This window comes from Pseudomonas sp. NFACC02 (assembly GCF_900110765.1).
GTDB lineage: Bacteria > Pseudomonadota > Gammaproteobacteria > Pseudomonadales > Pseudomonadaceae > Aquipseudomonas.
In genome coordinates this window covers 1-57671 of record NZ_FOEO01000031.1, presented here as the reverse complement: position 1 = coordinate 57671, position 57671 = coordinate 1, and the positions used below count along the sequence as shown (strand labels likewise).

Here is a 57671-nt window from a genome sequence, read left to right as displayed (position 1 = left end):
GTTCTTCATGGCGATGCAGCCGTTGGTCCAGTCGAGCGTCTGGAAATACCACTCCGGGTACTCTTCGCTGACCGGCGTGCCGTGGATCATGATCATGCTGCCGGGGTTCACACCCTCGCGGCGCGCGCGGGCGGAATCGGAGATGTTCGGGTAGGAAATGTGCAGCGACAGGTTATAGGCGTCGCTGGTCTTGCGGTAATCCAGCCAGTAGAAACCTTCAGGCGTGCGCTGGTCGCCTTCCTGCAGTTTCGGTCCCTTGGGTGACTTGCCCAGCGAGATGCGATAAGTCTTCAGCGCTTCGCCTTTGCTCATCAGCTGCAACTGGTGAGCGGACTTGAGCACCAGAATCTTGTCGATGGTGCGGTCGGAGATGTCCTGCGTGTCCACGACCTTTCCGCCGATGAACTTCTGCTCGCTCCCTTTCGGGACGATGGTCTGGGTGAACGCAGCTTGCGACAGCGGAACGAACGACAGACATAGAACGGCAAGCAAAAAACGCATGTACACAGCATCCCTGAAGCTCGCGCGCAATCGCGCGTCGTCATCTGATCAAGTGGTTTTGAGAGGGGGTGACACAGTGAGGCAATCGGTATGCACCGGGAATTCTTGATGCCTCCTGTCGATAAAGAAGCATTCTAGGGTACGGCGAACCGTGTGGAAAGCCAGCTCCGACCATGGGATGTCGGCTTCGTCGAACAGCTTCACCTCAAGGCTTTCAACGCCGGCGGAAAAATCCGCGCTGGCCATGTTCGCCCGGTAAAAGATATGCACCTGACTGATGTGGGGCACATCGATCATGGCGTACAGATGCAGGTCTTCCAGAATCGCGCAGGCTTCCTCGACGGTTTCCCGTCGCGCGGCCTGCTCGACGCTTTCGCCGTTCTCCATGAAACCCGCCGGCAGCGTCCAGTAACCCAGGCGCGGTTCGATGGCTCGGCGGCACAGCAACACCTTGTTGTCCCAGACCGGCAATACGCCCGCGACAATGTTCGGGTTCTGGTAATGAATGGTCTGGCAGTGTTCGCACACGTAACGCGGGCGGCTGTCGCCCTCGGGAATGCGCTGGATAACCTGTTCGCCGCACTGGCTGCAGAATTTCATGATCGAATCGGGTTCCTGTCGTCAGCGGCTATCTTGGCGTGCGGCGCGGGTGGTCGGCAAGTGGCGTCTTGTGAACGATTGCCCGGTTGTCTCGCAAGGGGTTGGGCACTTTCACGCTTTGGTGCATGATGCCCGGTAGGCAACAGGACGAGAATTCCCATGCTGGACGAGCTACTTGGTCGTATAAGCAGCCACACGCCGGGCACTCTGGAGACCGACAGACGCTTTCCCGAGGCGGCGGTGTTGCTGCCCATCACCCGCAGTGACGAACCTGAACTGGTCTTGACCCTGCGCGCCAGCGGTCTGTCGACGCATGGTGGCGAAGTGGCGTTTCCCGGTGGCCGGCGCGATCCGGAAGACCCGGACCTGATCTTCACTGCGCTGCGCGAAGCCGAGGAAGAAATCGGCCTGCCGCCCGGCCTGGTCGAGATCGTAGGCCCCCTCAGTCCGCTCATCTCCAAGCATGGAATCAAGGTCACGCCGTACGTTGGCGTGATTCCGGACTTCGTCGAATACCGTCCCAACGATGGTGAAATTGCCGCTGTGTTCAGCGTTCCGCTGGCGTTCTTTCGGCAGGACGCTCGCGAGCACACCCACCGCATCGACTATCAGGGTCGCAGTTGGTACGTGCCGAGTTACCGCTTTGGCGAATACAAGATCTGGGGGCTGACTGCCATCATGATCGTCGAGCTGATGAACGTGCTGTTCGACAGCAATATCAGCCTCAACCATCCGCCCAAGCGCTCGATCATTCACACCTTGAAGTCCTGACCGTACCTTTTCATTCAACCGTGAGCCATGCGCTCGAGCCACGGACGTAGCGCCTTGAGGACAACACTATGAAATACCGCCTGGGGGATTCGCGCGTCGAAGCGCACCCGCAAAGCTGGATCGCACCGACCGCCACCCTGATCGGGAAGGTCAGGCTTCAAGCCAATGCCAGCGTCTGGTTCGGCGCGGTGCTGCGTGGTGACAACGAGTTGATCGACATCGGCGAGAACAGCAACGTTCAGGATGGCACGGTCATGCACACCGACATGGGGTCGCCGTTGACCATCGGCAAGAACGTGACCATCGGCCACAACGTCATGCTGCATGGCTGCACCGTCGACGACAACACGCTCATCGGCATTAACTCGGTGATCCTTAACGGCGCGAAAATCGGCAAATACTGCATCATCGGCGCCAATTCGCTGATCGGCGAAGGCAAGGTCATTCCAGATGGCTCGCTGGTCATGGGGTCGCCGGGCAAGATCGTTCGAGAGTTGACCGACGCCCAGAAGAAAATGCTCGAAGCCAGCGCAGCCCATTACGTTCACAATGCACAGCGTTACGCTCGCGATCTGGCGCCACAGGAAGATTGATGTCCATTGACCCGATACCCCATGAAAAACCGGTCCGTTCGCCCTGCGTGAGCATTTGTGCGCTGGACGAGGCCGATGTCTGCGTCGGTTGCCAACGCACCGTCACGGAAATCACGGGCTGGAGTCGCATGAGCAACGACGAGCGGCGCGCGGTGTTGCTGTTATGCGGCGAACGGGCGCGGGCCAGCGGAATGATCTTTTCGGTGCCCGGTTCGAATTGATCCCCTTGACCTGCGCTTAACCTGTTGGAGTGAGCCGCAGCTTGCGGATGCCCGGTGGCAAGGCCTCTTGTGCAAGCGTCAACGCCGGAACCGGAGCGATCATCGGATCACCCGTCCGCCGCCACACCCCAACCCTCAGCCTTCGTGGTAAATTGCGCGCCTTTCTCCCCTGCGGTTGCTCGTCCTTGGCGGGCTGCCCTCGATATCTGCTCCACGAGGACCTGAGATGACTCAAATCGGAACTCCACTGTCGCCGACCGCGACCCGCGTATTGCTCTGCGGTTGTGGTGAGCTTGGCAAGGAAGTGGTGATCGAACTGCAACGCCTGGGCGTTGAAGTGATTGCCGTCGACCGTTACGCCAACGCGCCGGCCATGCAGGTCGCGCACCGCAGCCATGTGATCAACATGCTCGACGGCGCCGCGTTGCGTGCTGTGATCGAGGCCGAGAAGCCGCATTACATCGTCCCGGAAATCGAAGCCATCGCCACCGCGACGCTGGTGGAGCTTGAGTCTGAAGGCTTCACCGTGATCCCGACCGCGCGTGCCGCGCAGTTGACGATGAACCGCGAAGGCATCCGCCGTCTGGCGGCTGAAGAGCTGGACTTGCCGACCTCGCCGTATCACTTTGCCGACACCTTCGAAGACTACAAGCAAGCCGTCGAAGACCTCGGCTTCCCGTGCGTCGTCAAGCCGGTCATGAGCTCGTCGGGCAAGGGCCAGAGCCTGCTGAAAACCGAAGCTGATATCCAGAAAGCGTGGGATTACGCGCAGGAAGGCGGTCGCGCAGGCAAGGGCCGCGTGATCATCGAAGGCTTCATCGACTTCGACTACGAAATCACCCTGCTGACCGTGCGTCACGTCGGCGGCACCACCTTCTGCGCGCCGGTTGGCCATCGTCAGGAGAAGGGCGACTATCAGGAGTCCTGGCAGCCACAGGCCATGAGCCCGGTGGCGCTGGCCGAGTCCGAGCGCGTGGCCAAGGCCGTGACCGAAGCGCTGGGCGGCCGCGGGCTGTTCGGTGTCGAGTTGTTCATCAAGGGCGATCAGGTCTGGTTCAGCGAAGTGTCGCCGCGTCCTCACGATACCGGTCTGGTCACCCTGATTTCTCAGGACTTGTCGCAGTTCGCGCTGCACGCCCGCGCGATCCTGGGCTTGCCGATTCCGTTGATCCGTCAGTTCGGCCCATCGGCCTCGGCGGTGATCCTGGTAGAGGGCAAGTCGACCCAGACGGCGTTTGCCAACCTTGAACAGGCCCTGAGCGAGCCCGACACCGCGCTGCGTTTGTTCGGCAAGCCAGAAGTCAACGGCCAGCGCCGCATGGGCGTTGCCCTGGCGCGTGACGAGTCGATCGAAGCGGCACGTGCCAAAGCGACTCGCTCCTCGATGGCGGTCAAGGTTCAGCTGTAAGCCTTGAGCGCAATAAAAAACGGCGCCTCAGTGGCGCCGTTTTTTGTGTGTAACAAAATCCTGTAGGAGCGTGGCTTGTCCCGCGATCTGCCGGGCACCGGCAGTAAAGCCTACAAATGCGGTTTGCCTGACACGATCAAGTCGCCTGATCTTGCTGCCGGTGCCCCGGCAGATCGCGGGACAAGCCACGCTCCTACACATCAAGCATTACTTGATGGTATCCAGATCCGCATGGCGGGTTTCTTTCAGGCACAGCACGGCGATCACGCTGATCAGTGCCGCCGCCGATACGTAGCCGCCGACCCAGCTCAATCCACCCATTTCCACCAGTTGCTGCGCAAAGAACGGTGCGACGGAAGCACCGACGATGCCGCCGATGTTGTAAGCCGCCGACGCGCCGGTATATCGCACGCGCGTAGGAAACAGTTCTGGCAGCATCGCGCCCATGGGGGCGAACGTCACGCCCATCAGAAACAGCTCGATCGACAGGAACAGCGTCACGGCCCACGTGGTGCCGTGGGTCAGCAGCGGTTCCATCAGAAAGCCCGACAGGATCGCCAGCACACCACCGATGATCAGCACCGGCTTGCGCCCGAAACGGTCGCTTGCCCATGCCGAAAGCGGGGTGGCCAGTGCCATGAACAACACGGCGAAACACAGCATGGCCAGGAACGACTCACGGCTGTAACCCAGCGTCTTGACCCCGTAGCTCAGCGAGAACACGGTCGAGATATAGAACAGCGCATAACACACCACCATCGATGCCGCGCCCAGCAGCATCGGCGCCCAGTATTGCGAGAACAGCTCGGCAATCGGCATTTTCAGGCGCTCGTGGCGCGCGATGGCCTTGGCGAAGACCGGCGTTTCTTCCAGCTTCAGGCGCACGTACAACCCGATCACGACCAGCACCGCGCTGAGCAGGAACGGAATGCGCCAGCCCCAGGAGCGGAACTGTTCGTCGTTCAGGGTCATGGCCAGTGTCAGGAACAGGCCGTTGGCCGCAAGGAAGCCAATCGACGGGCCAAGTTGCGGGAACATGCCGAACCACGCGCGTTTGCCCTTCGGGGCGTTCTCGGTGGCCAGCAGTGCCGCGCCGCCCCATTCGCCGCCCAGCCCGAGGCCTTGGCCAAAGCGCAGGACGCACAGCAGGATCGGCGCCCACGAGCCTATCGCGTCATGGCCCGGCAGCACGCCGATCAACGTGGTGCAGATGCCCATCAGCAACAAGGAGGCGACCAGTGTCGATTTACGGCCAATGCGGTCGCCGAAATGACCGAACAGCGCGGAACCCAGGGGGCGCGCCAGAAACGCGATGCCGAAGGTCAGAAAGGCCGACAGCATTTGTGCGGTGCTGGAGGTCTGTGGGAAGAACACCGGTCCGATCACCAGTGCGGCGGCGGTGGCATAGACGTAGAAGTCATAGAACTCGATGGCGGTGCCGATGAAGCTGGCGGTGGCCACGCGGGCGGCGGAGTTGGCAGGACGTGCCTCGCGCTCGTCGCTTGGCTGATACGTGGAGGTGCTGGTCATGCGGGTATCCCTGGCAGTCATCTTGCCTGTCAGCGAAGAACGAAAGATCGTCCGCGCGCTGGGGCAATCGTTAATTATTTTGGGTACAGCGCTGAACAGACTAGCCCGGATGCGGGCAAAGGCGACTGGCAACGCTCGGGGTGTGAGCGGGCGCCAAGGAGTGGCGTGAAGACGTCAGGCTGAGTGACTGGCCGGATCGCGCCTGGTGCGGGTAGCACGCGGATCGGCGGGGCTGGGTAAGCGGCTCGATTATAGGAAGGGCCTAAGCCTGGAAACAAGTGTTTCCAGGCGCGCTTTAGATCACGTCCTTGGTTCGGGTGTTTTGCCACATGAGCACGCGAGTGACGCGATTGTCCTCGGTCTCGAGGGTTTCCAGCCGGTACGGGCCTATTTTCAGGCACACGGCGCTGTCGGGAATGGTTTCCAGCGCTTCGGTGATCAGGCCGTTGAGGGTCTTCGGGCCGTCGGCGGGAAGGTGCCAGCTGAGGGTCTTGTTCAGGTCGCGAATCGACGCGGCGCCATCCACCACCAGACGCCCGTCGGGCTGTGGGTGAATGTGCGGGTTGTCGAGCGATTGTTCGCTTTCGAATTCGCCGACGATTTCTTCGAGAATGTCTTCCAGGCTGACGATGCCCAACACCTCCCCGTATTCGTCAACCACCACGCCCATGCGCCGCTGCTGCTTGTGGAAATTCAGCAATTGCAGCTGCAGTGGTGTGCTTTCCGGCACGAAGTAGGGTTCATAACAGGCGGCTTTCAGCGCTTCTTTGGTCAGTTCTCCACGCGGCAGCAGATGACTGATCATGCGGGTATTGAGCACGCCCTCAACCTGGTTGATGTCGTTGTGGTAAACCGGCAGGCGGGTGTGGCGAGAAATGATCAGCTTGTCAGCGATTTCTTCGATGGTGTCATCCAGGTTGATGCCGTCCACTTCGCTGCGCGGTACCAGAATGTCGTTGACGCTCATGCTGTCGAGCGCATGAATCCCTGAAATGATATGCGCGCGGCCGAACTGGCTTTCGTTGTCTTGATAGATCGTCGGCCCCATGTCGTCGTCATCGTCGGCGGTGTCCGGCCGGCGTTTTGACAGGAACGGGCGCAGCAGCAGCTTGGCGATGTTCTTGTAGACCCAGGTCAGCGGCCGCAGCAGGCGGACGGGAATGCGCAGGACATTGTTGCCCAGTAGCAGGATGGCCTCGGGGCGGCGTGCGGCCAGTTTGCGTGGAATGAATTCGGTGACGATGACCAGCACGCTCGCAACCGCGAGCCAGGCAATCAGTGGGCCATGGAAATACCACTGACTGATCGCCAGCAGCGTGGCCAGCACGGTAACCAACACCTTGAGTAGCGTGTTGCCGAGGATCAGGCTGTTAAGGTTGAACGCCAGCGTCGGCTTGGGCGGTTCGGTCGAGCGCGGATGGACGCGGGCAGCGCGCAAATTGTGGTGAGCGGCTTCGACCGCGGTGAACAGCGCCGACCACAAGGTGAGCAGGGCGAGCAGCGCAAGCATCGTGCCGGTGGGCAGGTTATCCATGATCAGCGCCCGTCAGATGTGCAGGATGTATTCGCGGACGAGCTTGCTGCCGAAGTAGGCCAGCATCAACAGCAGAAAACCGCCCAGGGTCCAGCGAATGGCTTTATGGCCTCGCCAGCCTAGACGGTTGCGTCCCCACAACAGGACGCTGAATACGATCCAGGCCAGGATCGACAACAGGGTCTTGTGGACCAGATGCTGGGCGAACAGGTTTTCGACAAACAGCCACCCTGAAATCAGCGACATCGACAGCAGCGTCCAGCCGGCCCAGAGGAAGCCAAACAGCAGGCTTTCCATAGTTTGCAACGGCGGGAAGCTTTTGATCAGGCCAGACGGGTGCTTGTTCTTCAGTTGATGGTCCTGCAGCAGAACCAGCAGGGCTTGAAACACCGCGATGGTGAACATGCCGTAAGCGAGGATCGACAGCAGGATATGCCCGATCAGACCAGGTTCTGCCTCAATGGGCTGCAACGTGCCTGCCGGCGCGAATTGCGCCATCAGCGTGGTCAGAATCCCGAGCGGAAACAGCAGGATCAACAGAATTTCAACGGGAAGGCGGATGCATGCCAGCATCGTCACGATGATCACCGCGACCGCAATCAGGCTGGCGGCGCTGAAAAAATCCAGGCCGAGGCCGATGGGACGCACCAGTTGCCCGAAAAGCGCACTGGTCTGACAGGCGACGGCCAGGGTGCCGATCAGGCACAGCAGCCATTTATCGGCCCTTTTGCCCTGACGCAGGCGAGTACCTTGATAGAGGGTCGCAGCGGCGTAGAGAACGGCGGCGGCGAGGCTGAATAGCAAACTGGGTGACAAGGGGAACATAGATCCTGATGGGCGTGCCCGAAAGCCGCTGAGTTTGGCATAGAACCGACAGTCCACGAAAGACCACAGAAGCAGACGTCGTGGTGTCCGTGCGCCAGACTCTTCGCTATAATCCGCGACCTGCTCAAGCCACAGGCTCGTCGAGCGCTGTTCCCTCTATATAAATGCGTCGTTTTCTGGCGCTGCATCGGGGAGCGGGGCCGCATCAACTGGGGTTCATGACGAACTCAAAGGATCACGCATGTTTGAAAATCTGACAGATCGTCTCTCACAGACGCTGCGCCAGGTCACCGGCAAAGCCAAGCTGACCGAGGACAACATCAAGGACACTCTGCGTGAAGTGCGTATGGCGCTGCTCGAAGCCGACGTCGCCTTGCCGGTGGTCAAAGACTTCGTCAACCGGATCAAGGAGCGCGCCGTTGGCACCGAGGTGTCGCGCAGCCTGACACCGGGTCAGGCGTTCGTGAAGATCGTCCAGGCCGAACTGGAAGAGATGATGGGGGCTGCCAACGAAGAGCTGACCCTCAACGTCGCGCCGCCGGCGGTCATCCTGATGGCGGGTCTGCAGGGTGCGGGTAAGACCACCACCGCGGGCAAGCTGGCGAAATTCCTCAAAGAGCGCAAAAAGAAAACCGTGATGGTGGTATCGGCGGACGTTTACCGTCCTGCGGCCATCAAGCAGCTGGAAACCCTGGCCAACGACATCGGCGTGACGTTCTTCCCGTCCGACATCAGCCAGAAGCCTGTTGCGATTGCCGAAGCGGCCATTAAAGAAGCCCGGCTCAAATTCATTGACGTCGTGATTCTCGACACCGCCGGCCGTCTGCACATCGACGCCGAGATGATGGGCGAGATCCAGGCGCTGCACGCGGTGGTCAAGCCGGCTGAAACGCTGTTCGTGGTGGACGCCATGACCGGCCAGGACGCCGCCAACACGGCCAAGGCCTTCGGCGACGCGCTGCCGCTGACCGGCGTGATCCTGACCAAGGTCGATGGTGACGCACGAGGCGGTGCCGCGCTGTCGGTTCGCGCCATCACCGGCAAGCCGATCAAGTTCATCGGTATGGGCGAGAAGAGCGACGCTCTGGAGCCTTTCCACCCTGACCGTATCGCCTCGCGCATCCTGGGCATGGGTGACGTGCTCAGCCTGATCGAGCAGGCCGAACAGACCCTCGACAGGGAAAAGGCCGACAAACTGGCCAAGAAGCTGAAGAAGGGCAAAGGCTTCGATCTCGAAGACTTCCGCGATCAGCTGCAACAGATGAAAAACATGGGCGGCCTCGGTGGCCTCATGGACAAGCTGCCGACCATGGGCGGCGTCAATCTGGCGCAGATGGGCAATGCCCAGAGCGCGGCAGAGAAACAGTTCAAGCAGATGGAAGCCATCATCAACTCCATGACCCCGGCCGAGCGCCGCGACCCTGAACTGATCAGCGGTTCGCGCAAACGCCGCATCGCCATGGGTTCCGGCACGCAGGTGCAGGACATCGGGCGTCTGATCAAGCAGCACAAGCAGATGCAGAAGATGATGAAAAAGTTTTCCAGCAAAGGCGGCATGGCCAAAATGATGCGTGGCATGGGCGGAATGCTGCCCGGCGGCGGCATGCCCAGGATGTGATTTGCACCGCGCGGGAGTTTCTTTCGCGCGTCCTTCTTTGGGGCAACCGTCCCACTGGCCTGCTCGCGCAGGCGCTTAATGGCCGTTGATGAAGACGGCTCCATGGCAAATCTTGATGGCCCTACGGCGCGCGCCGGAAAAAGTCATTTGCAAAAGTCCGGATATTCCTTAGAATATGCGGCCTTTCGGGCACCCATGCCCGCTGTGCATCTTAGATTTGCAGCACCGACTACAGGAACTTTGTTCAATGCTAACAATCCGTCTTGCCCTTGGCGGCTCCAAAAAGCGCCCGTTTTACCACCTGACTGTGACCGACAGCCGTAACCCACGCGACGGTTCGCACAAGGAACAAGTAGGTTTCTTCAACCCGGTTGCCCGTGGTCAGGAAATCCGTCTGTCCGTGAACCAAGAGCGCGTTGCCTACTGGCTGAGCGTTGGTGCACAACCTTCTGAGCGCGTTGCTCAGTTGTTGAAGGAATCTGCCAAGGCTGCGGCCTGAGCAATATGAACGCGACGCCAGTTGTTGCTGATGACCTGATCGTCGTTGGCAAAATTTATTCTGTTCATGGCGTTCGCGGCGAAGTGAAGGTGTATTCCTTTACTGATCCGACTGAAAACCTGTTGCAGTACAAAACCTGGACGCTCAAGCGCGAAGGCAATGTGAAGCAGGTTGAGCTGGTCAGTGGACGCGGGAGCGACAAGTTCCTGGTCGCGAAGCTCAAAGGTCTCGATGATCGCGAAGAAGCTCGTCTTCTGGCGGGTTATGAGATCTGCGTGCCACGCAACCTGTTCCCTGAACTAACCGACGGCGAGTACTACTGGTACCAGCTGGTAGGTTTGAAGGTCATCGACCACCTTGGGCAATTGCTCGGGAAGATCGATCATCTTCTGGAAACCGGCTCGAACGATGTAATGGTGGTCAAGCCCTGCGCGGGCAGCCTGGATGATCGCGAACGCTTGTTGCCTTACACAGAGCAATGCGTGTTGGCCGTCGATCTGGTTGCTGGCGAGATGAAGGTGGATTGGGACGCGGATTTCTAAGCAATGGCTAGCCTGCGCATAGAAGTCATCAGTCTGTTTCCCGAGATGTTTTCCGCCATCAGCGAATACGGCATTACCAGCCGTGCGGTGAAACAAGGGCTGTTGCAGCTGACTTGTTGGAATCCGCGGGACTACACCACGGATCGGCATCACACTGTGGACGATCGCCCGTTTGGCGGTGGCCCTGGCATGGTGATGAAGATCAAGCCTCTGGAAGATGCGCTGGTTCAGGCCAGACAGGCTGCCGGGGATGCGGCGAAGGTTATTTACCTGTCGCCACAAGGCCGCAAGCTGGATCAGTCTGCGGTACGCGAGTTGGCTCAGGAGGAAGCACTTATCCTGATTGCCGGTCGTTATGAAGGCATTGACGAGCGTTTTATTGATGCTCATGTCGATGAAGAGTGGTCGATTGGAGACTATGTGTTGTCTGGCGGTGAGCTGCCGGCCATGGTCCTGATAGATGCGGTTACGCGACTGCTGCCTGGAGCTTTAGGGCATGTGGATTCCGCGGAGGAAGATTCCTTCACGGATGGTCTGCTGGATTGCCCGCACTACACCCGACCGGAGGTGTATGCGGATCAGCGTGTTCCCGACGTATTGCTAAGTGGCAATCACGCACACATCCGGCGTTGGCGTTTACAGCAGTCCCTTGGGCGGACCTATGAACGACGCGCCGATCTTCTGGAAAGCCGCTCGCTTTCTGGAGAAGAGAAGAAGCTGCTGGCGGAATACCTCCGCGAGCGGGACGATAGTTAACGTATCGATGGTAAATCCGACTGATTTACCTTAGGAGCACAGCATGACTAACAAAATCATTCTTGCACTCGAAGCAGAGCAGATGACCAAAGAAATCCCTCCCTTTGCCCCGGGCGACACCATTGTCGTTCAGGTGAAAGTGAAGGAAGGCGACCGTTCGCGTCTGCAAGCGTTCGAAGGCGTTGTCATCGCCAAGCGTAACCGTGGTGTGAACAGTGCTTTCACTGTTCGTAAAATCTCCAACGGTGTTGGCGTTGAGCGTACTTTCCAGACCTACAGCCCGCAAATCGACAGCATGGCTGTGAAACGTCGCGGTGACGTTCGCAAAGCCAAACTGTACTACCTGCGTGACCTGTCCGGTAAAGCAGCTCGCATCAAGGAAAAACTGGTTTAATCCCAGTCTCCGATGCAGAAAAAAGCAGCCTACGGGCTGCTTTTTTGTTTTCTGAAGAAAAGCCACTCCGGGCCCCCACAGGTGCTGTGCACGCCTGATGGTTTTGTACCGCTCTTGCTTATATGAAAGACTGCCCCTCGTTTTCCTCTGCTCAAGCCGAATCCATGCCCGCCCTAGACCACCCCATGATCGACCGCTTCCTCGACGCCCTGTGGCTGGAAAAGGGGCTCTCGGACAACACCCGCAATGCCTACCGCAGCGATCTCGCGCTGTTCAATGGCTGGTTGCAGGAGCGCGGAATCGACCTGATGGCCGTTGGGCGTGGGGCGATCTTCGATCACCTGGCCTGGCGTGTCGATAACGGCTACAAAGCGCGTTCGAGTGCACGATTTCTGTCCGGCGTACGAGGGTTCTATCGATACCTGCTGCGCGAGAAACTGATCCCTGTCGATCCCACCTTGCAGGTAGACATGCCGCAACTGGGCAAGCCTTTGCCCAAATCTCTGTCCGAGGCCGATGTCGAGGCGCTGCTAGCTGCGCCTGATTTGAGCGAGGCCATTGGTCAGCGAGACCGGGCGATGCTGGAAGTGCTCTACGCTTGCGGTCTGCGGGTGACCGAGCTGGTCAGCCTGACGCTGGAGCAGGTCAACCTGCGCCAGGGTGTGTTGCGAATCATGGGCAAGGGCAGCAAGGAGCGATTGGTGCCAATGGGGGAGGAGGCCATCGTCTGGGTCGAGCGTTACATGCGGGATGCACGTCAGGAAATCCTCGGCGGACGCCCCAGCGACGTGTTGTTTCCCAGTTTGCGGGGCGAACAGATGACCCGACAGACGTTCTGGCACCGGATCAAGCTCCAGGCGAAGGTGGCGGGCATTGGCAAATCGTTGTCGCCGCACACGTTGCGTCATGCGTTCGCCACCCATCTGCTTAACCACGGCGCCGATCTTCGTGTGGTCCAGATGCTCCTCGGGCACAGCGATCTGTCCACTACGCAGATCTACACCCATGTGGCGCGCGCGAGGCTGCAGGACCTGCACGCCAAACACCACCCGAGAGGGTGAGGGCGACCGTAATTTACGACGTGTCTTACATCAGTCGGCGTCGGTGTTGCGGGCCTTATGTGATAGGCTTTGCCGGTTTCGCCGATTGGCGGTCCGAAAACCTGCAGGTACGCCCGCGTCCGCCGTTTTCATGGCCGCCCGTCAGCCCACCGCCCGAGGAGTTTTCATGCGCGTGACTCGTATTATCGGTGCTGCCGTTGTAGCGCTGGCCAGCACCTTCAGCCTGTTTGCCCACGCCGATGAGGCGTCTGACAAGGCCATCCGCAAAACCCTGGAATCCCTGAACCTGGAAATTCCGGTCGAAAGCATTTCCAGCAGCCCGCTCAATGGCCTGTACGAAGTCAACCTGAAGGGCGGCCGCGTGCTGTACGCCAGTGCCGACGGTCAATTCGTGATGCAGGGCAACCTGTACCAGATTCAGGGCGGCAAACCGGTCAACCTGACCGAAAAAGTCGAACGTCAGGCGATTTCCAAGACGATCAATGGCATTCCGACCGCCGACATGGTGGTCTACCCGGCGGTTGGCGAGACCAAATCGCACATCACCGTGTTCACCGACACGACCTGCCCGTACTGCCACAAACTGCACGGCGAAGTACCCGAATTGAACAAACGCGGCATTGAAGTGCGTTACGTCGCTTTCCCGCGCCAGGGTCTGGGCTCGCCGGGTGACGAACAACTGCAGGCCGTATGGTGTTCCAAGGATCGTCGCAGTGCCATGGACCGCATGGTCGATGGCAAAAACATCGAGGCACCGAAGTGCGCCAACCCGGTGACCAGGCAATTCGAAATCGGTCAGTCGATTGGCGTGAACGGCACGCCGGCCATCGTTCTGGCTGACGGTCAGGTGATTCCGGGCTACCAGCCTGCGCCGCAAGTCGCCAAACTGGCACTCAGCGCCAAGTAATCCTGTTCGGCGCGCTCTGCCCGCGACGAACAGTGAAGCGCCGGATCTGCCGGTGTTTCATCAATAGCGAGCCGCAAAACATTGCGGCTGTTTTCACGGCCGGCCTCGCGTCGGCCGTTTTATGGGGAGTTCATAGTGAAACCGGTCAAAGTAGGCATCTGTGGGCTGGGTACTGTCGGTGGCGGTACCTTCAATGTGCTGACGCGTAACGCCGAGGAGATTGCCCGCCGTGCCGGGCGTGGAATCGAAGTGGCGCAGATCGCCGTGCGTACACCCAACCCCCATTGCCAGATTACCGGTACCCCGACCACGACCGACGTTTTCGACGTGGCCATCAACCCTGAAATCGACATCGTCGTCGAACTGATCGGTGGCTACACCGTCGCCCGCGAACTGGTGCTCAAAGCCATCGAGAACGGCAAGCACGTGGTCACCGCCAACAAGGCGCTGATCGCCGTTCACGGTAACGAAATCTTTGCCAAGGCCCGCGAGAAGGGCGTCATTGTCGCATTCGAAGCGGCAGTCGCTGGCGGCATCCCGGTGATCAAGGCGATTCGTGAAGGCCTGTCCGCCAACCGCATCAACTGGGTCGCGGGCATCATTAATGGCACCGGCAACTTTATCCTGACCGAGATGCGTGAGAAGGGTCGCACCTTCCCGGACGTTTTGGCCGAAGCCCAGGCGCTGGGGTACGCCGAAGCCGATCCGACGTTCGACGTTGAAGGCATCGATGCGGCGCACAAGCTGACCATCCTGGCGTCGATCGCCTTCGGTATCCCGTTGCAGTTCGACAAGGCCTACACCGAAGGCATCACCAAGCTGACCACCGCTGACGTCCATTATGCCGAAGCGCTGGGCTATCGCATCAAGCACCTGGGCGTGGCCCGCAGCACCAGTGCCGGCATCGAACTGCGCGTTCACCCGACCCTGATCCCGGCTGACCGCCTGATCGCCAATGTCAACGGCGTGATGAACGCGGTGATGGTCAATGGCGACGCCGCCGGTTCGACGCTGTTCTACGGTGCCGGCGCTGGCATGGAGCCGACCGCATCGTCGGTGGTCGCCGACCTGGTCGACGTTGTGCGTGCCCTGACGACTGATCCGGAAAACCGCGTTCCGCACCTGGCGTTCCAGCCTGATTCGCTCTCGGCGCATCCGATCCTGCCGATCGAAGCCTGCGAGAGTGCGTATTACCTGCGCATTCAGGCCAAGGACCACCCGGGGGTTCTGGCCCAGGTGGCAAGCATCCTGTCCGAGCGCGGCATTAACATCGAATCGATCATGCAGAAGGAAGTCGAAGAGCATGACGGTCTGGTGCCAATGATCCTGCTGACCCATCGCGTGGTCGAGCAGCGCATGAACGATGCGATTCAGGCACTGGAAGCCTTGCAGGACGTGGCTGGCCCGGTTGTCCGTATCCGTGTCGAGCATCTTGATTAAGCAGCGACAGGCTTCAAGTTTCAAGCTGCAAGAAACAGCAAAACAACTTCGCGGTGAGCTTCAGCCCGCAAGTCACAAGTCGACGCTGAATGGCTCTGACTTGCAGCTTGCAGCGTGAAGCTTGCGGCCCAAACCGAAGGTTTGACTATGCGCTACATCAGTACCCGTGGCCAGGCACCGGCCCTGAATTTCGAAGACGTGCTGCTCGCCGGCCTCGCCAGCGATGGTGGTCTGTACGTTCCGGAAAACCTGCCGCGCTTTACACAGGAAGAAATCGCCTCCTGGGCGGGCCTGCCGTACCACGAGCTCGCGTTCCGCGTGATGCGCCCGTTCGTCACCGGCAGCATCCCGGACGCTGATTTCAAGAAAATCCTCGAAGAGACCTACGGTGTGTTTGCGCACAGCGCGGTCGCGCCGCTGCGTCAGTTGAACGGCAATGAGTGGGTGATGGAGCTGTTCCACGGCCCGACGCTGGCGTTCAAGGACTTCGCCCTGCAACTGCTGGGTCGTCTGCTGGACTACGTGCTGGAAAAGCGCGGCGAGCGCGTTGTGATCATCGGCGCCACGTCTGGTGATACCGGTTCTGCCGCCATCGAAGGTTGCCGTCGCTGCGACAACGTCGACATCTTCATCCTGCACCCGAACAATCGCGTGTCGGACGTTCAGCGCCGCCAGATGACGACCATCTTCGGCGACAACATTCACAACATCGCCATCGAAGGCAACTTCGACGACTGCCAGGAAATGGTCAAGAACAGCTTCGCTGACCAGAGCTTCCTCAAAGGCACGCGTCTGGTGGCGGTGAACTCGATCAACTGGGCGCGGATCATGGCCCAGATCGTCTACTACTTCCACGCATCCCTGCAGTTGGGTGGCCCGGCGCGTTCGGTGGCATTCTCGGTTCCGACCGGCAACTTCGGCGACATCTTCGCGGGTTATCTGGCCCGCAACATGGGCCTGCCGATCAGCCAGTTGATCGTCGCCACCAACCGCAATGACATCCTGCACCGTTTTATGAGCGGCAATCAGTACGTGAAGGAAACCCTGCACGCCACACTGTCGCCGTCGATGGACATCATGGTGTCGTCCAACTTCGAGCGTCTGCTGTTCGACATGCACGGCCGTAACGGTTCGGCGATTGCCGCGCTGATGGACAGCTTCAAGCAGGGTGGCGGTTTCAGCGTCGAAGAAGACCGCTGGACCGAAACCCGCAAGCTGTTCGATTCGCTGGCCGTCAGCGACGAGCAAACCTGCGAAACCATCGCCGAAGTGTTCGCCAGCACCGGCGAATTGCTGGATCCGCACACGGCGATCGGGGTGAAGGCCGCGCGCGATTGCCGTCGTAGTCTCGACACGCCGATGGTGATTCTGGGCACGGCCCACCCGGTCAAATTCCCGGAAGCGGTGCAGAAAGCGGGCGTAGGAAAAGCGCTAGAGCTGCCTGCACATCTGTCTGATTTGTTCGAGCGAGACGAGCGTTGCACGGTGCTGCCGAATGACCTCAAAGCCATGCAGGCCTTTGTCAGTCAGCACGGTAACCGAGGCAAGCCGCTCTAACGGTTTCTCCGTGTAACAACTTTAGGCCCGCTCCCCAGCGGGCCTTCTCATTTCTGCGTGCCACACTTGCGAGGTCTTTCTGAAAATCGCGGACAAACCAGTGGCGGTAGAACACATGAACATGAGCGCTTCGTCAGTGCTCATCACGACCAGACTCCTTCGACATGCGCTTTGCAGCTTGTTGCTGCTGGCGTTTGTCTGGAGCGCGAGTGGGCAGGCGGCTCAAAACCTGCCGTTTGCGCTCGGCTCCCCATTTTTGAGTCAGCCGGCGCTGGTGCTCGATGATGCTGATCGGCAATGGCTGGATGAGCACAAGGTATTAAGGGTCGGCATTGCGATCGCCGATTACGAACCCATCGACATCACGACCGATCGCAATCGTTATCAAGGGGTGAGCGCCGATTATCTGAGCTTGATCAGCGCCAAGCTCGGGATCCCCGTCCGGGTTTCGGGCTTCGCCAAACGGGAGCAGGGGGTCGAGGCGTTGCTGGCCGGTGACATCGACTTGCTGACCAGCGGCAACGGGTATGAGCGCGGGGTCAAGGGACTGGCATTCACCCAGGACTACCTGCCGGACCGGGCAGTGGTGGTCGGGCGGGGCAACGACGCCAGTCTGACAGTTTCTCTGAAGGGAAAACGGCTGGCCTTGCTGGATGGTTATGCTGACGCGCAGGTGCTGCACCGTGTGTATCCCGACAGCGACATCATGCTGGCGCCCACGCTGTACAGCGCGATGGAGGCGTTGTCACATGGCGATGTCGATGCGTTCATTGGCAACGAAGTGATCGTTCGCGCCTACAACGCGCAACGACCGTATCTGGGCCTGCAGATCAAGTTCGATAGCCTGCTGCCGCCTACCGGTTTTGCATTCGCCATGCGACAGGATGAGCCCAGGCTGCTTGCCCTGTTCAATCGTGCGCTCGCCGACCTGGGAGAATCGACCAGCAGAGAGATTCAAGGTCGCTGGACCGCCGGGCTGGGTGCCGATATCGCCCAGCAACGGATTCATCTCAGTGCCGCCGAGCAATTGTGGGTGCGTAATCACCCGCAGGTCACGGTAGCCTCTACTCAACACCCGCCCTACATCTACACCGACAGCCGCGGCAACTGGGTCGGCTTGAACATCGATGTGCTCAACCGTATCGCCCGCATGACCGGGCTCAAGTTCGTCCATCAGGCCATGCCGTCGACACAGGCTGCGCTGGATGCATTGAATGCAGGCGTGGCGGACATGAACACCTCGCTCGCCGAAAGCCCCAGCCGCAGGGCGTTTCTCGATTTCACGTACGCTTTCGGCGGCAATAACTGGGTGTATGTGGTGCGCTCGGATCGCGCTTCCGAGATCAATCTCTCGCAGATGGGGGGCAAAGTCCTGGCGATGCCTGCCCGTCACGCATTGCTGGAATTCATTCAATCCCACTACCCCGATATCCAGTTGCGTCTGGTGCCGACCTATGACGAGGCGCGCAGGCTGGTGGAAACCGGGCAGGCCGAAGCCACCATTCAGAATGAAGCGGGGGCCTGGTTGTATCCACCGGGCCGTTTGAAAGTCGGACGCAGTGTCGAAGGCAAATGGTCCCCGGATCGCTTTTCGGTCATCAAGACCCAGCCTGAATTGCTGAGCATCCTGAACAAGGCGCTCGACGAGTTTCCGGTCGCGGAAATGCGCGCGATCCGGTTGAAATGGCTGGGCGCAGTGATTTCTCAACCCTCGCTGTGGCAACGTATTCCGGGATGGGTGTACTGGGTACTTGCGATAGCGCTGCTACTGGGGCTGGTGTCGCTGGCCTGGAGCAGCCGTCTCAAGTTTCAGATCCGCCAGCGGCTGCGCGCAGAAGAGCAGCTCAGCGACCAGTTGGCATTCAAGCGCGCGTTGCTCGATGGCATACCCAACCCCATTTACGTCCGTGACCTCACCGGTCGGCTGATTTCCTGCAACCGCAGCTATGAGGAGAGCTTCGGTATCAGCTACGAGCAGATGAATGGCCGTCGGCTGATCGATGTGGACTTGATTCCCCACGACAGCGCCCAACGCATGCATGCCGACTACATGATGCTGCTGCAAACCCAGCAGCCCGTGTTTGCGGATCGCAGCATGCTGCTGTCCGGCAAACACATCGAGGCATGGCAATGGACGGTGCCGTTCTACAGCGCCGATGGTCAGTTGCAGGGGCTGCTGGGGGGCTGGATCGACATCACCGAACGCAAGCGACTGGAGCGCGAGTTGACCCTGGCACAGCAAGAGGCTGAGCAGGCAAACCAAGCGAAAAGTACATTTCTGGCGACTATGAGTCATGACATTCGAACGCCAATGGCCGCCATCATCGGCCTGCTGGAGCTCGAATGTGAGCAGCGCAAGCTGCGCGGTGAAACACCTTCCGAAGGGTTGAGCGTCGCGCACCGTGCAGCCTGTGAACTGGTTGAGTTGATTGGTGAAAGTCTTGATCTGGCCAAGATCGAATCGGGGCGGCTGCAACTGTCGACGGCGGCGACGTCACTGCGGCCATTCCTGGAGGACGTCCACCGGTTGTTCAGAGTTCACGCCCAGGAAAATGCCTTGTCGCTCACCCTCACGGTGGCGCCTGATGTAGAACCCGCTTACTTCATCGATCCGCTGCGCGTGCGGCAGATCCTGCACAATCTGATTGGCAATGCGCTGAAGTTCACGGCGGCAGGGTCGGTCTCGATCACCGTGACACGCGGTCCCGGGCCAGAGCGGACCGGCCTGCACATCGAAATTGCCGACACCGGTCCCGGCATGAGCCCGGAGCAGCAAGCACGTTTGTTTCAGCCATTCAGTCAGGGCGATGAGCAGGCCGCCGGCCCTTTGGGCGGGAGCGGTCTGGGACTGAGCATTTGCAAACGCCTGGTCGATTTGATGGGCGGGCGGATCACCGTTATCAGCGCGCCAGGGGAGGGAACCCGGGTTGATGTTGACCTTCCGGTGAAACCGGCGCAGGTCCCGGTCCTGCCGCAGACAGAGCCCACTCTCGCGAGGCCTTCCGGGACGCGTCTGAATATCCTGGTTGCCGATGACCTTTCTGCCAACCGCCTGGTCCTGACAGGGCAACTGCAATTGCTCGGGCATCGGGTGACAGCCGTCGACAGCGGTGAAGCTGCCCTCAAGGCGTGGCGCGACGGAAACTTCGATGCGCTGATCACCGATTGCAACATGCCTGGCATGGACGGCTACGAACTGACCCGGATCATCAGGGGGCTTGAACAGCGGGCTCGTCGATGCGAGAGCCCGATCATCGGTTGCACCGCCAACGCGATGCATGAGGAGCGTGACCGGTGTGAGGCGGCGGGCATGGATGCACTGTTGGTGAAGCCGGTCTCTCTGGCGCAATTGGCACAACAGCTCGAAGACGTCGTGATGCCCGCGGGGAGAGAACAGCGTGCGTTCGACATTCAGGTGTTGCATCACATGACCCAGGCCAACGAGGTGCAGATCCAGCGCATGCTGGCCGAGCTCTGGAACAACCTTCGACAGGAGCGCGATTTGCTGGTGCCGGCAGTGGCCGGGCAGGACTGGACAGCCTTGAGCGCCAGCCTGCACCGTCTCAAGGGGGTGGCCTGTCTGATCGATGCGGTGCCGCTGGCCAAAGCGTGTGCCCGGATGGACGGCGAGGTGCGTGAACAGCGCACCGCCAGTCTCGAGGCCTCGTGGCAGGCCCTGGACGCTTGCATGCACGCATTGCTTGACGCACTTGAGGACCATCTGGTCGACGTGCCAGCACTTTAGGACGTGTCTTATGGAGGCCAGATGGCGGGCTCTTTAGAGTGCAGATCCCGGGGCCGAAAGACCCTTGACTGCAAGAGGGTCCAGCGTGTGCGTTCGCTCAAGGTTCTGATACTCGAAGACAATCCTTTCCAGATGATGGCGTTGCACCAGATGCTCAACGCCAACCAGGTGTTTGACGTACTGACGGCGGACTGTGTCGAAGCCGCGCGCCGTTCGCTCGAGCTGCGCGGGCCGGTCGACGTCGCCATCTGCGACTTGCAGATGGATGGCCAGGACGGGCTTTCGATGATCGCTCACCTCGCAGCGACGGGCATGGCCCAGGCGATCATCCTTTTGAGTAGCGCTGAAGAGACAGTGCTGGACAGCGCGGCACAGCTCGCGCGACAGCAAGGCATCAATGTGCTGGGAATCATGCGCAAACCGGCATCGGTTGCCGCCATCGGAGTGTTGCTCAGCAAATCGCCAGCTATTGGGTCGGGGGCGGCTTCAGTCTTGAGCCCACTGGCTGCGCCAGAGCTGCCCACCTTGAGTCCGCTTGATCCTGCCCTGGATTACGCTTCGCAATGGATCGCCCATTTTCAGCCGAAGGTGGGCCTCGATGGAGCGCTCGCCGGTGTCGAGCTTCTGGCCCGTTGGGAGCATCCGGACTATGGATTACTGATGCCGGGCCGTTTTCTCCCGTTGCTTGAAGAAGCCGGACTGCTGGAAGCGCTAACGTGGCACATGCTTGAGTTGGCGCTGAGTCTGTCGCATCAGTTGCTGCTTTCTCGAGGCCGGGCGTTGCCGGTTGCGGTGAACATTCCGCCAGCGCTGCTGGATCAGCCGGACTTCGTTCCGCGACTGCTGGTGTTGCTGGAGCGATTTCCGGTCAGGCCACAGATGTTGACGCTGGAGGTGGTCGAGCAATCGGCGCGGCAACTGGCGGTGGTTCAGTTCGAAAACCTGCTCAGGTTGCGCATGGCCGGCTGCCGTCTTGCCATCGATGATTTTGGAACGGGGGCGTCGAACATCCAGCGGTTGCTTGAATTGCCCTTCAGCGAGTTGAAGATTCCAGCGGAATTCGTGCGCGGCCTTGCCGAAGACCGACGCAAATCGGCGATCGTCGGCGGTGCTCTGTTCATGGCGCAGAAGATGGCGCTGGACGTGGTGGTCGAAGGGGTTGAAACCGCCGACGACTATGAAGCGTTGTTGATGCTCAGTCATCCCGTGATACAGGGCTATTTCATTGCCAGGCCGATGCCGGAGGCCGACTTTCTGAACTGGCTTCAAGTGTTTGAGCGCCACCCTGAACGCGTCCTGCCATTCGATGCGCTCAGACCAGGCCGTGCTCCTGAAGGTAAATGAACAACGCTGCGTCGTTGGCCAGACCCAGCTTGCGCATGGCGCTGACTTTCTGTGCGCTGACCGTCTGTTTGCTTCGGTGAAGCTGCATCGCAATGGCCCCGACCGAATTGCCCGCAGCGAGTAAACGGATGACCTCCAGCTCTCGGGGCGAGAGGTCCTGTAACGCGACCAGCGTATCGGAACCGTAATCCGCAGCTTCCAGCAGGCTGCGCCGGACGGATTCGGCCACGAACGGTTTGCCCTGGCTGACACTGCTGATGGCCGCAGGCAGTTCGTTGGCCATGCTGGCCTTGCTCAGCAACCCCTGGACCTTCAAGGCAAGCATCGAACGAAACAGCCCCGCATTGTTGAGCATGGTCACCACGATGATCGGCAGGGCGGGGTAATCACGTCGAATCCGCTCCAGCAACCGCAATCCGTCGTTCTGATCCTGGACGGGCATCATGAAGTCAGTCACCAGCAGGTCGCAGGGGTGTCCGCGGAGTTTTTCCAGCAACTCGTCCGGGGCGCTGGCTTGTGCGATCACCGTGGCGCGCTTGTTCTGCTCGATCACCACCTTCAGACCAATCAGGAATATCGGGTGATCGTCTGCCAGGATAATGCGCAACGGTCGCTTGTCGGTGGCCATCTTGGCGGCTCCTTTGAGTCCGGCCCTCGTTGATTTTCGGACGCGTCTTAAAGGCCTTTAGACGGTTCTGGCCCAGACTCAAGGTCAGTCGTCTTGTCTCAGGAGTTTTCGATGCGTATGTGCAAGGAACACCCGATATATCGGGAGGAGCGAACCTCTTCTACAGCACTGATGACCGATTGTGTGGCGCGTATCACGCCTTGTCCGTATTCGGTTCGTCAAGCGCTCGGTCGTTATCGCCACATTCAGAACGACGAGGTCAATCAGCCGTCGTCGGTCTTCGTCACGATCCAGGGATGAGCTGAAGGCGCTGCCTCGGGCACTCAGGTACAGAATTCTTTCTGTCACATCCGGCAGGCATGCTCCGGTACTCAGGTTGCCGCAATCATCCCGCTCACGGCAAAAAGAACTTTCCGGTTCGGTCGATGGTCAGTGATAAGCACCTTTGCATTCAAACTGTTGAGTGGTGATCCGGATGGAAAATATCAGCTTACTGCTAAGCGAGGCACTGGCACCGTATCAGGCAAGCCTGGGCGCTGCGGGTGTGAATGGCGAGCGTCTGGTGACGCTGAGAAATGCAGCCGGTGCGATTGTGATCGAACGCATGTATTCCGCTGCCCAGTTGTGCGACAAGCGCCAGTTGACCGATGTGGTGGACGGGCTTCACCGTGATTTGATGGTCGCCGAAGGGCGAATCGAACCGTGTGTGATCGCGGCCATGCGCAATGCGACGCAGGCCAGCCCTTTTACCGCGGGTCGGGCTTTTGTCTGAGCGGCGGGGAACCTTATCGATTGATTAGGCTCCTATCCGTTACGGCAGGCGCAGGCATTGTGCTCCGGTGTTTATGTTGCCTGCCGTACGGGTCCAAGAAGGACCACGGTTGACCCCGAGTAGTCTCCCCGCTGCTCGGGGTTTCTTTTTGCCTGTACGTCCGACGTCCACTTGGCGGCGGTCTGGCGTTTACTTTTCCGGCTCATCGAAAAACGTCTGCGCATCGCGCAGGTACTCTTCTCTCTTGACCATCCACTGCGCATAGAAGCCGATCAGTTTCGTCGTGCGCAGCACGCGCATTTCCCGGTTGATGATGTCCATGGCAGCGCGGCCCTTGTCAGTCTTTGAGCAGCCGATGTGCGCGAACTGGTATTTGGGGGCGCCCTTGACCGGAAAAAACTCAAGTTCTGTCAGGGGAATGCCTTGCTGCTGGGCGTGATAACGCGCCTCGGGCCAGTAACTGATGATGGCCTGAAAACGGTCCATGCGTTCCATTTGCAGCATGCTGCCCACGGCGGAGTTGCCGTAGTGGAGGATCAAATTGTCCGGCTGCGTGGTTGCGCCCAGAATCTTGTCCACCACCGACCCATAGCTGCGTTCGGCGACAATGCCGATTTTGACCGTGTTGCTGGCCAGCAGGGCAGCCAGATCAAGGTGTCCGTCTTCGGTCAGAAATGGCTTGAACAGGGCGTCTTTGCGGCGTTCGATGGTGACGCCATTGCTGGGCGTGGCATAAGTGGGAATGGAAAACAGGATGGTTTTCTCACGTTCCGGCGTCCAGAGCAGGGTCGGATCGCAGGCAAAACCATCGGGGTCCTGAAGCATCTGCGTACCGCGGGCCCGGTTGACGTGCATGATCTGGTGGTTGTACTCGGGCATCCGTGCAATCAGCTCCGGCATCAGCTTGTCGATGGCGCCTTGCCCCGCTTGCGGGCCGGCGAAAATCGTGAGCGGCGGGAAGTCACGTAGCAACCAGGTCAGGGTCTCCTTGGCGTATACAGTGCCCGGTGTCGCCCCCAGCACTGAGAGAACAAGGAGCACCAGCCCGGCTTTGGGGCAACGCGGGTAACGATTGACCATCCGTCGATGTAATTCCCGAAAAATCTGACTGAGGCCGAGGACAATACGCCTCCGATCCCGCTTGGCGGATCGACAGCAGGCGTTGGCAACGGGCCGCTCTGAGTACTTCATGCTCGAGGGTCTCGCAGTAAGGTATCGGCGCAGTGGATCATTTGTTTAACACTCGCCACCTTGAGATCAGTAAAGCATCGCGCGCCGAGTCGGACCGTTTGAATTTGCGAGTGAGGAGGGCTCGACCGTCGAGTTGTTCGTTCAATGCTCCCGCATCGGTTAGACTTGGCGCCCTTCCTGTCTTTAGAAGCCCGTTCATGGCCCAGCCGTCCACGACCTACAAATTCGAACTGAACCTTACCGACCTTGATCGTGGGGTTTACGAAAACGTCAAACAGACCATCGCTCGCCACCCTTCGGAAACGGAAGAGCGCATGACCGTGCGCCTGCTGGCCTACGCGTTCTGGTACAACGAGCAGTTGTCGTTTGGCCGGGGGCTGTCAGAAGTCGACGAACCTGCGCTATGGGAAAAAAGCCTGGACGATCGTGTCGTGCACTGGATCGAAGTCGGCCAGCCGGACGCGGAGCGTCTGACCTGGTGCTCGCGTCGTACCGAGCGCACCAGCTTGCTGGCATACGGCAGCCTGCGGGTCTGGGAAGGCAAGGTCGTGCCGGCGGTGAAGAACCTGAAGAACGTCAACATCGCCGCCGTTCCACAGGACGTGCTGGAAACGCTGGCCAAGGACATGCCACGGGTCATCAAGTGGGATGTGATGATCAGCGAAGGCACGATCTTCGTGACCGATGATCGCGGTCAGCACGAAGTACAACTGCAGTGGCTGGTGGGCGAGCGCGGCTGATCGCCGACGCTGCTTGACGCAACACCCCATTAGCTCCAACAGAAGAACATCAGCGGAACCCGCATGCGCATCGAACCACGCCAGTTGCCCGACACCCTGCCTTTTCTGGGCGACCTGCCGCCCCTGTTGACTCGTCTTTATGCGGCTCGGGGTGTGCAGTCGCCGGATGAGCTGGATAAGGGCCTGGCGCGTCTGATTCCTTATCAGCAGCTCAAGGGCATCGACGCCGCCGTGGATCTGCTGGTGGCGGCCCTGCAACAGCGCCAGCGTATTCTGATCGTCGGCGACTTCGATGCGGACGGCGCCACGGCCAGCACGGTCGGTGTGCTGGGTTTGCGCCTGTTGGGTGCAGCTCATGTAGATTATCTGGTGCCGAACCGCTTCGAGTACGGCTACGGTTTGACGCCTGAGATCGTGCAGGTAGCGCTGGAGCGTCAACCTGAGCTGTTGATGACCGTGGACAATGGCATCTCCAGCGTCGAAGGCGTGGCTGCCGCCAAGGCTGCGGGGTTGCGGGTACTCGTCACGGATCACCACCTGCCCGGCCACGAATTGCCGGCCGCTGACGCCATCGTCAATCCCAATCAGCCCGGCTGTACCTTCCCGAGCAAGGCGCTGGCTGGTGTGGGGGTGATGTTCTACGTACTGATGGCCTTGCGCGCGCGTTTGCGTGACATAGGTTGGTTCGAGGCCAATGGCCGTGCTCAGCCCAACCTCGGGGAGCTGCTGGACCTGGTTGCGCTGGGCAGTGTGGCCGACGTGGTTCCGCTGGACGCCAATAACCGCATCCTCGTGCATCAGGGCCTGATGCGTATCCGGGCCGGTCGCGCGCGTCCCGGTTTGCGGGCGATTCTCGAAGTTGCCCGCCGGGAACCGTCGCGTATCACCTCGACCGATCTGGGGTTCATCCTCGGGCCTCGGCTCAACGCGGCGGGACGTCTGGACGACATGAGCCTGGGCATCGAATGCCTGCTCTGCGATGACGAGACGCAGGCGCGGGAGATGGCGGTGCAACTGGATGAGCTCAATCAGGACCGAAAATCCATCGAGCAGGGCATGCAGCGCGAGGCGTTGGCGCAGCTCAAGGACTTGCCGGTGGAATCGATGCCGTTCGGTCTTTGCCTGTTCGACGCCGAATGGCACCAAGGGGTGATCGGCATTCTCGCTTCGCGGCTGAAAGAGCGTTATCACCGCCCGACCATCGCGTTTGCCAGTGCGGGTGAGGGTGTCTTGAAAGGCTCGGCGCGCTCGGTGCCGGGTTTTCACATTCGCGACGCGCTGGATGCGGTGGCCGCGAGGCATCCCGAATTGATCAGCAAGTTTGGTGGCCACGCGATGGCGGCCGGCCTCTCGTTGCCGGAGGCGAACTTTGCGGCCTTTGCCGAGGCATTCGATGATGAAGTGCGTCGCCAGTTGAACGAAGAAGACCTGACCGGGCGCCTGCTGTCGGACGGCACGCTGGCGGTTGAAGAGTTTCATCTGGAGCTGGCGCGTGCGTTGCGCAATGCCGGGCCTTGGGGCCAGCACTTTCCTGAGCCGTTGTTCCACGGCGTGTTCCAGTTGGTGGAACAGCGCGTGGTGGGCGAACGGCATTTGAAGATGGTGCTCAAGACCGAATGTGGCACGGTGAAGCTCGACGGCATCGCGTTCGGCGTCGATCGCGATGTGTGGCCCAACCCGACGGTTCGCTGGGTCGAGCTGGCCTACAAGCTGGACCTGAACGAATTCCGCGGCAACGAAACCGTGCAGCTGCTGGTGGCGCACATCTCGCCGCGCTGACACTCCCGATGCAAGGCAGCAGGAACCTGAACTTCTCTCGGGTTGTCGACTAGGCTCTAGGTTCAGAACACAAGGAACCTTTACGTCGACTTGAGAGGTGCCCATGAGCCTGCTGCTTGAACCCTACACCCTTCGCCAATTGACCTTTCTGAATCGCATTGCGGTATCGCCGATGTGCCAGTACTGCTGCGTCGACGGTCTGGCCAATGACTGGCATCTGGTCCACCTCGGCAGCCGCGCCGTAGGCGGTGCCGGCCTTATCTTCACCGAGGCAGCGGCGGTGACCCGCGACGGACGGATTACCCCCGAAGACCTCGGCATCTGGAACGACGAACAGATCGAACCGCTGCAACGCATCACCCGATTCATCACCGCGCAAGGCGCCGTGGCCGGTATTCAGCTCGCGCATGCCGGGCGCAAGGCAAGCACCTGGCGCCCGTGGCTGGGCAAGCACGGCAGCATCAAGCCGGAAGAGGGTGGGTGGATTCCGTGGGGACCGTCGAAGATTGCCTTCGACCCGCAACACACATCGCCGACACCGCTGGAGGAGGATCAGATCCAGACGGTGATTCAAGCCTTCGTCGATGCCGCCAAGCGCGCCCTGACCGCCGGGTTCAAGGTGGTGGAGATCCACGCGGCGCATGGTTATCTGTTGCATCAGTTTCTTTCGCCGTTGAGCAATCAGCGCCGTGATCAATACGGCGGATCGTTTGACAATCGCATCCGGCTGACGCTGGAGGTGACCAAGGCTGTACGCGAGGTGTGGCCGCAAGAGCTGCCGCTGTTCGTGCGCGTGTCAGCGACGGACTGGGTGGAAGATGGCTGGAACCCGGACGAAACGGTCGAACTGGCCAAGCGTTTGAAGGCGCTGGGCGTCGACCTGATCGACGTGTCGTCTGGCGGCACGGCAGCCAATGCCGAGATTCCGGTCGGGCCGGGGTATCAGACTGAATTCGCTGGTCGTGTGCGTCGTGAGTCCGGAATTGCCACCGGGACGGTCGGGATGATTACAGAACCGTTCCAGGCGGACACCATTTTGCGCACGGGGCAGGCGGACCTGATCCTGCTGGCGCGCGAACTGCTGCGCGATCCGTATTGGCCGCTGCACGCCGATGACGATCTTGGGGGACGCAAGGCGGTGTGGCCGGCGCAATACCAGCGTGCAACGCACCGTGACCAGCCCATCCACGAGTCGGATCTGCGCGACTGATCACCGTCGAACCACCTCCTGCTGCCGAAGGCGTGGAGGGGCCAGTGAGCGGCCATTTGCGTCATGACCTGCGGTAGTCGGTTCGCACAACCTGTGTCCAGACCGCAGACCTGGTGGAGCCGGCCTGCCGGCGAATGCGGTGAGTCAGCGACATCAACAGTGACTGACACATGGCATTCGCGGCCCTCGTAACCTCGGACGGCTCCTACAGGGATCCGGGTTGTCTCACAAACCTGTGTCCAGACGGCAGACCTGCGGGAGCCGGCCTGCTGGCGAATGCGGTGGGTCAGCGCCATCAACAGTGACTGAACCGCCGCCTTCGTCCGAATTGCGGCCCAGACCCTCGTAACCTCGGACGGCTCCTACAGGGATCCGGGTTGTCTCACAAACCTGTGTCCAGACGGCAGACCTGTGGGAGCCGGCTTGCTGGCGAATGCGTCCGGTCAGCACCATCTACAGTGACTGACCTACCGCGTTCGCGGCCCTCGTAACCTCGGACGGCTCCTACAGGGATCCGGGTTGTCTCACCAACCTGTGTCCAGACGGCAGACCTTTGGGAGCCGGCTTGCTGGCGAATGCGGTGGATCAGCAAACACCGAGCCGAATGACACACCGCCTCTCATTGCTCCAGCAGTTCCTTCACCCGTTCGCTCAGGGCGGGCATTGAAAAGGGTTTGGTCAGCACATGCATGCCGGGCTCCAGTTGGCCGTTGCCCACTGCGGCATTCTCCGCGTAGCCGGTGACAAACAGGACTTTCAGGCCAGGTCGCAGTGAGCGCGCGGCGTCGGCCAATTGGCGACCGTTCATGCCGCCGGGCAATCCGACGTCCGAAACCAGCAAATCAATGGTCTCCCGGGTTCGCAGAATATCCAGCGCCATGGCTCCGCTTCCCGACTCCAGTACGCGATAACCCTGATCCGTCAGGACTTCGGCCACGAGCGCCCGTACGGCAGGTTCGTCATCGACCACCAACACGGTTTCACCTCCGGCAGTGTGATCGGGAAATTCCCGGTGGGCAGGAGGATCGAGGGCGATCGGGGCGGACTCATGACAGGCCGGGACATAAATGCATACCCGCGTGCCTCGCCCGGGCGTTGACTGGATGCATACGGCACCACCGGATTGCCGCGCAAAACCGTAAATCATCGACAGGCCAAGACCGGTCCCCATGCCGATGGGTTTAGTGGTGAAAAAAGGATCAAACGCCCGCTTAAGGACTTCCTCGCCCATGCCGGTGCCGTTGTCACTGACGCACAACACCACATAGTGACCGGGCGACAGTTCAAGTCCCCGAGCGTCTGGTTCTTCAAGATGTTGATTGCTCGTTTCGATCAACATCTGACCACCATCCGGCATCGCGTCGCGGGCATTGAGGCACAGGTTGAGCAGGGCGTTTTCCAGTTGGTGAGGGTCCACCAGGGCCGGCCACGCGTCCCGTGTGGCGATCACGTCCATGGCAATGGACGGGCCAACCGTCCGACGAATCAACTCGGCCATGCCGTCAACCAGTTGGTCGACATCGGTGAGTTTCGGATCAAGGGTTTGCCGACGCGAAAATGCCAGTAAACGGTGGGTCAACGCCGCCGCCCGCCGGGATCCTTCAAGCGCCGCGTTGATGTACCGCTCCAGGCCCTCGGTGCGGCCTTTGGCGACGCGGTTCTTCAGCAGCTCGATGTTGCCGCTGACCCCCATCAGCAGGTTGTTGAAGTCGTGTGCCAGTCCTCCGGTGAGCTGTCCCACCGCGTCCATTTTCTGCGACTGGCGCAGGGCTTCTTCGGCTGTGCGCAGCGCCTCGGCTTGTTGTTTTTCGTTCGTGATGTCCCGGGCGCTGCAATACAGCTTGCCGCTCTCCGGCACCGCGACCCAGGACAGCCAGCGATAGCTGCCATCTTTATGCCGGTAGCGGGTTTCCAGATTGAGCACGGGGTGATTGCTCGAGAGTGCGTCCAGCGCCGCCTGACTTCGCGCGACGTCGTCAGGATGGACAAGGTCAGTGAATGTGAAACCGCGCAGTTCGTCGTCAGACCAGCCAAGGGTCAGTTGCCAGGCAGGGTTGGTGGTTTCGAAATGCCAATCCGACGCCATCACCGACAGCAGGTCGGGGCTGACTTGCCAGGTGAGCCCGCGCTCGTGCGTGCGCTCGATGACCTTGCGCTCCAGGTCGGCAATCAGGTCCAGACGGCTTTGCTCGCTGGCCTGCAACGCACGTTGGTCGAGCACGCGACGGGTGGTTTCGTTGGTGACACAGAACAGCCCGACCACCTCGTTGTTTTCGTCGATCATGGGCGAGAAGGTAAATGACCACCAGGTGTGTTCGATTTCCCCGTAGCGGGCCATGGTCAGCGGCAAGTCTTCGCATTCATAGGGAATGCCGCGCAGGGCGTTCTCTGCGTAAGGCTGAACCTGACTCCAGACATCCGACCACAGCGCCTCGACGCGCGCGCCCATGGCCTGGCCGCGACGTGGCCCGAGAATGGGGGCATAGGCGTCATTGTGAAAAAACAACAGATCGGCACCCCACAGCAGGTACATCGACTCTGGGGAATTAAGGATCAGGTTCAAATGAATCTTCAACGCAGCGGGCCAGTGTTCCATTGGCCCCAGTGCCGTTGTGCTCCAGTCGATTTCCATCAGAGCACGACCCGCCTCACTGTCGCCTGCGGGGAAGCGCGGGTATCTGGTCAACGAGGCAAGCTCCAGTCAAGGGGAATCAGTGTACGGAGCCGGACTGGAAAAATCCTCACCCTTCAAATCCGATTGAAGGGTGAATGGAGCGCTCAAGGGGTTGTCTGGTACTCATACGAATAGCAAAAAACCTTGATTGCTCCAAGGCTGCGTCTGATCTATTGACCATGTCTACAGATCGGGGTTGCGCAGTGATATCAAATTCTAATCATTTTTTTTGAGGCGAGACGGAACCTGCCTGAGCGCCGGTGAGCAACCTGTTTCAACTTTCAGCAGCAGTGTGCGGTCAAGAACAAGCTCGCCGTGGAAACGCTCAGACCTGCACGATCAGCACAGTGGTGCTGCGTCAGTGTTTGAACATCACATGCCGCACGGTGGTGTAATCCTCCAGCCCGTACATGGACATGTCTTTGCCGTAGCCGGACAACTTCTGCCCGCCGTGCGGCATTTCGCTGACCAGCATGAAGTGCGTGTTGACCCAGGTGCAGCCATATTGCAAGCGGGCCGACAGGCGATGGGCACGACCGACGTCTTGTGTCCAGACGGACGACGCCAGGCCGTAATCCGAATCGTTGGCCCAACCCAGCACCTGCGTTTCATCGTCGAAGGGCGTCACCGACACCACGGGTCCGAACACTTCTCGGCGCACGATTTCATCGTCCTGCTGCGCGTCGGCAATGACCGTCGGCTGGAAGAAGAACCCGTTGCCTTCGATGGCCTTGCCTCCTGTGATCAGGCGGATGTGCGACTGCGCCACGGCACGCTCCACGAAACCGGTCACCCGGTCGCGATGCTGCGCGGTGATCAGCGGCCCCAGTTCGGTTCGCGGATCGTCCTGCAGGCCGACCTTGATGCTGCTGACCGCTTCGCCGAGCTTTTGCACGAACTGCTCGTAGATGCCTTTTTGCGCGTAGATGCGGCATGCGGCGGTGCAGTCTTGTCCGGCGTTGTAGAAGCCGAACGTGCGAATGCCTTCCACCGCCGCGTCGATGTCGGCATCGTCAAAAATGATGACTGGCGCCTTGCCGCCCAATTCCATGTGCATGCGTTTGACGCTGTCGGCGGTGCTGGAAATGATGTGTGAACCGGTGGCGATCGAGCCGGTCAGCGAGACCATGCGCACCTTCGGATGAGTCACCAGCGGATTGCCGACGGTCTGGCCGCGACCGAATACCAGGTTCAGTACGCCTGCCGGGAAAATATCGTTGGCCAGCTCCACCAGGCGCAGCGCTGTCAGCGGCGTTTGCTCCGAAGGTTTGAGCACAACCGTGTTGCCAGCGGCCAGCGCTGGCGCGATTTTCCAGGCCACCATCATCAGCGGGTAGTTCCACGGGGCAATGGACGCGATCACGCCCACCGGATCGCGACGGATCATCGACGTGTGACCGGGCAGGTATTCGCCGGCGGCCGAGCCACTCATGCAGCGGCTGGCGCCTGCAAAGAAGCGGAACACATCGGCGATCGCTGGAAGCTCGTCGTTCAAGGCAGCGTGGTAGGGCTTGCCGCAGTTGTCCGATTCCAGCTTCGCCAGTTCCTCGGCGTGTTCATCGATCGCGTCGGCGAGTTTCAACAGCAGCAGCGAGCGGTCTTTCGGCGCGGTCTGCGACCAGCTTTCAAACGCCGCATCGGCAGCGCGCACCGCCGTGTCGACCTGCGCTTCGCTGGCTTCGTTGATCTCCACCAGCACCCGGCCCAAGGCAGGGTTGAATACCGGTTGAGCGGGACCGTCACCGGCGACCAGATGGCCATTGATCAGCAGTTTGGTTTGCATGTGTTGTTGTCCTCTTCTTGGCGCTACTGAATGTTTCGTCGCGGCACATTGGCCTGCGATGCTTATCCGGTGGAACACCACCCTGTGGGAGTGAGCTTGCTCACGAAGACTGACTTCCAGCCCCCACATCTGCTGTGGATGTACGGTCCTCTTCGCGAGCAAGCTCGCTCCCACAGGGGATCAGTGGCGTGTGTTGATTCTGTATTCATTACTTCCCGCCACTCCCGGCGACGCTCTCACCGCCACGGGTCAGGTAATACGCGCCGAGAATCGGCAGCATGGTTACGATCATCACCAGCATGGCGACGACGTTGGTCACCGGCACGTCCCGAGGGCGGCTGAGCTGGTTGAGCAGCCAGATCGGCAGCGTGCGTTCGTGGCCTGCGGTGAAAGTGGTGACGATGATTTCGTCGAACGACAGCGCGAACGCGAGCATGCCGCCGGCCAGCAACGCCGAGCCCAGGTTGGGCATGATGATGTAGCGAAAGGTCTGCCAACCGTCGGCCCCCAGGTCCATCGAGGCTTCGATGAGGCTGTGAGACGTGCGGCGCAGACGGGCGATGACGTTGTTGTAGACGATCACCACACAGAAGGTTGCGTGACCGACGATGATCGTGAACATCCCCGGCTCGATGCCCAGCGTCTTGAACGCCGACAGCAGTGCCAGGCCGGTGATGATACCGGGCAGGGCGATTGGCAGGATCAGCATCAGGGAGATGCCGTCTTTGCCGAAGAAGTCCCGCCGGTAAAGCGCCGCCGAAGCCAGTGTCCCGAGCACCAGTGCAATGAGTGTGGCGACGCAGGCGATCTGCAGCGACAGCTTGATCGATTCCAGCACATCAGGCCGAGAGAAGGCCACGCTGAACCACTTCAGGGTGAAGCCTTGCGGCGGGAAGCTGAACGCCGCGTCTTCGGTGTTGAACGCGTACAGGAAGATGATCAGGATCGGGAAGTGCAGGAATACCAGCCCGGCCCATGCCGCAATCTTCAGACCCCAGGACGCCTGGTCGCCCTGCTTCACGAAAGGTTTAGAGCGCATCGAAAGCCCCCAGTCGTTTGACGATGGACAGGTAGACGGCGATCAGCACGATTGGCACCAGCGTGAAGGCCGCTGCCATGGGCATGTTGCCGATGGCGCCTTGCTGCGCGTAGACCATGCTGCCGATGAAGTAGCCGGGCGGACCGATCAGTTGCGGCACGATGAAATCGCCCAGCGTCAGCGAGAAGGTGAAGATCGAACCGGCTGCGATGCCCGGCACCGACAGCGGCAGGATGACGTGCATGAACGTCTGCCGAGGCTTGGCGCCCAGGTCGGCCGAGGCTTGCAGCAGCGACGGTGGCAGACGCTCCAGCGAGGCCTGGATCGGCAGGATCATGAACGGCAGCCAGATGTAGACGAACACCAGGAAGCGCCCCAGGTGCGAGGTCGACAAGGTGCTGCCGCCGACCCCGGGAATCCCCAGGATTGCCTGCAACACGGGTTCTAGCCCCAGGTGCTGAACGAACCACTGCGCGACGCCGCCTTTGGCCAGCAGCAGCGTCCAGGCATAGGCCTTGACGATGTAACTGGCCCACATCGGCATCATCACCGCGATGTAGAAAAACGCCTTGGTTTTGCCCGTGGTGTAGCGCGCCATGTAATAGGCGATGGGAAAGGCGACGAGGGCGCTGGCGATGGACACGACGATTGCCATGCTCAGTGTGCGCTGGATGACGTCGAAGTTGGCCGGACTGAACAGCGCGCCGAAGTTGGCCAGGGTCAGGTCCGGCGTGACCGTCATGCTGTAGTCGTCGAAGGTGTAGAACCCTTGCCATAACAACGTCAGCAGCGAGCCAAGGTAGATCGCGCCGAACCACAACAGCGGCGGGATCAACAGCAGCGACAGGTACAGGTTCGGCCGTCGGTACAGCAGATTGGAAAAGCGCCGCAGCGGCGATTGCCCTGGCATCGACGCCGAATGGGCGAGTGTCTGGCTCATCTCAATGGGCCTCTGCAACGGTGTCAGCCAGCGGGATCATGGCCTCGCGCGCCCAGCGTGCAGAGATCCGCTGACCGGTCTGGTGTTGTGCGCTGGTGTCTAGCCATTGGGTATTGGCCTGGCTGACACTGAGGGTCTGGCCATTGTCCAGTTTCAGCTCGTAACGGGTGGCGCTGCCCTGATATTGAATGTCATGCAGCAGGCCGCTGACTTCGATCTCATGACTCGCCACCGGGCCCTCCGCGAAGCGAATGTGTTCCGGGCGAATGGAAAACGCGTTCGGGGTGCCGCAAAGGTGCTGCGCCAGTTCGCCGCGCAGCACGTTGGAGGTGCCGACGAATTCGGCGACGAAGGTGGTCGCCGGTTTCATGTACAGGTTGCGCGGGGTGTCGACTTGCTCGATACGGCCTTTGTTGAAGACCGCAACACGGTCCGACATCGACAGCGCTTCGGTCTGGTCATGGGTGACGAAAATGAAGGTAATGCCCAGCTGGCGTTGCAGCTTTTTCAGTTCGCTCTGCATTTGCTCGCGCAATTTGAGATCGAGGGCACCGAGGGGCTCATCGAGCAACAGCACACGAGGGCGATTGACCAGCGCACGCGCCAGGGCCACACGCTGGCGCTGACCGCCCGACAGTTGCACGGGCTTGCGGTCGCCGTAGCCGCCCAGGGCAACCATGCTCAAGGCTTCTTCGGCCCGCGCCAGTCGCTCGCTTTTACCGACGCCCTTGACCTTCAAGCCATAGGTCACGTTGTCGCGCACGTTCATGTGCGGGAACAGCGCGTAATCCTGAAACACGGTGTTGACGTCGCGCTGGTAGGGCGGCAGGCCGGCGGCCTCTTCGCCATGGATGCGGATCGAACCGGCGCTGGGTTGTTCGAAGCCTGCGATCAGGCGCAGGCAGGTGGTTTTGCCCGAGCCCGACGGCCCGAGCATGGAAAAGAACTCGCCGTCCTTGATGTCGATGGAGACCCGGTCAACGGCTTTCACTTCGCCGAACTGACGGGAAACGTGGGTGAACTGGACTGCAAGGGTCATGGTGAAACCTCAAGTGAAAGCGAACGCCGTTGCAGCGGGCTCGCCGGGTGCATCAACATGCAGATACCTGTAAGAGCGCCGTCTCCTGTAGGAGCGCGCTTGCCCGCGATGGCGGTGTGTCAGGCACCCTCAATGTCACAGACAGATCGCATTCGCGGGCAAGCGCGCTCCTACAGGTTTTTTGCGGGGTGTCGGAGAACGGAGTCGTCCAACACCTGTGTGGCTTTATCGCCCGCCCATGATCGCGATGTAGTCCTGGGTCCAGCGGCTGTAAGGCACGTACTTGCCGCCCTCGGCTTGCGGGGTTTTCCAGAAGGCGATCTTGTCGAACAGGTCGAAACCGTTGGTGGCGCAGCCTTCGGCGCCCAGCAGCTCGCTGGCTTTGCACGCTTGCGGCACCACTGGCAGCGAGCCGAACCAGGCGGCTACGTCGCCCTGGACTTTCGGTTGCAACGACCAGTTCATCCACTTGTAGGCGCAGTTCGGGTGCTTGGCGTCAGCGTGCAGCATGGTGGTGTCGGCCCAACCGGTCGCGCCTTCCTGAGGGATGGTCGAGGCCACCGGTTGCTTGTCGGCGATCAGGCCGTTGACCATGTACCCCCAGGAGCTGGAGGCCACCACGCCTTCGTTCTTCACGTCGCTCATCTGCACGGTCGCGTCATGCCAGTAGCGGTGCACCAACGGGTGCTGGGCGCGCAACAGGTCGAGTACGGCCTTGTACTGGGTTTCGGTCAGCTGGTAAGGGTCTTCGATTTTCAGTTCCGGCTTGGCGGTTTTCAGGTACAGCGCCGCGTCGGCAATGTAGATCGGGCCGTCATACGCCTGCACGCGACCCTTGTTCGGTTTGCCGTCCGGCAGGTCCTGCGCCTCGAACACCACGCTCCAGCTCACGGGCGGCGTCTTGAACACGTTGGTGTTGTACATCAGCACGTTCGGGCCCCACTGATAGGGCGTGCCATAGGTCTGCTTGTTGACGGTGTACCACGGGCCGTCTTTCAGGCGAGGGTCGAGGGTTTTCCAGTTCGGGATCAGGTCGGTGTTGATCGGCTGCACACGCCTGCCGGCCACCAGACGCAGCGACGCATCCCCCGATGCCGTCACCAGGTCATAACCGCCCTTGGTCATCAGGCTGACCATCTCGTCAGAGGTCGCCGCCGTCTTGACGTTGACCTTGCACCCGGTCTCCTGTTCGAAGCCGGTGACCCAGTCATAGGCCTTGTCGCTTTCGCCCCGTTCGATGTAGCCCGGCCACGCCACGATATCCAGCTGGCCTTCGCCGTCGCCGACAGCCTTGAGCGTTTCAGCCGCCTGCAAAGTGCCGCTGGCGAACAACGCGGTGATTACAGCGCTCAGGAGCGCGGTCTTTTGCACTGACATGGGGTTCCCTCTTTTTTCAAATTATGGTCGGGGCAGTTTTGAACGGTGACTCGGTGCAGCGTGCTTGTTTCAAGCTCTTATTAGCGTAGCGATGTTAGTTGAAGCCGATGTTGCGTCTCCTGTTCACGCCAGATCGCTGCCGTGGCGCGCCATGATGTGTCTGACGACGCTGTAGTCCTGAAGTGAATCGCTGGACAGGTCTTTCCCGTAGCCTGAACGTTTCAGGCCGCCATGGGGCATCTCGCTGACCAGCATGAAATGGCTGTTGATCCAGGTGCAGCCGTACTGCAAACGCGCAGCCACTTGCATGGCCTTGTCCAGGTTCTGCGTCCAGATAGAGGACGCCAGTCCGTATTCGGAGTCGTTGGCCCAATCCACGGCCTGGGATAACTCGTCGAAGCGGGTCACCGTCACGACGGGACCGAACACTTCACGCTGGACAATCTCATCGCCTTGTTTGCACCCGGCGAGCAACGTTGGCTGATAAAAGAAGCCGGGGCCCGAGTGCACCGCAGCCCCGGTGACGCGTTCGATATGAGGCTGGCTCAGCGCACGCTCGACGAAGCTGGCCACCCGGTCGCGCTGTCGCACACTGATCAGCGGGCCGATCTCGTTGTCGGCATCGCGCTTGCCGGCGAAGCGCAGGCTGCTGACCGCCGCGCCGAGCTCGGCGACCAGCGTGTCGTGAATGCCGGCCTGCGCGTAGACGCGGCAGGCGGCCGTGCAGTCCTGGCCCGCGTTGTAATAGCCGTAGGTGCGCACGCCTTCGACGACCGCAGCGATGTCGGCGTCGTTGCAGACGATCACCGGCGCCTTGCCGCCCAGTTCGAGGTGGGTTCGTTTAAGGGTTTTTGCCGCGGCCTGAAGGATTTTCTGGCCGGTGACGATATCCCCGGTCAGCGAGACCATGCGCACTTTCGGGTGGCTGACCAGGTGACTGCCGACGCCTTCGCCGCCACCACAGATAATGTTGATCACGCCGGCGGGCAGCAGGTGGGCGAAAACCGGTGCCAGTGCCAGGACGGACAGCGGCGTGTGTTCCGAGGGTTTGAACACCAGCGTATTGCCCGCCGCCAGCGCCGGAGCGATTTTCCAGGCGGCCATCATGATCGGGTAGTTCCACGGCGCAATCGATGCAACGACGCCAATCGGGTCACGACGGACCATGCTGGTGTAGCCCGGCACGTATTCGCCGGACAACTGACCGGTCTGGCAACGAACGGCGCCAGCGAAGAAACGGAACACGTCGACAGTGGCGGTCAGGTCATCCTGACGCGCGAGGTGCAGGGGCTTGCCGCAGTTCAGCGATTCCAGTTGCGCCAGATGGTCGGCGTTCTTTTCGATGGCATCGGCAATGCTCAGCAAAAGAGTGGAGCGTTGTTGCGGCGTGGTGCGCGACCAGCCGGTGAAGGCCCGGTGGGCGGCCAGAATGGCGGTTTCCACCTGCTCGGTGCTGGCTTCGGCGATGTGGGTCAATACCTCGCCGGTGGCGGGGTTCAGGATCGGTTCGACCAACCCTTGGCCTGCGACCAGCTCACCGTCGATCAGCAACGAGGTGAACAGTTGAGGGGATGCGGCGTATGAGGTTGCTGCGCCAGCCATTGTTCGAGCTTCCTTGTGTCGAGTTTTTTGCTGATCGGTTTGAAAAATTTCGCGAACGATTCAGCACGCGATGGACCTTTGCCGTCTGTGCCGACATGTTCGCGGGCAAGCGTTTTCCCCGCGCCGGCTAAAGCGAGGTCGTTTTCACATTCCGAAACAACTCAGTTCCCAAGCATCAGAGCCTAGTGCGGCTTCCTGCGCCCGACAAATTCTAAATACTGAACGCAGCGTTCGATTAAATAGATGGCCGGCGTCCCGGATGGGGTTGTTCGCGGGCTACGCTGAGGAACGGATCGACCAACGAAGGGCGCGCCGTGCCACGTCGCCATGCCAGCCCGACGTCCAGCGTCTGGGTCAGGTCTGCAATCGGGCGCGCCTCGATGATGTCGCCTTCCAGTGACCACGGACGATAGGTCATGTCTGGCTGGATCGACACGCCCAGACCGGCTGCCACCAGGCTGCGGACCGCCTCGGTGGACGCGGTGCGCAATGTGACCTTGGGCTGCAGCCCGGCGCGCGACCATACACGCTGGGCATTGGTGCCCATTTCGTCGACGTTGAGTTGAATCAGCGGCTCACGCGCAACATCGGCCAGGCTGATACTGTCCTGCTCCAGCAACGGATGTTGGGCCGGTAGCCACAGGCGGTGGGGTGAGTGCGTCAGGACCTCGGTTTGCAGCGCGTGCCGGTCTTCCAGGTTCGAAAGGATCAACACGCCGACATCGATCTCACCGCTGACCAGCAGGTGTTCGATGTAGGGCCGTTCGTCTTCCATCACGCGGATGTCCACATTCGGATACGCGCGCTGAAAACGGGTCAGCAAGTCTGCGAGGTAGTAACCGGCGACCAGGCTCGTTACGCCGACGATCAACTGTCCAGCAACCTGGTCGGCGCCTTGTTGCAAGCTGCGTTTGGCGTTTTCAACGGTGGCGAGAATCAGGTGAGCCTGACGCAGGAACTGGTGCCCCTGATGGGTCAGCGTCATGCCCTTGGCGTGGCGGCTGAACAGGCAGACCCCAATCTCCTCTTCCAGTTGTTGAATGGCCAGGGTCAGGGTTGATTGAGAAATGAATACCGCCTGTGCGGCCGCCGAGATCGACCCGGTTTCCGCCACCGCGATGAAGTGTCGAATCTGGCGTAGCGTCATCATGACAGCAGGCTCGCTCGTGTTTTTAGAATCAAGCGACTGTATATCGTTTTTTCTGAGGGGTAACCAGCGGCCCGATTTTTCGCGGCAACATTCAGAAGTACACCTGAAAGTCCGACTTGCCCACTTCGCCGTAACCTGCGTGTCGAAACGTTTCTTCCGTTTTCAGGAGCTTTCTTATGAACACCCGTGGTTTGCTCGATCAACTGTTGAAATCCGGTCAGGACCTTCTGAAAAACTCTTCAGGCGCGCCGGCGCAATCCGGCTCACACGGCAGCGGCGGACAGGGCAAGGGCGGCCAGGGCGGCCTCAGCGATCTGCTCGGCAAAGTGGGTGGCGGCAACCTCGGCGGGCTGCTCTCCGGAGCAGGGGGCGGCGCATTGGCGGCCGGGGCGATGGGGTTGCTGTTGGGGAATAAAAGCGCGCGCAAGATCGGCGGCAAGGCGCTGACCTACGGCGGACTGGCCGCATTGGGCGTACTGGCTTACAAGGCCTACGGCAACTGGCAGGCTTATCAGGGCACCTCCCAACAGACCGAGCCACAGACCGTTGATCGGGTCCCTCCTGCACAGGTCGAGCAACACAGCGAGGCCATCCTTCGAGCGCTGGTGGCGGCGGCCAAGGCTGATGGTCACGTCGACACCAATGAACGGCAGTTGATCGAAGGCGAATTCACCCGCCTGACGGGCGACAAGGACCTGCAGCAATGGCTGCACGTCGAGCTGAACAAACCGCTGGACCCGGCCGATGTCGCCCGATCCGCCCGCACCCCGGAAATCGCTGCCGAGATGTACCTGGCGAGCGTGATGATGGTCGACGAAGAACACTTCATGGAGCGCGCCTACCTGGATGAGCTGGCCAAACAATTGAAGATCGAGCCGGGGCTCAAGCAAGAGCTGGAAAACCAGGTGCGCCAATCTCAGCAGTAAAACCAGGGCAACCGCAGAAGCTGTGGCCACCACAAAACCTGTAAAAGCTGCTGGAGGTTACGACCGTGGTGGTCTTACAGCCGACCTCAATGGAGCCTGACCCGCCGCCTTCGCTGCCGTCGTAACCTCCGACGTCTCCTACAGAGACCGCGTACGCCGAGAATTCCATGCCCGCTGCAGAAGCCGTGGCCACCACAAAACCTGTGGGAGCTGCTGGAGGTACGACCGTGGCGAATGCGGTCTTACAGCCGACCTCGAAGGAGACTGACCCGCCGCCTTCGCTGCCGTCGTAACCTCCGGCGTCTCCTACAGAGACCGCGTACGCCGAGAATTCCATGCCCGCTGCGGAAGCCGTGGGTACCGCAAAACCTGTGGGAGCTGCTGGAGGTACGACAGTGGCGAATGCGGTCTTACCGGCGACCTCGATGGAGACTGACCCGCCGCCTTCGCTGCCGTCGTAACCTCCGGCGTATCCCACAAGTTCGGGGTGATCCAGTCAGCCCGGTAATCCGCCATCAAGCAAACCTTCCATAAGCCGATAACGTGTCAGATATTTCTGAGATATCTGTGCGTTATCGCGTTATCTATGTCGGAAACAGCCCGGTTAATTGGTAAGTCACTAGGCTATACTCCGCTCGCTTGGGGCCGTCTGCGGTCCGCTTCTTGAACCCGGTTTTGCCGGTGTTGAACTCTTGAGGGCTGACTGTGAAGAACTGGACGTTGCGTCAACGTATTTTGGCGAGCTTCGCTGTAATCATCACCATCATGCTGTTGATGGTCGTCGTGTCGTTCAATCGGCTGTTGGTCATTGAAAACAGCGGCGATGAAGTTCGTCTGGATGCGTTGCCTGGCGTCTATTACAGCAGCACCGTGCGTGGCGCATGGGTGGAAAGTTACCTGCGCACCCAGCAATTGCTCGCCGAGGGCGCGGGACGCAGTCTGAGCAGTGCCGAAGAAGACCAGTACAAAGAGTTCGAAGACCGGTTGCAGGCCCAGATTGTCAACTATCAAAAAGGCATTTTCGAAGAAAGCGATCGTAATGACTTCGCCCAGTTTCTGCAGGTGCGCGAGCGTTACGGCTTGGTACTCAATGGTATTCTCGCGGCTTATCAGGGCGACAACTTTTCGCTGGCGCAACGCATCTTTGCCGAGCAGTTGACGCCATTGTGGTTTGAAGGTCGCAAGGTCCTCAATGCGTTGGGCACCAAGAACAAGGGCAACGCTGATCGCTCGTCAGATAACATTCAGGCGGCTGTTTCCAGTGCCAAGATCACGCTGGGTATTTCGCTGCTCGTCGCTGTAATTGTGGCGGCTGGCTCTGGTCTGTTGCTGATGCGCTCGATCATGGCGCCGATGAACCGCATCGTGAGCATTCTCGAGACCATGCGCACCGGGGACCTGAGCAGCCGTCTGAACCTGGACCGCAACGACGAGTTCGGCTCCGTCCAGACGGGCTTCAACGACATGATCACCGAGCTCGCTGCGCTGGTCTCCCAGGCGCAACGCTCATCGGTACAGGTCACGACTTCGGTGACCGAAATTGCGGCAACCTCCAAGCAGCAACAGGCGACCGCCACGGAAACCGCAGCGACCACCACCGAGATCGGTGCGACGTCGCGGGAGATCGCCGCCACGTCCCGTGACCTGGTGCGGACCATGACAGAAGTGACTTCCGCGGCGGACCAGGCCTCGATCCTTGCCGGTTCCGGGCAGCAAGGGCTGGCGCGCATGGAAGACACCATGCATTCGGTGATGGGCGCGGCCGATCTGGTGAATTCCAAACTGGCGATCCTCAACGAGAAAGCCGGCAACATCAATCAGGTGGTGGTGACCATCGTCAAGGTCGCCGACCAGACTAACCTGCTGTCCCTCAACGCGGCTATCGAGGCTGAGAAAGCTGGGGAATATGGCCGTGGTTTTGCCGTGGTCGCGACCGAAGTCCGTCGTCTCGCCGACCAGACCGCCGTAGCGACCTACGACATCGAGCAAATGGTGCGTGAGATCCAGTCGGCGGTGTCGGCGGGCGTCATGGGCATGGACAAGTTCTCCGAGGAAGTGCGCCGGGGCATGTTCGAAGTGACGCAGGTCGGCGAGCAGCTTTCCCAGATCATCCATCAGGTGCAGGCGCTGGCGCCCCGGGTGTTGATGGTCAACGAAGGCATGCAGGCGCAAGCGACCGGCGCCGAGCAGATCAATCAGGCGCTGGTGCAACTGGGCGATGCCAGTAGTCAGACCGTGGAGTCCCTGCGCCAGGCCAGTTTCGCCATTGACGAGTTGAGTCAGGTGGCCGTGGGACTGCGCAGCGGCGTTTCGCGCTTCAAGGTCTGAGCCGGGACCATGATCGAGCACTCAGCCAAACGCAGTACCGTGGTGTTGCCGAAGAACAAACTGTTCCTGCTGTTTCGCATCGGGACGGAGCGTTATGCGCTGGAAGCGATGGAAGTCGCCGAAGTGCTGCCTCGGCTGGTGCTCAAACCCATCGCGCAGGCGCCACATTGGGTCGCGGGGGTGTTTGCGCATCGTGGCGTGGTGGTGCCGGTCATCGACCTGAGCGCCTTGACCTTCGGTGAGCCGGCCCAGCCGCGAACCAGCACACGTCTGGTGCTGGTGAACTACTGCGTCAGCGCAGAGCGCGCGCCCCAGTGGCTGGGACTGATTCTGGAGCAGGCGACCGACACCCTGCGCTGTGCGCCGGACGAGTTCAAGAGTTACGGCCTGGACAACCGGCAGGCGCCGTACCTTGGCCCGGTCCGCGAAGACGCCTTGGGTCTCTTGCAATGGATTCGGGTGCAGGATTTGCTGAATGAATCGGTGCGTGAATTGTTGTTCCCGGCGCAGCCATTGAGCCTTGAACCGTTCGAGGCGACGCCATGAGCGAAGACGCACGCTTCTTTGCGTTCCTCAAGAACCGTATCGGTCTGGATGTGGCCTCTGTTGGCGAGGCCATTATCGAGCGAGCCGTGCGCCAGCGTTGCCTCAGCGCCAAGGCCTCGGATCACGATGCTTACTGGCAACTGTTAATAGCGTCCGCAGACGAACAGCAAGCGCTGATCGAAGCGGTGATCGTGCCTGAAACCTGGTTTTTCCGTTACCCGGAGTCTTTCGGCACGCTGGGCAAACTGGCCGCTACGCGCCTGGCCCAGCTAAACGGCGTCCGGCCGCTGCGGATCCTCAGCCTCCCGTGCTCGACAGGGGAGGAGCCCTATTCGATCGCCATGGCCTTGTTCGATGCCGGTTTGCAACCGCAGCAGTTCAAGGTCGAAGCGGTGGATATCAGCCCGATGTCGTTGCAGCGCGCGCGTCAGGGTGTCTATGGCAAAAATTCGTTTCGTGGCAGTGACCTCGGTTTTCGTGAGCGTTATTTCAGTCACGTCGATGAGGGCTATCGCGTCGAGGATCGGGTGCGTGAGCGCGTCAGCTTTCAGGTCGGCAATCTGCTCGATCCGGGCTTGCTCGTGGCGCAGTCGGCGTACGATTTCGTGTTCTGCCGCAACCTGCTGATCTATTTCGACGTCGACACCCAGAAGCGTGGTTTCGAAGCGCTCAAGCGCATGACGCGCGATGACGGAGTGCTGTTCATTGGCCCTGCCGAAGGCAGTCTGCTCGGCCGGATGGGCATGGCATCGATCGGCATTGCCCAGTCCTTTGCCTTCAGGCACCGCGCCGACCCGATGCCGGATCAGCTCGCAGTCGTGACCGCGACGCCGGTCTTGCCGCCGCTGCCCGTCGAGCGGTCACGTCAGGCAATGTCGCTGCCGCCAGGCGCTGCACGTGCCCGAAGCAGCGTTCGTCCGTTTACAGCGCCTCAACCGCTCACCCGCGCGACGCCACCGGCCGACGTGGGTGACGCCGCGGCCTTGCTGGACGACATCAGGCGTCTTGCCAATGAAGGCAAGAGTGCAGAGGCCAAAGCCGCCTGTGATCAATACCTCAAGCGCTACGAGCCGGTGGCTCGCGTGTTCTATTGGCTGGGGCTGCTCAGCGAAGTGAGCGGTGACGTAGCGGGGGCTCAAGGCTTTTACCGCAAGGCCTTGTACCTCGAACCTCAGCACCCGGAAGCGCTGGCTCAACTGGCGGCATTGCTGGCGGCGCAGGGCGATGTCGCGGGGGCTCGCCGTTTGCAGGAGCGCGCAGCGCGCGGCGTGAACAAAGAAGGACGTAATCGATGACCGGGGTACACAGTGAACTGGTGAGCCATGATGCTCAGGCCATCGACGATTGCTGGAACCGGATCGGCATTCATGGCGACCGCTCGTGCCCGTTGCTGGAGGAGCACATTCATTGCCGCAACTGTTCGGTGTATTCGGCAGCGGCCACTCGACTGCTGGACCGCTATGCGTTGGCTCAAGAGCTGCGCGTGTCGATGCATGGCGAGGCGTTGGCGAGCGACGTCAAGACCCGCTCCCTGGTGGTGTTTCGTCTGGGGGAAGAGTGGCTGGGACTGCCGACGCGTTGCCTGGTCGAGGTTTCGCCCGTGCAGACCATTCATTCGCTCCCGCATCAACGCTCCCGCGCGCTGCTGGGCGTTGCCAATGTGCGCGGCGCGCTGGTGGCTTGCCTGTCATTCGTCGAACTGCTCGGACTGGATTCGACACCGGTGCCATCGTTGTCTGCGCGTATCACACCGCGCATGTTGATCGTGTCGGCCGAGGGCGGACCGGTGGTGGTGCCGGTCGATGAAGTGGACGGAATTCATGCCATCGAGGCGCGGCTGCTGGATTCTGCCTCGGCGCCCGCGCAGAACAGCAATGCCCGATTCACCCGAGGCGTGGTGCAGTGGAAAAACCGCAGCCTGCGGTTGCTGGATGAAGAGCAACTGTTGTCGGCCGTGAACCGGAGCCTGACATGACGCCCGATCAGATGCGCGACGCTTCGCTGTTCGAACTGTTTACCCTGGAAGCCGAAGCCCAGACCCAGGTGCTGAGCGCAGGCTTGCTGGCGCTTGAGCGCAACCCCGCACAGGCGGATCAACTGGAAGCCTGCATGCGCGCCGCGCATTCGCTCAAGGGCGCGGCGAGGATCGTCGGGGTGGACGCGGGTGTCAGTGTTTCCCATGTCATGGAAGATTGCCTGGTCGAGGCACAGGAAGGCCGTCTTCATCTCAAACCCGAGCACATCGACGCGCTGCTGATGGGCACCGACATGCTCATGCGCATTGCGTCTCCGGGCGAGAGCAGCGTTGGTCAAAGCGATGTCGATGGATATGTCGCGCTGATGACCGACCTGATCAAGCCCGATGTCCGTCATGCGGTCATTACGCCAAGTGCGACGCCCTCTATGGACGACTTGCTGCTGGCCAACGCTCAGGCGCTGGTGGAATCCGTCCAGTCGGCGCTGGGGCCTGCGGCGTTAAGTGCGCCGTTGTCCGCGCAACCGCTGCCTGCCGATCTGTTGCTGCCCGTCCCTCCAGCGTCTTCGGCACCTGTCGAAAACGAAGACGACCCCGCACCCTCCAAATCCGGACGCCGCCAGGAGCGCCGTGTTGCCGAGGGCGGTGAGCGTGTGCTGCGGGTGACGGCCGAGCGTTTGAATAACCTGCTCGACCTGTCGAGCAAATCGCTGGTGGAAACACAGCGCCTCAAACCTTACCTGACCGCCATGCAGCGGGTTAAACGCTCACAAGGCAGCGCCAGCCGAGCGCTCGATAACCTGGAAGCCTTGCTGGATGCCAACGTCGATCCGGACGCCCAAAAGATGCTGGAAGAAGTCCGGCGTCTGTTGAGCGAAGCCCAGCACCTGTTGATCCAGCAGACCTCGGATCTTGACGAGTTCGGGTGGCAGGCGACTCAGCGAGCGCAGTTGTTGTACGACACCGCGCTGGCCTGCCGCATGCGTCCGTTTGCCGATGTTCTGACAGGGCAGGCGCGCATGGTTCGCGACCTTGGACGCTCTTTGGGCAAGCAGGTGCGTCTGGAGATTGAAGGCGAGAAGACTCAGGTAGACCGCGATGTGCTGGAAAAACTGGAGGCTCCGTTAACGCATCTGCTGCGCAACGCGGTTGATCACGGCATCGAATCACCCGAGCAACGGCTCGCCAGCGGCAAGGCGCCGGAGGGGTTGATTCAGCTCAAGGCATCTCATCAAGCGGGTCTGCTGGTGGTCGAGCTGATCGATGACGGCGCCGGGGTCGATCTTGAACGCCTGCGTCGCAGCATCATCGACCGCAAGTTGTCACCCGAGGAAACGGCGGCGCAGTTGAGCGAGGAAGAGTTGTTGAGCTTCCTGTTCCTGCCCGGCTTCAGCATGCGCGACAAGGTCACGGAAGTGTCGGGCCGGGGTGTCGGTCTGGACGCCGTGCAGCACATGGTTCGGCAGCTGCGTGGGGGCGTCGAACTGGTTCAGAAGACGGGGCAGGGCAGTTCCTTCCACCTGGAGGTCCCGCTGACGCTGTCGGTGGTGCGCAGCCTGGTGGTGGAAGTCGGCGGTGAGGCCTATGCCTTCCCGTTGGCGCATATCGAACGCATGCGTGATGTACAGGCCGATGAAATCGTGCAGCTCGAAGGGCGACAGCACTTCTGGCACGAAGAGCGTCATGTCGGCCTGGTCGCGGCCAGTCAGTTGCTCAACCGCCCCGCCGGTCAGCACAACGAAGACGTGCTCAAGGTGGTGATCATCCGTGAGCGCGACGCTGTGTATGGGGTCGCGGTGGAGCGATTCATCGGCGAGCGGACCCTGGTGGTGCTGCCACTGGATCCGCGCCTGGGCAAGGTTCAGGACATCTCGGCGGGCGCGCTGCTCGACGATGGTTCCGCGGTATTGATTATCGATGTCGAGGACATGCTGCGTTCGGTTGAAAAATTGCTGAATACCGGACGCCTGGAACGGATTGACCGGCGCAACCGTCAGACGGATACCCAGGCGCGTAAACGCGTGCTGGTGGTCGACGATTCGCTGACGGTGCGCGAGCTCGAGCGCAAGTTGTTGCTCGGGCGCGGCTACGACGTGACGGTGGCGGTGGACGGCATGGACGGGTGGAACGCATTGCGTGCCGAGGACTTCGACCTGCTGATCACCGACATCGACATGCCGCGCATGGACGGTATCGAACTGGTGACGCTGCTGCGTCGCGACAGTCGCTTGCAGTCATTGCCGGTGATGGTGGTGTCCTACAAGGATCGCGAGGAAGACCGCCGTCGGGGGCTCGACGCCGGTGCCGACTATTATCTGGCCAAGGCCAGTTTTCATGACGACGCGTTGCTCGACGCAGTCGTCGAGCTGATAGGAGATGCGCAAGGATGAAGATCGCCATCGTCAATGACATGCCCATGGCGGTCGAGGCGCTGCGCCGCGCGCTGGCCTTCGAGCCCGCGCATCAGGTGGTGTGGGTCGCCGGCAATGGTGCCGAGGCGGTGGAACGGTGCGCCGAATTGACGCCGGACCTGATCCTGATGGACCTGATCATGCCGGTGATGGATGGCGTGGAAGCCACTCGACGCATCATGGCCGCTACGCCGTGCGCCATCGTGATCGTGACGGTGGATCGCGAGCAGAACGTCCACCGTGTATTCGAGGCCATGGGCCACGGTGCGCTGGACGTCGTGGATACCCCGGCAATCGGCGCGGGCAATCCCCAGGAGGCTGCGGCACCTTTGTTACGCAAGATTCTTAATATAGGCTGGCTCATGGGGCAGAGTGACAGCCGCGTGCGTCCGGGACCGGCACCGCTGCGCGAAGCCTCGCAGCGCCTGGGGCTGGTCGCCATCGGATCGTCCGCGGGAGGCCCGGCGGCGCTGGAAGTGCTGCTCAAGGCGCTGCCGAAGGACTTTCCGGCCGCCATCGTGCTGGTTCAGCACGTGGATCAAGTGTTTGCCGCCGGGATGGCGCAGTGGTTGAGTGGCGCTTCGGGGTTGCAGGTTCGGCTGGCCCGAGACGGTGAGCCGCCGCAACGTGGCGCCGTGCTGCTGGCGGGCACCAACCACCATATTCGTCTGCTGAAGAACGGCACGCTGGCTTATACCGCAGAGCCGGTGAATGAGATTTACAGGCCCTCGATCGATGTGTTTTTCGAAAGCGTGGCCAGCTATTGGAACGGTGACGCAGTGGGCGTCCTGTTGACGGGGATGGGGCGCGACGGCGCGCAGGGGCTCAAGCTCATGCGTCAGCGGGGGTTTCTCACGATCGCCCAGGACCAGCGAAGCAGTGCGGTGTACGGCATGCCCAAAGCGGCAGCCGCGATTGATGCCGCCAACGAGATTCGCCCGCTGGACACGATAGCGCCTCGCTTGAACGAGGTGTTCACCCAATGATTTTCCAGGTGATTTCACAGTCCGCCTGTGACCAGGAGACCCTGAATGCATGATTTGCAGCTGGACAATGTAAACGCCACGGACGAAAACGCTGCCATGGTGTTACTGGTCGACGATCAGGCGATGATCGGCGAGGCAGTCCGGCGTGGGCTGGCGAATGAGGAAAATATCGACTTTCATTTTTGTGCCGATCCGCATCAGGCCATCGCGCAGGCGATCCAGATAAAACCGACGGTGATCCTGCAGGACCTGGTCATGCCAGGCCTGGACGGCCTGACGCTGGTGCGCGAGTACCGCAACAACCCGGCCACCAAAGACATCCCGATCATCGTGCTCTCCACCAAGGAAGAACCGCTGATCAAGAGCGCGGCGTTCGCCGCCGGCGCCAACGATTATCTGGTCAAACTCCCAGACAACATCGAGCTGGTGGCGCGTATCCGCTACCATTCGCGCTCCTACATGACACTGCTCCAGCGCGACGAGGCCTATCGCGCATTGAGGGTCAGCCAGCAGCAGTTGCTGGACACCAATCTGGTGCTGCAGCGGCTGATGAACTCCGACGGACTGACCGGGCTGTCCAATCGTCGGCATTTCGATGAGTACCTGGAGCTGGAGTGGCGCCGGGCAATTCGCGAGCAGACGCAGTTGTCACTGATGATGATCGATGTCGACTACTTCAAGGCCTATAACGACAATTTCGGTCATCTGGAGGGGGATGAAGCGCTGCGTCAGGTTGCCAAGGCGATTCGCGCCAGTTGCAGCCGCCCCTCCGATTTGCCGGCTCGTTATGGCGGGGAAGAGTTCGCGCTGGTGCTGCCCAACACCTCGCCCGGCGGCGCGCGGCTGCTGGCTGAAAAACTGCGCCAGACAGTGGCCAGCATGAAGATCCCGCACATCGCCCCCGGCGAAGGCGCCAGTCTGACCGTCAGCATCGGCCTGTCGACCGTCGTGCCGCAGGTCGGCAGCCACAGTCGTCAAGTGATCCAGAGTGCTGATCAAGGCTTGTACGCCGCCAAGCACAATGGGCGCAATCAGGTGGTGGTGGGCTGATCCGATACTGATCAATGGACGTGCGCAACACTGTGGGAGCTGCTGGAGGTTACGACAGTGGCGAATGCGGTCTTCAGCCGACCTCGATGGAGACCGCCCCACCGCCTTCGCTGCCGTCGTAACCTCCGACGTCTCCTACAGAATGGACTGCACCTGGAAGCTGGACACCCACCCATTTTTGAGTTTTCCAGAGAATGCATTGATCCTCTCTCACCCTGCCCAACGGACTGCCATCGGGGCGGGAGCTGGGGTATACTCGCCGGCTTTGAAAATTTCGCCTGCGAGTGCTGCCCACCATGGAAATCAACCCGATCCTAAACAGCATCAAGGACCTGTCCGAGCGCTCCGAAGCCATTCGGGGGTATCTTTGACTACGATCACAAACATGATCGTCTGACCGAAGTCAACCGCGAGCTCGAAGATCCAGCTGTCTGGAACAACCCGTCGTACGCCCAGGAACTGGGCCGTGAGCGTGCCTCGCTGGCACAGATCGTCGACACCCTCGATGAAATGAGTTCCGGTCTGGCTGACGCCAAAGACTTGCTGGACATGGCCGTCGAAGAAAATGACGAAGGCGCTGTCGCCGATGTCGTTGCTGAAATCGATCGCCTGCGCGAGTCGCTGGAGAAGCTCGAATTCCGTCGCATGTTCAGCGGTGAAATGGACCCGAACAACGCCTACCTCGACATCCAGGCCGGCTCCGGCGGCACCGAGGCTCAGGACTGGGCCAACATCCTGCTGCGCATGTACCTGCGCTGGGCCGACAAGCGTGGCTTCGACGCGACCATCATGGAACTGTCCGAAGGCGAGGTCGCCGGCATCAAGGGCGCCACGGTTCACATCAAGGGCGAATATGCTTTTGGCTGGCTGCGCACCGAGATCGGCGTACACCGCCTGGTCCGCAAGAGCCCGTTCGACTCCGGCGCCCGTCGCCACACCTCGTTCTCGGCGGTGTTCGTGTCCCCCGAGATCGACGACCGCATCGAGATCGACATCAACCCGTCCGACCTGCGTATCGATACCTATCGCTCGTCCGGTGCCGGCGGTCAGCACGTCAACACCACCGACTCGGCCGTGCGTATCACCCACGTACCGACCAACACCGTGGTCAGTTGCCAGAACGAACGCTCCCAGCACGCGAACAAGGACACCGCCATGAAAATGCTGCGGGCCAAGTTGTATGAGCTGGAAATGCAGAAGCGCAACGCGGCGTCCCAGGCGCTGGAAGACACCAAGTCGGACATCGGCTGGGGTCACCAGATCCGTTCGTACGTCCTCGATGACTCACGTATCAAGGACTTGCGTACCGGCGTTGAGCGCAGCGATTGCAACAAGGTGCTGGACGGCGACCTCGACGGTTACCTGGAAGCAAGCCTCAAGCAGGGGCTGTAATCGCGACCCCACTGTTACGGGTTCGGCGCCTCCTTATCGCGTCCGGCCCGTGATCCCTTGCCCGTGGCAAGAAGCAACGAACCTGTGATGGAAAATCTAAAGACATGAGCGACCAACAACTCGACCCGCAAGCCCAGCAACAGGAAGAAAACGCCCTGATCGCCCTGCGCAAGGAAAAGCTTGCTGCCGAGCGCGCCAAGGGCAATGCCTTCCCGAATGACTTCCGCCGCGAAAACTACTGCAACGACCTGCAGAAACAGTACGCGGACAAGACCAAGGAAGAGCTGGCCGAAGCGGCGATTCCGGTCAAGGTTGCCGGTCGCATCATGCTCAACCGTGGCTCGTTCATGGTGATTCAGGACATGACCGGTCGCATTCAGGTCTACGTCAACCGCAAGACGCTGTCCGAAGAGACGCTGGCCGCGGTCAAGACCTGGGACATGGGCGACATCATTGCCGCCGAAGGTACCCTGGCCCGTTCCGGCAAGGGCGACCTGTACGTCGAAATGACCAGCGTCCGTCTGCTGACCAAGTCACTGCGTCCGCTGCCGGACAAGCACCATGGCCTGACCGACACCGAGCAGCGCTACCGTCAGCGCTATGTCGACCTGATCGTCAACGAAGACGTGCGTCAGACCTTCCGCGTGCGTTCGCAGGTCATCGCGCACATTCGCAGCTTCCTGATGAAGCGTGACTTCCTGGAAGTCGAAACCCCGATGCTGCAGACCATTCCGGGCGGCGCGGCGGCCAAGCCGTTCGAAACGCATCACAACGCACTGGACATGGAAATGTTCCTGCGTATCGCGCCTGAGCTGTACCTCAAGCGGCTGGTCGTGGGCGGATTCGAGAAAGTGTTCGAGATCAACCGCAACTTCCGTAACGAAGGGGTCTCGACGCGTCATAACCCCGAATTCACCATGCTGGAGTTCTACCAGGCGTACGCCGACTACGAAGACAACATGGACCTGACCGAAGAGCTGTTCCGTGAGCTGGCTCAACTGGTTCTGGGCAGCACCGATGTGCCATACGGCGACAAGGTGTTCCATTTCGGCGAGCCGTTCGCGCGTCTGTCGGTGTTCGACTCGATCCTCAAGTACAACCCCGACCTGACCGCCGACGACCTGAACGACATCGACAAGGCGCGCGCCATCGCCAAGAAAGCCGGCGCCAAGGTGCTGGGCTTCGAAGGTCTGGGCAAATTGCAGGTGATGATTTTCGAAGAGCTGGTCGAGCACAAGCTGGAGCAGCCGCACTTCATTACCCAGTACCCGTTCGAAGTGTCGCCGCTGGCCCGTCGTAACGACGACAACCCGAACGTCACCGACCGTTTCGAGCTGTTCATCGGTGGCCGCGAAATCGCCAACGCCTACTCCGAGCTGAACGACGCGGAAGACCAGGCCGAGCGTTTCATGGCGCAGGTGGCTGACAAGGACGCCGGCGACGACGAAGCCATGCATTACGACGCCGACTTCGTTCGCGCACTGGAATACGGCATGCCGCCGACAGCGGGTGAGGGCATCGGTATCGACCGTCTGGTGATGCTGCTGACCAACTCGCCGTCGATCCGCGACGTCATCCTGTTCCCGCACATGCGGCCGCAAGCATAAGCGCTGTAAAACAAGCCGCCTGAGCAGGGCGGCTTTTTTTTGTGTTGTAACCGGGCACGTTTGTAGGAGCGTGGCTTGTCCCGCGATCGCACCGGGGTCGCGTCCGACCGCAGTCGTCGCAAAACCGGCGAATGCGGTGTATCAGGAAAACCGTGTGCTCAGGGTTTACGACGGGTTCCCCGCCGATCGCGGGACAAGCCACGCTCCTACAGGCTCCGCGCCTGCCAGTCATTCAAAGAGGAAAACCTGTCGTGAATCGTACGATCGCTCAAAAGGGAGCCGCGGGTCTTGCCACGGCCGTCGCACAGAGTGTTCAGTATCAAGGCCGCAAGGCAAGCCGACAGGGAAGCGAACAGCGCCGACAGCAAATTCTGGACGCGGCCATGCGCATTCTCATTCGTGACGGCGTGCGTGCCGTGCGTCACCGTGCCGTGGCTGCCGAAGCGCAGGTGCCGCTGTCGGCCACCACCTACTACTTCAAGGACATCGACGACCTGCTCACCGATGCCTTCGCCCAGTACGTCGAGCGCAGCGCGGCCTACATGGCCAAACTGTGGACGAACACCGAAACCCTGCTGCGCGAAATGGTCGCGCGCAACGACGGCAGTGCCGATGCGCGGGCGCGGCTGGCGGACGAGATCGCGCGCATGACCCTGGACTACGTGCGCCATCAGTTGCTGACGCGTCGCGATCAACTGATCGCCGAACACGCTTTTCGCCTGGAGGCGCTGATCAACCCGCGACTGGCGCCACTGGTCAGTGCTCACCAGCAGATTCTGTTGCAAGGAAGCGCCCAGTTTCTCGAGGTCATGGGGTCGGCCCAACCGCACGTGGATGCGCAAGTGTTGACGGGGATTATCGGGCGGATGGAATATCAGGGCTTGCTCGAGGGGCCTCGTCCCCACGCAGACGAAGAAATGCTCGCTATTCTTACCCGCCAGATGCATCTGGTGCTGGGCACCGCCAAGCCAGCGGCGGGCTGCAACGGTTAATTTCAGAGCCCGGTGTCGAGGGCTCACCTTCAGGAGAAGCGATGAAAGTCTGGAGCGTCGTGCTCGCCTTGTCGTTCGCGCTGTTGAGCGGATGCCTGGTGACTTTCAAGGACCCCATTCCAAACACCTCCGCCGCGCCGCCCAGACTGCTCGGCACCTGGACGAGCAAGAACGCCTGGGGCGAGCCGCTGGAGCTGGAAATAAGCCGGGCCGGCGCCAATCAATACAAGGCCGTCAGTTACCGCAAGGGCGATCGCAAAAACCGCGACGAATACACCTTCACCGTGTCGCGCCATGGCAGCCGCTGGTATTTGTCGGCGGCGTTGCCTGAGAAGTACGGTGGCCATTACGTCATCGCCGGCTTCGACCTGATCGACAACGATAACGCGGCCGACGAACTGGTGATTTATGACCTCGACCTGGAGCGGATGCAGCAACTGATCGAGCAAAAGACCTTCGAAGGCGAGCCGATTGAAACCGAGAAGGGTGACGGTGTACTGATCACCACCTCCATGGACAAGGTGTTTGCCTATCTGGACGACACCGCCAATTCCGATGTCTTTCTCAAGGCAGCTCAATATCAGCGCATGACCAAATAGCGCCAAGGGTCAATCAAAGGGGGACTGGGTGGACGATTACCAGCAGACCATTCGCACGTTGTCCGATCGTATCGTGTTCGCGCAAACGCCGATCCGTGTGCTCGATGCGGTGAAGTGGGACGACAGCATCCGCAAGCATTTTCTTTCCGCCAAGGGCAAGCAAATGCCCGAGATCGATCGCGCTTACTACGAGAATCGCCCTTTGGGTTTCGACTCCGGCGCGCTGAAGCTGGAATTCCAGAACATCGAACGCGACATCACCCGGCAACTGGGGCAGTTCAACCCGGTCGGGCAGATCATGCGGCGCATGTGCAAGGAGTACCGGATGGTGATCCGGATGCTCGAAGCCCGCGGAACGCCGGATTTTGGCCTGATCTCCCAGGAGCTATATGGCGCGGCGTCCGATGCGTTTCATGCTGGCGACCCGACGCTGGCCGACCTTGGTCTGATGCTCTCCGATTACCTGAACAACATCGCCGGGCGCGGTGACCTCAAGGACGAACCGAAGATTCTGACGGCGAAAGACGCGGTGGCCATGCTGCAAAGCCGGTTGAATCGCACCTTCGGCGAGGCTGAAGGAACCATCCGCGTGTTCGAGTCCGACGGCATCGTCGCAGACGCGGCGGCGGGCGCTGATTACATCAAGATCCGCAGCGACGCGATGTTCAACGAGCGCGACGTGCGGGCGCTGGAGGTTCACGAAGGCCTGGTGCACGTAGGCACCACCCTGAACGGTCAGAATCAGCCGATCTGCACCTTCCTCGCGAAAGGTCCGCCGTCGTCGACCGTGACGCAGGAAGGCCTGGCGATTCTGATGGAAGTCATCGGCTTCGCCTCTTACCCCAGCCGCCTGCGCAAGCTGACCAACCGCACACGTGCGATTCATATGGCCGAGGAGGGCGCGGATTTCCTTCAGGTGTTCGAGTTCTACCGCGAGCAAGGCTTCGGCATGCCGGAAAGCTACGGCAATGCCAGCCGCGTTTTCCGCGGCTCGGTGCCTAACGGTCTGCCGTTCACCAAGGACCTGTCCTACCTCAAGGGCTTCATCATGGTTTACAACTACATCCAGTTGGCCGTGAGGAAGGGCAAGCTGGAGCAGGTGCCTTTGCTGTTTTGTGGCAAGACCACGCTGGAAGACATGCGAACGTTGCGCCAGTTGGTGGACGAAGGGTTGGTGGTGCCGCCCAAGTACCTTCCGGAGCAGTTCCGCGACATGAATGCGCTTTCGGCCTGGATGTGCTTCTCCAACTTCCTGAACCATTTAAGCCTGGACCGGATCGAAGCGGATTATTCGAATATCCTTTGATCGCTATCCCCATTGCGGGAACGCGCACGGGTATTCCCTGTAGGAGTGAGCGTGCTCGCGATGAGGCCAGCCTGATCAACCACCGTTGGCCGATCAACCGCTATCGCGAGCACGCTCACTCCCACAGTGTTACGCAGGGTTCTGGATAATTTGCATAAAAGGACATCGCTTGAAGCCTCTGTTCACGCTGTTGCTGTTCTTATCCCTCACGGGCTGCAGCGAACTGCTGTTCTACCCGGAACGGGACGTTCCCCTGACCCCGGCAAAGGCGCATTTGTCGTATCGCGACATCACGCTGATCACCGCCGACGGCAAAAAACTCAATGCCTGGTTTCTGCCGGCCAAGGAGGGCGTGCCGGTCAAGGGCACCGTGCTGCACCTGCACGGCAACGGCGGGAACATGGCCTGGCACCTCAGCGGCAGCTATTGGCTTCCCGAGCAGGGTTACCAGGTGCTGCTGCTGGACTATCGCGGCTACGGCCACTCCGAAGGCGACCCCAGCCTGCCTGCGGTCTATCAGGACATCGACGCGGCGTTCGACTGGCTGAACAAGGCGCCTGAGGTGCAGGGTAAACCGCTGGTGGTGTTGGGGCAGAGCATAGGGGGTGCGCTGGGTGTGCACTACCTGTCACAGCACCCGCAACAGCGTTCGCGGGTGAAAGCCCTGGTGCTGGACGGCGTGCCAGCCAGTTATCGCGAAGTCGCGCGTTACACCCTGAGCACCTCCTGGCTCACCTGGGCGTTCAAGCGGCCATTGTCGTGGGTGATTCCTGACGGTGACAGCGCGATCAACGGCATCGGGCAATTGCAGGGAACACCCATGCTGCTGTTCCAGAGCCTCGACGACTCGCAGGTGCCGCTGCACAACGGCATCAGCCTGTATCAGTCGGCACCCCTGCCGCGCGTCCTGCAACTGACACGCGGACCGCATGTGCAGACCTTCGAAGACCCGACCTGGCGTGAAGTCATGGTCCGGTATCTGGACGATCCGCAGCATTTCAACGGCCTGCGGCGTCTGGCCGAAATCCCTAATTACCCTGAGCCTGATGCGAGCAAAAAGACCTCCTCTGCGCCATCGGAAACGCAACCGGCAGAGGGTTCGAAATGAGTGACGAACGCAATGTGGTCCCGCAGATTCTGACGGGCATTGGCTGTATTTTTTTGACCGTCGGGACGTTGTGGTACTACGGGTATCTGCACTTTGCAAAACCTGAGGATGCGTTGCAGTTGAGCGAGTTCACGATGCTCAAGACGGTGCCGGGAGAAGACTACAAAGTCGCGCTGGAGCCGGCACCGCAGGTGGCTCAGTGTATCGAGGGGGTCTTAGTGTTGTTCGATACCGGACAGAAGGGCCTGACCGGCGTGTTGGTGAATGATCGCAAGCAGGCCGTGAGGTGCATGGGGCAGGAGACGCCACAGAAGGTGCAGTGAGTCTCTTTGGCCTCTGTTCTTCGCATCTATCCGCGATTTGCGGTGTTTGGGCCGTTGATGTCGAAAAGCAGACGCAGCGCTATCAGATTGACGCAGTCCCTGTAGGAGCGCGCTTGCTCTGGGCCGCACTCGGACGATCTGCCGCGCAGCGGCAGCAAAATCAGGCGATCCGTGTATGACTGGCACTCCGCATGCACCGGGTTTGCTGCCGGTTCCCGGCAGATCGCGGTGGGTTTGTTGGGTTGGGCATTGGGAGGGTGGGCAGATCCATTTTCTCGGGGGCGCCGATTCACCTTTCCGCCCCTCCGGCGGGTCACTTTTGAAAAGGCACCAAAAGTAACCAAAAGTGCCC

The 57671-nt window shown here is 60.7% G+C and carries 50 protein-coding genes (1 of these 50 running past the window's edge); 35 read left to right on the top strand and 15 right to left on the bottom strand.

Features of this window, described 5'->3' with window-relative positions:
• Nucleotides 1-501: the 5' portion of a L,D-transpeptidase family protein gene (locus BMY73_RS20960; RefSeq protein ID WP_062383402.1), read on the bottom strand. It extends 63 nt beyond the left edge of the window; the window shows 501 of its 564 coding nt (coding positions 1-501); it begins with the start codon at nucleotides 499-501; the stop codon falls past the left edge of the window.
• Between the two features lie 48 nt (nucleotides 502-549).
• Nucleotides 550-1101, bottom strand: a complete 552-nt coding sequence (locus BMY73_RS20955) for an NUDIX hydrolase (RefSeq protein ID WP_062383400.1) — start codon at nucleotides 1099-1101, stop codon at nucleotides 550-552.
• A 159-nt stretch (nucleotides 1102-1260) separates the two neighbouring features.
• Between BMY73_RS20955 and BMY73_RS20950 the strand changes: the two genes are divergently transcribed.
• The 4 genes from BMY73_RS20950 (at nucleotide 1261) to purT (ending at nucleotide 4094) form a co-directional block, all read left to right on the top strand.
• A complete protein-coding gene (locus tag BMY73_RS20950) occupies nucleotides 1261-1872 on the top strand; it encodes a CoA pyrophosphatase (RefSeq protein ID WP_062383398.1) in 612 nt (203 codons plus the stop codon).
• Between the two features lie 68 nt (nucleotides 1873-1940).
• The gene (locus BMY73_RS20945) at nucleotides 1941-2465 is read left to right on the top strand and encodes a gamma carbonic anhydrase family protein (RefSeq protein WP_062383395.1); all 525 of its coding nucleotides are present in this window, start codon (nucleotides 1941-1943) and stop codon (nucleotides 2463-2465) included.
• Nucleotides 2465-2686 (top strand): DUF1289 domain-containing protein, encoded by a 222-nt coding sequence (locus BMY73_RS20940; RefSeq protein ID WP_092409439.1) that lies wholly within the window; start codon nucleotides 2465-2467, stop codon nucleotides 2684-2686. The genes BMY73_RS20945 and BMY73_RS20940 overlap by 1 nt, the downstream gene beginning before the upstream one ends.
• Nucleotides 2687-2912: 226 nt before the next feature.
• Nucleotides 2913-4094 (top strand): formate-dependent phosphoribosylglycinamide formyltransferase, encoded by a 1182-nt coding sequence (gene purT / locus BMY73_RS20935; protein WP_062383389.1) that lies wholly within the window; start codon nucleotides 2913-2915, stop codon nucleotides 4092-4094.
• 207 nt (nucleotides 4095-4301) lie between these two features.
• Here purT and BMY73_RS20930 read toward each other — a convergent pair whose 3' ends face one another.
• The 3 genes from BMY73_RS20930 to BMY73_RS20920 form a co-directional block, all read right to left on the bottom strand.
• Nucleotides 4302-5624 carry an MFS transporter gene (locus BMY73_RS20930; protein WP_092409437.1) on the bottom strand — a complete coding sequence of 441 codons (1323 nt, stop codon included), beginning with the start codon at nucleotides 5622-5624 and terminating at the stop codon, nucleotides 4302-4304.
• 295 nt (nucleotides 5625-5919) lie between these two features.
• On the bottom strand, nucleotides 5920-7158 hold the full coding sequence (locus BMY73_RS20925) for a transporter associated domain-containing protein (protein ID WP_092409435.1): 1239 nt from the start codon (nucleotides 7156-7158) through the stop codon (nucleotides 5920-5922).
• 12 nt (nucleotides 7159-7170) lie between these two features.
• Nucleotides 7171-7983, bottom strand: coding sequence for a cytochrome C assembly family protein (locus BMY73_RS20920; RefSeq protein ID WP_092409433.1), 813 nt, complete (start codon nucleotides 7981-7983; stop codon nucleotides 7171-7173).
• A gap of 241 nt (nucleotides 7984-8224) precedes the next feature.
• Here BMY73_RS20920 and ffh point away from each other — a divergent pair, with 241 nt between their 5' ends.
• The 11 genes from ffh to BMY73_RS20865 all read left to right on the top strand — a co-directional run bounded on the left by ffh (nucleotide 8225) and on the right by BMY73_RS20865 (nucleotide 21846).
• On the top strand, nucleotides 8225-9601 hold the full coding sequence (gene ffh, locus BMY73_RS20915) for a signal recognition particle protein (protein ID WP_092409431.1): 1377 nt from the start codon (nucleotides 8225-8227) through the stop codon (nucleotides 9599-9601).
• A gap of 247 nt (nucleotides 9602-9848) precedes the next feature.
• On the top strand, nucleotides 9849-10100 hold the full coding sequence (gene rpsP, locus BMY73_RS20910; protein WP_003185073.1) for a 30S ribosomal protein S16: 252 nt from the start codon (nucleotides 9849-9851) through the stop codon (nucleotides 10098-10100).
• Nucleotides 10101-10105: 5 nt separating this feature from the next.
• Nucleotides 10106-10642, top strand: coding sequence for a ribosome maturation factor RimM (rimM, locus tag BMY73_RS20905; protein WP_062383376.1), 537 nt, complete (start codon nucleotides 10106-10108; stop codon nucleotides 10640-10642).
• A 3-nt stretch (nucleotides 10643-10645) separates the two neighbouring features.
• On the top strand, nucleotides 10646-11398 hold the full coding sequence (trmD, locus tag BMY73_RS20900; RefSeq protein WP_062383373.1) for a tRNA (guanosine(37)-N1)-methyltransferase TrmD: 753 nt from the start codon (nucleotides 10646-10648) through the stop codon (nucleotides 11396-11398).
• A gap of 43 nt (nucleotides 11399-11441) precedes the next feature.
• Nucleotides 11442-11792 carry a 50S ribosomal protein L19 gene (gene rplS, locus BMY73_RS20895; RefSeq protein WP_008018567.1) on the top strand — a complete coding sequence of 117 codons (351 nt, stop codon included), beginning with the start codon at nucleotides 11442-11444 and terminating at the stop codon, nucleotides 11790-11792.
• A 164-nt stretch (nucleotides 11793-11956) separates the two neighbouring features.
• On the top strand, nucleotides 11957-12853 hold the full coding sequence (gene xerD / locus BMY73_RS20890) for a site-specific tyrosine recombinase XerD (protein ID WP_062383370.1): 897 nt from the start codon (nucleotides 11957-11959) through the stop codon (nucleotides 12851-12853).
• A gap of 166 nt (nucleotides 12854-13019) precedes the next feature.
• Entirely contained in the window at nucleotides 13020-13760 is a 741-nt protein-coding gene (gene dsbC / locus BMY73_RS20885; protein WP_062383367.1) for a bifunctional protein-disulfide isomerase/oxidoreductase DsbC, read from the top strand.
• 135 nt (nucleotides 13761-13895) lie between these two features.
• Nucleotides 13896-15200: a homoserine dehydrogenase gene (locus BMY73_RS20880; RefSeq protein ID WP_092409429.1), complete on the top strand. Its 1305-nt coding sequence runs from the start codon at nucleotides 13896-13898 to the stop codon at nucleotides 15198-15200.
• Between the two features lie 147 nt (nucleotides 15201-15347).
• Nucleotides 15348-16757 carry a threonine synthase gene (gene thrC / locus BMY73_RS20875; protein ID WP_062383361.1) on the top strand — a complete coding sequence of 470 codons (1410 nt, stop codon included), beginning with the start codon at nucleotides 15348-15350 and terminating at the stop codon, nucleotides 16755-16757.
• 121 nt (nucleotides 16758-16878) lie between these two features.
• Nucleotides 16879-20502, top strand: coding sequence for an ATP-binding protein (locus BMY73_RS20870; RefSeq protein ID WP_092409427.1), 3624 nt, complete (start codon nucleotides 16879-16881; stop codon nucleotides 20500-20502).
• A gap of 87 nt (nucleotides 20503-20589) precedes the next feature.
• Entirely contained in the window at nucleotides 20590-21846 is a 1257-nt protein-coding gene (locus tag BMY73_RS20865) for an EAL domain-containing response regulator (RefSeq protein ID WP_256571272.1), read from the top strand.
• Here BMY73_RS20865 and BMY73_RS20860 read toward each other — a convergent pair.
• The gene (locus BMY73_RS20860) at nucleotides 21815-22474 is read right to left on the bottom strand and encodes a response regulator (RefSeq protein ID WP_092409423.1); all 660 of its coding nucleotides are present in this window, start codon (nucleotides 22472-22474) and stop codon (nucleotides 21815-21817) included. The two genes, BMY73_RS20865 and BMY73_RS20860, sit on opposite strands and share 32 nt — an antisense overlap.
• Nucleotides 22475-22585: 111 nt before the next feature.
• Here BMY73_RS20860 and BMY73_RS28070 point away from each other — a divergent pair, with 111 nt between their 5' ends.
• Nucleotides 22586-22774: a hypothetical protein gene (locus BMY73_RS28070; RefSeq protein ID WP_139214259.1), complete on the top strand. Its 189-nt coding sequence runs from the start codon at nucleotides 22586-22588 to the stop codon at nucleotides 22772-22774.
• 175 nt (nucleotides 22775-22949) lie between these two features.
• Complete coding sequence (locus tag BMY73_RS20855; protein ID WP_092409421.1) at nucleotides 22950-23246, top strand: DUF3509 domain-containing protein; 297 nt, start codon at nucleotides 22950-22952, stop codon at nucleotides 23244-23246.
• Between the two features lie 189 nt (nucleotides 23247-23435).
• On the opposite strand, the gene BMY73_RS20850 is transcribed toward BMY73_RS20855, so the two are convergent.
• Entirely contained in the window at nucleotides 23436-24326 is an 891-nt protein-coding gene (locus BMY73_RS20850) for a TIGR02285 family protein (RefSeq protein WP_092409419.1), read from the bottom strand.
• 308 nt (nucleotides 24327-24634) lie between these two features.
• On the opposite strand from BMY73_RS20850, the gene BMY73_RS20845 reads away from it, so the two are divergent.
• The 3 genes from BMY73_RS20845 to BMY73_RS20835 all read left to right on the top strand — a co-directional run bounded on the left by BMY73_RS20845 (nucleotide 24635) and on the right by BMY73_RS20835 (nucleotide 28166).
• Nucleotides 24635-25177: a YaeQ family protein gene (locus BMY73_RS20845; protein ID WP_092409417.1), complete on the top strand. Its 543-nt coding sequence runs from the start codon at nucleotides 24635-24637 to the stop codon at nucleotides 25175-25177.
• Between the two features lie 63 nt (nucleotides 25178-25240).
• A complete protein-coding gene (gene recJ, locus BMY73_RS20840; protein ID WP_092409415.1) occupies nucleotides 25241-26956 on the top strand; it encodes a single-stranded-DNA-specific exonuclease RecJ in 1716 nt (571 codons plus the stop codon).
• Between the two features lie 103 nt (nucleotides 26957-27059).
• Nucleotides 27060-28166, top strand: a complete 1107-nt coding sequence (locus BMY73_RS20835) for an NADH:flavin oxidoreductase/NADH oxidase (RefSeq protein WP_062383343.1) — start codon at nucleotides 27060-27062, stop codon at nucleotides 28164-28166.
• Between the two features lie 619 nt (nucleotides 28167-28785).
• Here the strand turns inward: BMY73_RS20835 and BMY73_RS20830 are convergent.
• The 8 genes from BMY73_RS20830 to BMY73_RS20795 form a co-directional block, all read right to left on the bottom strand.
• Nucleotides 28786-30798, bottom strand: coding sequence for a hybrid sensor histidine kinase/response regulator (locus tag BMY73_RS20830; protein ID WP_092409413.1), 2013 nt, complete (start codon nucleotides 30796-30798; stop codon nucleotides 28786-28788).
• 400 nt (nucleotides 30799-31198) lie between these two features.
• Nucleotides 31199-32623 carry a gamma-aminobutyraldehyde dehydrogenase gene (locus BMY73_RS20825; RefSeq protein ID WP_092409411.1) on the bottom strand — a complete coding sequence of 475 codons (1425 nt, stop codon included), beginning with the start codon at nucleotides 32621-32623 and terminating at the stop codon, nucleotides 31199-31201.
• A gap of 208 nt (nucleotides 32624-32831) precedes the next feature.
• Nucleotides 32832-33662 carry an ABC transporter permease gene (locus BMY73_RS20820; RefSeq protein ID WP_092409409.1) on the bottom strand — a complete coding sequence of 277 codons (831 nt, stop codon included), beginning with the start codon at nucleotides 33660-33662 and terminating at the stop codon, nucleotides 32832-32834.
• Nucleotides 33652-34572 carry an ABC transporter permease gene (locus tag BMY73_RS20815; RefSeq protein WP_092409445.1) on the bottom strand — a complete coding sequence of 307 codons (921 nt, stop codon included), beginning with the start codon at nucleotides 34570-34572 and terminating at the stop codon, nucleotides 33652-33654. The genes BMY73_RS20820 and BMY73_RS20815 overlap by 11 nt, the downstream gene beginning before the upstream one ends.
• A 31-nt stretch (nucleotides 34573-34603) precedes the next feature.
• Nucleotides 34604-35641 (bottom strand): ABC transporter ATP-binding protein, encoded by a 1038-nt coding sequence (locus BMY73_RS20810; protein WP_092409407.1) that lies wholly within the window; start codon nucleotides 35639-35641, stop codon nucleotides 34604-34606.
• 225 nt (nucleotides 35642-35866) lie between these two features.
• Complete coding sequence (ydcS, locus tag BMY73_RS20805) at nucleotides 35867-37018, bottom strand: putative ABC transporter substrate-binding protein YdcS (RefSeq protein WP_092409405.1); 1152 nt, start codon at nucleotides 37016-37018, stop codon at nucleotides 35867-35869.
• A gap of 123 nt (nucleotides 37019-37141) precedes the next feature.
• A complete protein-coding gene (locus tag BMY73_RS20800; protein ID WP_092409403.1) occupies nucleotides 37142-38620 on the bottom strand; it encodes a gamma-aminobutyraldehyde dehydrogenase in 1479 nt (492 codons plus the stop codon).
• A gap of 235 nt (nucleotides 38621-38855) precedes the next feature.
• Complete coding sequence (locus BMY73_RS20795) at nucleotides 38856-39770, bottom strand: LysR family transcriptional regulator (protein WP_092409401.1); 915 nt, start codon at nucleotides 39768-39770, stop codon at nucleotides 38856-38858.
• A gap of 176 nt (nucleotides 39771-39946) precedes the next feature.
• Between BMY73_RS20795 and BMY73_RS20790 the strand changes: the two genes are divergently transcribed.
• The 15 genes from BMY73_RS20790 (at nucleotide 39947) to BMY73_RS20720 (ending at nucleotide 57319) form a co-directional block, all read left to right on the top strand.
• The gene (locus tag BMY73_RS20790) at nucleotides 39947-40696 is read left to right on the top strand and encodes a tellurite resistance TerB family protein (RefSeq protein ID WP_092409399.1); all 750 of its coding nucleotides are present in this window, start codon (nucleotides 39947-39949) and stop codon (nucleotides 40694-40696) included.
• 705 nt (nucleotides 40697-41401) lie between these two features.
• Nucleotides 41402-43024: a methyl-accepting chemotaxis protein gene (locus BMY73_RS20785; protein ID WP_092409397.1), complete on the top strand. Its 1623-nt coding sequence runs from the start codon at nucleotides 41402-41404 to the stop codon at nucleotides 43022-43024.
• A 9-nt stretch (nucleotides 43025-43033) separates the two neighbouring features.
• Nucleotides 43034-43570, top strand: coding sequence for a chemotaxis protein CheW (locus tag BMY73_RS20780; RefSeq protein ID WP_092409395.1), 537 nt, complete (start codon nucleotides 43034-43036; stop codon nucleotides 43568-43570).
• A complete protein-coding gene (locus tag BMY73_RS20775; protein ID WP_092409394.1) occupies nucleotides 43567-44865 on the top strand; it encodes a CheR family methyltransferase in 1299 nt (432 codons plus the stop codon). The genes BMY73_RS20780 and BMY73_RS20775 overlap by 4 nt, the downstream gene beginning before the upstream one ends.
• Nucleotides 44862-45545, top strand: a complete 684-nt coding sequence (locus BMY73_RS20770; protein ID WP_092409392.1) for a chemotaxis protein CheW — start codon at nucleotides 44862-44864, stop codon at nucleotides 45543-45545. Before BMY73_RS20775 ends, BMY73_RS20770 begins: the two co-directional genes overlap by 4 nt.
• Complete coding sequence (locus BMY73_RS20765; protein ID WP_092409389.1) at nucleotides 45542-47935, top strand: hybrid sensor histidine kinase/response regulator; 2394 nt, start codon at nucleotides 45542-45544, stop codon at nucleotides 47933-47935. The genes BMY73_RS20770 and BMY73_RS20765 overlap by 4 nt, the downstream gene beginning before the upstream one ends.
• Entirely contained in the window at nucleotides 47932-48942 is a 1011-nt protein-coding gene (locus BMY73_RS20760; RefSeq protein WP_062383298.1) for a chemotaxis response regulator protein-glutamate methylesterase, read from the top strand. The genes BMY73_RS20765 and BMY73_RS20760 overlap by 4 nt, the downstream gene beginning before the upstream one ends.
• A gap of 45 nt (nucleotides 48943-48987) precedes the next feature.
• Entirely contained in the window at nucleotides 48988-49992 is a 1005-nt protein-coding gene (locus BMY73_RS20755; RefSeq protein WP_062383295.1) for a response regulator, read from the top strand.
• Nucleotides 49993-50288: 296 nt separating this feature from the next.
• A protein-coding gene (prfB, locus tag BMY73_RS20750) for a peptide chain release factor 2 (RefSeq protein ID WP_113772273.1) occupies nucleotides 50289-51384 on the top strand; the annotation gives its coding sequence in 2 pieces (ribosomal slippage) (nucleotides 50289-50360 and nucleotides 50362-51384; 1095 coding nt in all).
• A 104-nt stretch (nucleotides 51385-51488) separates the two neighbouring features.
• A complete protein-coding gene (gene lysS / locus BMY73_RS20745) occupies nucleotides 51489-52991 on the top strand; it encodes a lysine--tRNA ligase (RefSeq protein ID WP_062383290.1) in 1503 nt (500 codons plus the stop codon).
• A 251-nt stretch (nucleotides 52992-53242) separates the two neighbouring features.
• The gene (locus BMY73_RS20740; RefSeq protein ID WP_092409387.1) at nucleotides 53243-53983 is read left to right on the top strand and encodes a TetR/AcrR family transcriptional regulator; all 741 of its coding nucleotides are present in this window, start codon (nucleotides 53243-53245) and stop codon (nucleotides 53981-53983) included.
• A 41-nt stretch (nucleotides 53984-54024) separates the two neighbouring features.
• Nucleotides 54025-54582, top strand: coding sequence for a hypothetical protein (locus tag BMY73_RS20735; RefSeq protein ID WP_092409385.1), 558 nt, complete (start codon nucleotides 54025-54027; stop codon nucleotides 54580-54582).
• 28 nt (nucleotides 54583-54610) lie between these two features.
• On the top strand, nucleotides 54611-55888 hold the full coding sequence (locus BMY73_RS20730) for a flavohemoglobin expression-modulating QEGLA motif protein (RefSeq protein ID WP_092409383.1): 1278 nt from the start codon (nucleotides 54611-54613) through the stop codon (nucleotides 55886-55888).
• 169 nt (nucleotides 55889-56057) lie between these two features.
• A complete protein-coding gene (locus tag BMY73_RS20725; RefSeq protein ID WP_092409381.1) occupies nucleotides 56058-56996 on the top strand; it encodes an alpha/beta hydrolase in 939 nt (312 codons plus the stop codon).
• On the top strand, nucleotides 56993-57319 hold the full coding sequence (locus BMY73_RS20720; protein ID WP_092409379.1) for a PA3694 family proteiin: 327 nt from the start codon (nucleotides 56993-56995) through the stop codon (nucleotides 57317-57319). Before BMY73_RS20725 ends, BMY73_RS20720 begins: the two co-directional genes overlap by 4 nt.
• Nucleotides 57320-57671 lie beyond the last annotated feature (352 nt).

What these genes read in the sequence shown, in the direction of transcription:
- thrC (WP_062383361.1), top strand. Translation starts at nt 15,348, where the DNA reads ATGCGCTACATCAGTACCCGTGGCCAGGCACCGGCCCTGAATTTCGAA.
- BMY73_RS20945 (WP_062383395.1), top strand. Translation starts at nt 1,941, where the DNA reads ATGAAATACCGCCTGGGGGATTCGCGCGTCGAAGCGCACCCGCAAAGC.
- BMY73_RS20870 (WP_092409427.1), top strand. Translation starts at nt 16,879, where the DNA reads ATGAGCGCTTCGTCAGTGCTCATCACGACCAGACTCCTTCGACATGCG.
- BMY73_RS20795 (WP_092409401.1), bottom strand. Translation starts at nt 39,770, where the DNA reads ATGATGACGCTACGCCAGATTCGACACTTCATCGCGGTGGCGGAAACC.
- BMY73_RS20940 (WP_092409439.1), top strand. Translation starts at nt 2,465, where the DNA reads ATGTCCATTGACCCGATACCCCATGAAAAACCGGTCCGTTCGCCCTGC.
- BMY73_RS20790 (WP_092409399.1), top strand. Translation starts at nt 39,947, where the DNA reads ATGAACACCCGTGGTTTGCTCGATCAACTGTTGAAATCCGGTCAGGAC.
- BMY73_RS20925 (WP_092409435.1), bottom strand. Translation starts at nt 7,158, where the DNA reads ATGGATAACCTGCCCACCGGCACGATGCTTGCGCTGCTCGCCCTGCTC.
- BMY73_RS20850 (WP_092409419.1), bottom strand. Translation starts at nt 24,326, where the DNA reads ATGGTCAATCGTTACCCGCGTTGCCCCAAAGCCGGGCTGGTGCTCCTT.
- BMY73_RS20950 (WP_062383398.1), top strand. Translation starts at nt 1,261, where the DNA reads ATGCTGGACGAGCTACTTGGTCGTATAAGCAGCCACACGCCGGGCACT.
- BMY73_RS20800 (WP_092409403.1), bottom strand. Translation starts at nt 38,620, where the DNA reads ATGGCTGGCGCAGCAACCTCATACGCCGCATCCCCTCAACTGTTCACC.
- xerD (WP_062383370.1), top strand. Translation starts at nt 11,957, where the DNA reads ATGCCCGCCCTAGACCACCCCATGATCGACCGCTTCCTCGACGCCCTG.
- trmD (WP_062383373.1), top strand. Translation starts at nt 10,646, where the DNA reads ATGGCTAGCCTGCGCATAGAAGTCATCAGTCTGTTTCCCGAGATGTTT.
- BMY73_RS20780 (WP_092409395.1), top strand. Translation starts at nt 43,034, where the DNA reads ATGATCGAGCACTCAGCCAAACGCAGTACCGTGGTGTTGCCGAAGAAC.
- BMY73_RS20855 (WP_092409421.1), top strand. Translation starts at nt 22,950, where the DNA reads ATGGAAAATATCAGCTTACTGCTAAGCGAGGCACTGGCACCGTATCAG.
- dsbC (WP_062383367.1), top strand. Translation starts at nt 13,020, where the DNA reads ATGCGCGTGACTCGTATTATCGGTGCTGCCGTTGTAGCGCTGGCCAGC.
- purT (WP_062383389.1), top strand. Translation starts at nt 2,913, where the DNA reads ATGACTCAAATCGGAACTCCACTGTCGCCGACCGCGACCCGCGTATTG.
- BMY73_RS20955 (WP_062383400.1), bottom strand. Translation starts at nt 1,101, where the DNA reads ATGAAATTCTGCAGCCAGTGCGGCGAACAGGTTATCCAGCGCATTCCC.
- lysS (WP_062383290.1), top strand. Translation starts at nt 51,489, where the DNA reads ATGAGCGACCAACAACTCGACCCGCAAGCCCAGCAACAGGAAGAAAAC.
- BMY73_RS20920 (WP_092409433.1), bottom strand. Translation starts at nt 7,983, where the DNA reads ATGTTCCCCTTGTCACCCAGTTTGCTATTCAGCCTCGCCGCCGCCGTT.
- BMY73_RS20825 (WP_092409411.1), bottom strand. Translation starts at nt 32,623, where the DNA reads ATGCAAACCAAACTGCTGATCAATGGCCATCTGGTCGCCGGTGACGGT.
- BMY73_RS20765 (WP_092409389.1), top strand. Translation starts at nt 45,542, where the DNA reads ATGACGCCCGATCAGATGCGCGACGCTTCGCTGTTCGAACTGTTTACC.
- BMY73_RS20830 (WP_092409413.1), bottom strand. Translation starts at nt 30,798, where the DNA reads ATGGAAATCGACTGGAGCACAACGGCACTGGGGCCAATGGAACACTGG.
- BMY73_RS20810 (WP_092409407.1), bottom strand. Translation starts at nt 35,641, where the DNA reads ATGACCCTTGCAGTCCAGTTCACCCACGTTTCCCGTCAGTTCGGCGAA.
- BMY73_RS20930 (WP_092409437.1), bottom strand. Translation starts at nt 5,624, where the DNA reads ATGACCAGCACCTCCACGTATCAGCCAAGCGACGAGCGCGAGGCACGT.
- BMY73_RS20775 (WP_092409394.1), top strand. Translation starts at nt 43,567, where the DNA reads ATGAGCGAAGACGCACGCTTCTTTGCGTTCCTCAAGAACCGTATCGGT.
- rimM (WP_062383376.1), top strand. Translation starts at nt 10,106, where the DNA reads ATGAACGCGACGCCAGTTGTTGCTGATGACCTGATCGTCGTTGGCAAA.
- BMY73_RS20770 (WP_092409392.1), top strand. Translation starts at nt 44,862, where the DNA reads ATGACCGGGGTACACAGTGAACTGGTGAGCCATGATGCTCAGGCCATC.
- BMY73_RS28070 (WP_139214259.1), top strand. Translation starts at nt 22,586, where the DNA reads ATGCGTATGTGCAAGGAACACCCGATATATCGGGAGGAGCGAACCTCT.
- BMY73_RS20835 (WP_062383343.1), top strand. Translation starts at nt 27,060, where the DNA reads ATGAGCCTGCTGCTTGAACCCTACACCCTTCGCCAATTGACCTTTCTG.
- BMY73_RS20755 (WP_062383295.1), top strand. Translation starts at nt 48,988, where the DNA reads ATGCATGATTTGCAGCTGGACAATGTAAACGCCACGGACGAAAACGCT.
- rpsP (WP_003185073.1), top strand. Translation starts at nt 9,849, where the DNA reads ATGCTAACAATCCGTCTTGCCCTTGGCGGCTCCAAAAAGCGCCCGTTT.
- rplS (WP_008018567.1), top strand. Translation starts at nt 11,442, where the DNA reads ATGACTAACAAAATCATTCTTGCACTCGAAGCAGAGCAGATGACCAAA.
- BMY73_RS20735 (WP_092409385.1), top strand. Translation starts at nt 54,025, where the DNA reads ATGAAAGTCTGGAGCGTCGTGCTCGCCTTGTCGTTCGCGCTGTTGAGC.
- BMY73_RS20845 (WP_092409417.1), top strand. Translation starts at nt 24,635, where the DNA reads ATGGCCCAGCCGTCCACGACCTACAAATTCGAACTGAACCTTACCGAC.
- BMY73_RS20860 (WP_092409423.1), bottom strand. Translation starts at nt 22,474, where the DNA reads ATGGCCACCGACAAGCGACCGTTGCGCATTATCCTGGCAGACGATCAC.
- BMY73_RS20720 (WP_092409379.1), top strand. Translation starts at nt 56,993, where the DNA reads ATGAGTGACGAACGCAATGTGGTCCCGCAGATTCTGACGGGCATTGGC.
- BMY73_RS20815 (WP_092409445.1), bottom strand. Translation starts at nt 34,572, where the DNA reads ATGCCAGGGCAATCGCCGCTGCGGCGCTTTTCCAATCTGCTGTACCGA.
- BMY73_RS20760 (WP_062383298.1), top strand. Translation starts at nt 47,932, where the DNA reads ATGAAGATCGCCATCGTCAATGACATGCCCATGGCGGTCGAGGCGCTG.
- BMY73_RS20820 (WP_092409409.1), bottom strand. Translation starts at nt 33,662, where the DNA reads ATGCGCTCTAAACCTTTCGTGAAGCAGGGCGACCAGGCGTCCTGGGGT.
- ydcS (WP_092409405.1), bottom strand. Translation starts at nt 37,018, where the DNA reads ATGTCAGTGCAAAAGACCGCGCTCCTGAGCGCTGTAATCACCGCGTTG.
- ffh (WP_092409431.1), top strand. Translation starts at nt 8,225, where the DNA reads ATGTTTGAAAATCTGACAGATCGTCTCTCACAGACGCTGCGCCAGGTC.
- recJ (WP_092409415.1), top strand. Translation starts at nt 25,241, where the DNA reads ATGCGCATCGAACCACGCCAGTTGCCCGACACCCTGCCTTTTCTGGGC.